Origin of the sequence: Herbidospora cretacea, assembly GCF_001570605.1 — a bacterium.
Taxonomy (GTDB): domain Bacteria; phylum Actinomycetota; class Actinomycetes; order Streptosporangiales; family Streptosporangiaceae; genus Herbidospora; species Herbidospora cretacea.
Genome location: NZ_BBXG01000006.1, coordinates 280,338 through 336,361 on the forward strand (window position 1 = coordinate 280,338; position 56,024 = coordinate 336,361).

At 72.6% G+C, this 56,024-nt stretch carries 52 protein-coding genes (1 of these 52 only partly in view); 27 read left to right on the plus strand and 25 right to left on the minus strand.

All coding sequences use genetic code 11. The features are described 5' to 3' along the window. Both AW270_RS14070 and AW270_RS14075 read right to left on the minus strand, forming a co-directional pair. Positions 1 to 1,680, minus strand: the 5' portion of a protein-coding gene (locus tag AW270_RS14070) for a helicase-associated domain-containing protein (RefSeq protein WP_061294721.1). It extends 696 nt beyond the left edge of the window; the window shows 1,680 of its 2,376 coding nt (coding positions 1-1,680); the start codon lies at positions 1,678 to 1,680; its stop codon lies beyond the left edge, outside the window. 350 nt (positions 1,681 to 2,030) lie between these two features. Then, complete coding sequence (locus AW270_RS14075; protein ID WP_245674705.1) at positions 2,031 to 2,567, minus strand: ATP-binding protein; 537 nt, start codon at positions 2,565 to 2,567, stop codon at positions 2,031 to 2,033. Positions 2,568 to 2,673: 106 nt separating this feature from the next. Here AW270_RS14075 and AW270_RS14080 point away from each other — a divergent pair, with 106 nt between their 5' ends. From AW270_RS14080 to AW270_RS14090, 3 genes are all read left to right on the plus strand, one after another. Continuing rightward, positions 2,674 to 3,555 (plus strand): Sco1979 family transcriptional regulator, encoded by an 882-nt coding sequence (locus AW270_RS14080; RefSeq protein WP_082801539.1) that lies wholly within the window; start codon positions 2,674 to 2,676, stop codon positions 3,553 to 3,555. Next, complete coding sequence (locus tag AW270_RS14085) at positions 3,542 to 3,775, plus strand: DUF397 domain-containing protein (RefSeq protein ID WP_061294725.1); 234 nt, start codon at positions 3,542 to 3,544, stop codon at positions 3,773 to 3,775. Before AW270_RS14080 ends, AW270_RS14085 begins: the two co-directional genes overlap by 14 nt. A 77-nt stretch (positions 3,776 to 3,852) precedes the next feature. Further along, positions 3,853 to 4,125: a hypothetical protein gene (locus tag AW270_RS14090; RefSeq protein ID WP_061294728.1), complete on the plus strand. Its 273-nt coding sequence runs from the start codon at positions 3,853 to 3,855 to the stop codon at positions 4,123 to 4,125. A 6-nt stretch (positions 4,126 to 4,131) separates the two neighbouring features. Here the strand turns inward: AW270_RS14090 and AW270_RS14095 are convergent, their stop codons facing one another. Beyond that, complete coding sequence (locus AW270_RS14095; RefSeq protein WP_061294844.1) at positions 4,132 to 4,728, minus strand: histidine phosphatase family protein; 597 nt, start codon at positions 4,726 to 4,728, stop codon at positions 4,132 to 4,134. Between the two features lie 71 nt (positions 4,729 to 4,799). Between AW270_RS14095 and AW270_RS14100 the strand changes: the two genes are divergently transcribed. After that, a complete protein-coding gene (locus tag AW270_RS14100; protein ID WP_061294730.1) occupies positions 4,800 to 5,672 on the plus strand; it encodes a Gfo/Idh/MocA family protein in 873 nt (290 codons plus the stop codon). Here AW270_RS14100 and AW270_RS14105 read toward each other — a convergent pair. The 3 genes from AW270_RS14105 to AW270_RS14115 all read right to left on the minus strand — a co-directional run bounded on the left by AW270_RS14105 (position 5,638) and on the right by AW270_RS14115 (position 8,860). Further along, complete coding sequence (locus AW270_RS14105; protein ID WP_061294732.1) at positions 5,638 to 6,882, minus strand: acyltransferase family protein; 1,245 nt, start codon at positions 6,880 to 6,882, stop codon at positions 5,638 to 5,640. The two genes, AW270_RS14100 and AW270_RS14105, sit on opposite strands and share 35 nt — an antisense overlap. Before the next feature lie 146 nt (positions 6,883 to 7,028). Further along, positions 7,029 to 7,673, minus strand: a complete 645-nt coding sequence (locus tag AW270_RS14110; protein WP_061294734.1) for a response regulator transcription factor — start codon at positions 7,671 to 7,673, stop codon at positions 7,029 to 7,031. Further along, the gene (locus AW270_RS14115; protein WP_061294736.1) at positions 7,664 to 8,860 is read right to left on the minus strand and encodes a sensor histidine kinase; all 1,197 of its coding nucleotides are present in this window, start codon (positions 8,858 to 8,860) and stop codon (positions 7,664 to 7,666) included. The genes AW270_RS14110 and AW270_RS14115 overlap by 10 nt, the downstream gene beginning before the upstream one ends. 232 nt (positions 8,861 to 9,092) lie before the next feature. Between AW270_RS14115 and AW270_RS14120 the strand changes: the two genes are divergently transcribed. From AW270_RS14120 to AW270_RS14130, 3 genes are all read left to right on the plus strand, one after another. Continuing rightward, positions 9,093 to 10,049, plus strand: coding sequence for an ABC transporter substrate-binding protein (locus AW270_RS14120; protein WP_061294738.1), 957 nt, complete (start codon positions 9,093 to 9,095; stop codon positions 10,047 to 10,049). A gap of 118 nt (positions 10,050 to 10,167) precedes the next feature. Continuing rightward, positions 10,168 to 11,124: a FecCD family ABC transporter permease gene (locus AW270_RS14125; RefSeq protein ID WP_082801553.1), complete on the plus strand. Its 957-nt coding sequence runs from the start codon at positions 10,168 to 10,170 to the stop codon at positions 11,122 to 11,124. Beyond that, positions 11,121 to 11,897, plus strand: coding sequence for an ABC transporter ATP-binding protein (locus AW270_RS14130; RefSeq protein ID WP_061294742.1), 777 nt, complete (start codon positions 11,121 to 11,123; stop codon positions 11,895 to 11,897). The genes AW270_RS14125 and AW270_RS14130 overlap by 4 nt, the downstream gene beginning before the upstream one ends. Here the strand turns inward: AW270_RS14130 and AW270_RS40550 are convergent. Together AW270_RS40550 and AW270_RS14140 are read right to left on the minus strand one after the other, a co-directional pair. Beyond that, entirely contained in the window at positions 11,887 to 13,554 is a 1,668-nt protein-coding gene (locus AW270_RS40550; protein ID WP_063819200.1) for a serine/threonine-protein kinase, read from the minus strand. The genes AW270_RS14130 and AW270_RS40550 overlap by 11 nt on opposite strands. Next, positions 13,551 to 15,044, minus strand: coding sequence for a S1C family serine protease (locus AW270_RS14140; protein ID WP_061294744.1), 1,494 nt, complete (start codon positions 15,042 to 15,044; stop codon positions 13,551 to 13,553). Before AW270_RS14140 ends, AW270_RS40550 begins: the two co-directional genes overlap by 4 nt. A 193-nt stretch (positions 15,045 to 15,237) precedes the next feature. Between AW270_RS14140 and AW270_RS14145 the strand changes: the two genes are divergently transcribed. Together AW270_RS14145 and AW270_RS14150 are read left to right on the plus strand one after the other, a co-directional pair. Beyond that, positions 15,238 to 16,386, plus strand: a complete 1,149-nt coding sequence (locus tag AW270_RS14145; protein WP_061294745.1) for a sensor histidine kinase — start codon at positions 15,238 to 15,240, stop codon at positions 16,384 to 16,386. Further along, complete coding sequence (locus AW270_RS14150) at positions 16,383 to 17,048, plus strand: response regulator (protein ID WP_061294747.1); 666 nt, start codon at positions 16,383 to 16,385, stop codon at positions 17,046 to 17,048. Before AW270_RS14145 ends, AW270_RS14150 begins: the two co-directional genes overlap by 4 nt. On the opposite strand, the gene AW270_RS14155 is transcribed toward AW270_RS14150, so the two are convergent. Continuing rightward, the gene (locus AW270_RS14155; RefSeq protein WP_061294749.1) at positions 16,991 to 17,692 is read right to left on the minus strand and encodes a hypothetical protein; all 702 of its coding nucleotides are present in this window, start codon (positions 17,690 to 17,692) and stop codon (positions 16,991 to 16,993) included. The two genes, AW270_RS14150 and AW270_RS14155, sit on opposite strands and share 58 nt — an antisense overlap. A 173-nt stretch (positions 17,693 to 17,865) precedes the next feature. On the opposite strand from AW270_RS14155, the gene AW270_RS14160 reads away from it, so the two are divergent. Genes AW270_RS14160 through AW270_RS37695 form a run of 5 tightly spaced genes read left to right on the plus strand, consistent with a single transcriptional unit; the run spans position 17,866 to position 22,747 of the window. Further along, entirely contained in the window at positions 17,866 to 19,896 is a 2,031-nt protein-coding gene (locus AW270_RS14160) for a DUF6421 family protein (RefSeq protein WP_061294751.1), read from the plus strand. A gap of 2 nt (positions 19,897 to 19,898) precedes the next feature. Continuing rightward, positions 19,899 to 20,561 carry an SDR family NAD(P)-dependent oxidoreductase gene (locus AW270_RS14165; RefSeq protein WP_061294753.1) on the plus strand — a complete coding sequence of 221 codons (663 nt, stop codon included), beginning with the start codon at positions 19,899 to 19,901 and terminating at the stop codon, positions 20,559 to 20,561. Continuing rightward, positions 20,551 to 21,603 carry a threonine aldolase family protein gene (locus tag AW270_RS14170; protein WP_061294755.1) on the plus strand — a complete coding sequence of 351 codons (1,053 nt, stop codon included), beginning with the start codon at positions 20,551 to 20,553 and terminating at the stop codon, positions 21,601 to 21,603. Before AW270_RS14165 ends, AW270_RS14170 begins: the two co-directional genes overlap by 11 nt. A 13-nt stretch (positions 21,604 to 21,616) precedes the next feature. Next, the gene (locus tag AW270_RS14175; protein ID WP_061294757.1) at positions 21,617 to 22,285 is read left to right on the plus strand and encodes a response regulator transcription factor; all 669 of its coding nucleotides are present in this window, start codon (positions 21,617 to 21,619) and stop codon (positions 22,283 to 22,285) included. 42 nt (positions 22,286 to 22,327) lie between these two features. After that, positions 22,328 to 22,747, plus strand: coding sequence for a response regulator (locus tag AW270_RS37695; protein ID WP_157521939.1), 420 nt, complete (start codon positions 22,328 to 22,330; stop codon positions 22,745 to 22,747). Here AW270_RS37695 and AW270_RS14185 read toward each other — a convergent pair. The 7 genes from AW270_RS14185 to AW270_RS14215 are packed head-to-tail and all read right to left on the minus strand — an operon-like array spanning position 22,633 to position 33,969. Continuing rightward, a complete protein-coding gene (locus AW270_RS14185; RefSeq protein WP_061294759.1) occupies positions 22,633 to 24,060 on the minus strand; it encodes a phytoene desaturase family protein in 1,428 nt (475 codons plus the stop codon). The genes AW270_RS37695 and AW270_RS14185 overlap by 115 nt on opposite strands. After that, positions 24,053 to 25,996, minus strand: a complete 1,944-nt coding sequence (locus tag AW270_RS14190) for a sensor histidine kinase (protein WP_061294761.1) — start codon at positions 25,994 to 25,996, stop codon at positions 24,053 to 24,055. The genes AW270_RS14185 and AW270_RS14190 overlap by 8 nt, the downstream gene beginning before the upstream one ends. Before the next feature lie 6 nt (positions 25,997 to 26,002). Beyond that, complete coding sequence (locus AW270_RS14195) at positions 26,003 to 27,298, minus strand: hypothetical protein (protein WP_061294763.1); 1,296 nt, start codon at positions 27,296 to 27,298, stop codon at positions 26,003 to 26,005. Continuing rightward, a complete protein-coding gene (locus AW270_RS14200) occupies positions 27,298 to 29,631 on the minus strand; it encodes an ABC transporter permease (protein WP_061294765.1) in 2,334 nt (777 codons plus the stop codon). Before AW270_RS14200 ends, AW270_RS14195 begins: the two co-directional genes overlap by 1 nt. Then, the gene (locus AW270_RS14205; RefSeq protein WP_061294767.1) at positions 29,631 to 32,009 is read right to left on the minus strand and encodes an ABC transporter permease; all 2,379 of its coding nucleotides are present in this window, start codon (positions 32,007 to 32,009) and stop codon (positions 29,631 to 29,633) included. The genes AW270_RS14200 and AW270_RS14205 overlap by 1 nt, the downstream gene beginning before the upstream one ends. Continuing rightward, entirely contained in the window at positions 32,006 to 32,686 is a 681-nt protein-coding gene (locus AW270_RS14210; RefSeq protein ID WP_061294768.1) for an ABC transporter ATP-binding protein, read from the minus strand. The genes AW270_RS14205 and AW270_RS14210 overlap by 4 nt, the downstream gene beginning before the upstream one ends. Beyond that, positions 32,686 to 33,969, minus strand: coding sequence for an adenylate/guanylate cyclase domain-containing protein (locus tag AW270_RS14215; RefSeq protein WP_061294769.1), 1,284 nt, complete (start codon positions 33,967 to 33,969; stop codon positions 32,686 to 32,688). The genes AW270_RS14210 and AW270_RS14215 overlap by 1 nt, the downstream gene beginning before the upstream one ends. 108 nt (positions 33,970 to 34,077) lie before the next feature. Between AW270_RS14215 and AW270_RS14220 the strand changes: the two genes are divergently transcribed. Further along, on the plus strand, positions 34,078 to 35,058 hold the full coding sequence (locus AW270_RS14220; protein ID WP_082801540.1) for a cyclic nucleotide-binding domain-containing protein: 981 nt from the start codon (positions 34,078 to 34,080) through the stop codon (positions 35,056 to 35,058). Beyond that, on the plus strand, positions 35,055 to 35,828 hold the full coding sequence (locus tag AW270_RS14225; RefSeq protein ID WP_061294771.1) for an MBL fold metallo-hydrolase: 774 nt from the start codon (positions 35,055 to 35,057) through the stop codon (positions 35,826 to 35,828). The genes AW270_RS14220 and AW270_RS14225 overlap by 4 nt, the downstream gene beginning before the upstream one ends. Here the strand turns inward: AW270_RS14225 and AW270_RS14230 are convergent. Beyond that, the gene (locus tag AW270_RS14230; protein ID WP_170991224.1) at positions 35,825 to 36,145 is read right to left on the minus strand and encodes a DUF3467 domain-containing protein; all 321 of its coding nucleotides are present in this window, start codon (positions 36,143 to 36,145) and stop codon (positions 35,825 to 35,827) included. The genes AW270_RS14225 and AW270_RS14230 overlap by 4 nt on opposite strands. Before the next feature lie 43 nt (positions 36,146 to 36,188). Next, positions 36,189 to 36,824 carry a DUF305 domain-containing protein gene (locus tag AW270_RS14235; protein ID WP_061294772.1) on the minus strand — a complete coding sequence of 212 codons (636 nt, stop codon included), beginning with the start codon at positions 36,822 to 36,824 and terminating at the stop codon, positions 36,189 to 36,191. 97 nt (positions 36,825 to 36,921) lie between these two features. Between AW270_RS14235 and AW270_RS14240 the strand changes: the two genes are divergently transcribed. Further along, positions 36,922 to 37,650, plus strand: a complete 729-nt coding sequence (locus AW270_RS14240; RefSeq protein ID WP_061294773.1) for a thioredoxin-like domain-containing protein — start codon at positions 36,922 to 36,924, stop codon at positions 37,648 to 37,650. Between the two features lie 134 nt (positions 37,651 to 37,784). Continuing rightward, entirely contained in the window at positions 37,785 to 38,705 is a 921-nt protein-coding gene (locus AW270_RS14245) for an excalibur calcium-binding domain-containing protein (RefSeq protein WP_082801541.1), read from the plus strand. On the opposite strand, the gene AW270_RS14250 is transcribed toward AW270_RS14245, so the two are convergent. Further along, positions 38,702 to 40,933: a xanthine dehydrogenase family protein molybdopterin-binding subunit gene (locus AW270_RS14250; protein ID WP_061294775.1), complete on the minus strand. Its 2,232-nt coding sequence runs from the start codon at positions 40,931 to 40,933 to the stop codon at positions 38,702 to 38,704. The two genes, AW270_RS14245 and AW270_RS14250, sit on opposite strands and share 4 nt — an antisense overlap. A 107-nt stretch (positions 40,934 to 41,040) precedes the next feature. Here AW270_RS14250 and AW270_RS14255 point away from each other — a divergent pair, with 107 nt between their 5' ends. The 5 genes from AW270_RS14255 (at position 41,041) to AW270_RS14275 (ending at position 48,003) form a co-directional block, all read left to right on the plus strand. Further along, complete coding sequence (locus AW270_RS14255) at positions 41,041 to 42,510, plus strand: PucR family transcriptional regulator (RefSeq protein WP_061294776.1); 1,470 nt, start codon at positions 41,041 to 41,043, stop codon at positions 42,508 to 42,510. A 1,000-nt stretch (positions 42,511 to 43,510) separates the two neighbouring features. Beyond that, positions 43,511 to 44,782 carry a helix-turn-helix domain-containing protein gene (locus tag AW270_RS14260; protein ID WP_245674713.1) on the plus strand — a complete coding sequence of 424 codons (1,272 nt, stop codon included), beginning with the start codon at positions 43,511 to 43,513 and terminating at the stop codon, positions 44,780 to 44,782. Between the two features lie 115 nt (positions 44,783 to 44,897). Next, positions 44,898 to 45,455, plus strand: a complete 558-nt coding sequence (locus tag AW270_RS14265; RefSeq protein ID WP_061294777.1) for a copper resistance CopC family protein — start codon at positions 44,898 to 44,900, stop codon at positions 45,453 to 45,455. After that, complete coding sequence (locus AW270_RS14270) at positions 45,455 to 47,458, plus strand: bifunctional copper resistance protein CopD/cytochrome c oxidase assembly protein (RefSeq protein WP_245674707.1); 2,004 nt, start codon at positions 45,455 to 45,457, stop codon at positions 47,456 to 47,458. The genes AW270_RS14265 and AW270_RS14270 overlap by 1 nt, the downstream gene beginning before the upstream one ends. Before the next feature lie 125 nt (positions 47,459 to 47,583). Next, positions 47,584 to 48,003: a sensor histidine kinase gene (locus tag AW270_RS14275; protein WP_061294778.1), complete on the plus strand. Its 420-nt coding sequence runs from the start codon at positions 47,584 to 47,586 to the stop codon at positions 48,001 to 48,003. Here the strand turns inward: AW270_RS14275 and map are convergent. Then, positions 47,990 to 48,838: a type I methionyl aminopeptidase gene (gene map / locus AW270_RS14280; protein WP_061294779.1), complete on the minus strand. Its 849-nt coding sequence runs from the start codon at positions 48,836 to 48,838 to the stop codon at positions 47,990 to 47,992. The two genes, AW270_RS14275 and map, sit on opposite strands and share 14 nt — an antisense overlap. Positions 48,839 to 48,872: 34 nt before the next feature. On the opposite strand from map, the gene AW270_RS14285 reads away from it, so the two are divergent. Further along, positions 48,873 to 49,070 (plus strand): hypothetical protein, encoded by a 198-nt coding sequence (locus AW270_RS14285; RefSeq protein ID WP_061294780.1) that lies wholly within the window; start codon positions 48,873 to 48,875, stop codon positions 49,068 to 49,070. A 131-nt stretch (positions 49,071 to 49,201) separates the two neighbouring features. On the opposite strand, the gene AW270_RS14290 is transcribed toward AW270_RS14285, so the two are convergent. After that, a complete protein-coding gene (locus tag AW270_RS14290; RefSeq protein WP_061294781.1) occupies positions 49,202 to 49,831 on the minus strand; it encodes a cyclase family protein in 630 nt (209 codons plus the stop codon). Further along, on the minus strand, positions 49,828 to 50,067 hold the full coding sequence (locus AW270_RS14295) for a CBU_0592 family membrane protein (protein ID WP_245674709.1): 240 nt from the start codon (positions 50,065 to 50,067) through the stop codon (positions 49,828 to 49,830). Before AW270_RS14295 ends, AW270_RS14290 begins: the two co-directional genes overlap by 4 nt. Before the next feature lie 94 nt (positions 50,068 to 50,161). Between AW270_RS14295 and AW270_RS14300 the strand changes: the two genes are divergently transcribed. Continuing rightward, on the plus strand, positions 50,162 to 51,112 hold the full coding sequence (locus AW270_RS14300) for a LysR family transcriptional regulator (RefSeq protein ID WP_061294847.1): 951 nt from the start codon (positions 50,162 to 50,164) through the stop codon (positions 51,110 to 51,112). Between the two features lie 42 nt (positions 51,113 to 51,154). Here the strand turns inward: AW270_RS14300 and AW270_RS14305 are convergent, their stop codons facing one another. After that, positions 51,155 to 51,733, minus strand: a complete 579-nt coding sequence (locus tag AW270_RS14305; protein ID WP_061294783.1) for a hypothetical protein — start codon at positions 51,731 to 51,733, stop codon at positions 51,155 to 51,157. 231 nt (positions 51,734 to 51,964) lie between these two features. Here AW270_RS14305 and AW270_RS14310 point away from each other — a divergent pair, with 231 nt between their 5' ends. Beyond that, entirely contained in the window at positions 51,965 to 53,056 is a 1,092-nt protein-coding gene (locus AW270_RS14310; RefSeq protein WP_061294848.1) for a lipase family protein, read from the plus strand. Between the two features lie 36 nt (positions 53,057 to 53,092). Further along, on the plus strand, positions 53,093 to 53,755 hold the full coding sequence (gene npdG, locus AW270_RS14315; RefSeq protein ID WP_061294849.1) for an NADPH-dependent F420 reductase: 663 nt from the start codon (positions 53,093 to 53,095) through the stop codon (positions 53,753 to 53,755). A 16-nt stretch (positions 53,756 to 53,771) separates the two neighbouring features. On the opposite strand, the gene AW270_RS14320 is transcribed toward npdG, so the two are convergent. Both AW270_RS14320 and AW270_RS14325 read right to left on the minus strand, forming a co-directional pair. After that, complete coding sequence (locus AW270_RS14320; RefSeq protein ID WP_061294850.1) at positions 53,772 to 54,449, minus strand: hypothetical protein; 678 nt, start codon at positions 54,447 to 54,449, stop codon at positions 53,772 to 53,774. 64 nt (positions 54,450 to 54,513) lie between these two features. After that, a complete protein-coding gene (locus AW270_RS14325) occupies positions 54,514 to 55,971 on the minus strand; it encodes an aminotransferase-like domain-containing protein (protein WP_061294784.1) in 1,458 nt (485 codons plus the stop codon). Positions 55,972 to 56,024: the final 53 nt, after the last annotated feature.

Consider the following 56,024-nt stretch of genomic DNA (forward strand, 5'->3'; position numbering starts at 1 on the left):
CGACCCGGCGTCGAGGGCCCGGCGGACGGTCGCGGCGCTGAATCGCCAGATCGACGCCGCGCCCTTGGCCTCGCGGGTGGCGACCCGGTCGAGCAGCGAGGCCAGCTCGACCGCCGGAGGACCGGTGACCACGGCCGTCAGGTCGGCCCCGAACAGCGCGGTGCGCTGGGCGCTGGCCAGCGCCCGGGTGGAGCAGTCGGCCAGCGCCGGGTCGTGTTCGACCTCGGGCGCCGAGTCGTCGTTCTCGTCGCCCGCGACCGAGCCGAGCGCGGCCAGCGCGCGGCCCAGATCGGTGAGCGAGTCGCAGGCGGTCAGGCCGAGGATGCGGGACTCCTCCAGAATGCCGGGCGCGCACTCGGCGAGCAGTTCGCGGTCGAGCAGCGGGGCCCGCCAGTGGACCGACTGGACGAGCTCCTGGAGCGTGGCGAAGCCGTGGCCGGGCTCGACGTCGGTCAGGGCGCCGAGAACGGCCCGGCGGATGCGGGCGATGGTCTCACCGGCCGGGTCGTCGCCGAGCACCACCGGATAGCGGCCGTCGACGCGGCGCAGCGACGAGCGCTCCATCCGCCACCAGGAGGCCAGCAGCACCCGCAGCCGGTGGGGGGCGTCTTCGAGCCGCCAGGCGTCGAACCGCTCGGTCGGCGCCAGCCCGCCGGCCTTCTCGTCGAGGGCGAGCAGCCGGGCCACCGCGCAGACCTCGATCAGCAGCCGGGTCTCCTCTTCGGAGGTGCCGGTCTCCTTGGCCACGCGGCGGAGCTCGCGCACGCCCACGCCGCCGTTCTTCAGCAGCGGGAGGGTGGTCTTGTCGGTGTTCTCCAGCAGCGCGGTCGCGCGGTCGAGCAGGTGGGGCGCGGCCAGCGCCATCGCCAGGTCGACGGCGTCGCGGTCGACCGGGATCGTGGCCAGGTCGGGCGGATAGGGCGTGAAGGGGCCGTGGTATTCGGGGCCGCGCAGGCCGAGGGCGACCTCGCGGGGCATCTCGGCGACGTCCCATTGGGTGCGGAACAGCAGGCCGCGGTCCTGGGCCCACTTCTCGGGGGTGCCGGGGTTGACGAAGCGGTTGCCGTCGACGCTGCGGACCGGGCCGTCCCAGGCGAAGTCGTCGAGCAGGCCGACGGTCCCCTCCGGCGCCGAGGCGAGCAGGTCGCCGAGTTTGTCGGGGTCGCTGAGCAGGGCGGTCACCCGGGCCACCATCTGGCGTTTGCCGCCGGCCGGGGCGATGCCCAGGGTCCGGCACATGCGCCGCAGGCCCTCGGTGTTGAGCGCCCACGACTCCAGGTAGCCGTGGAGGGGTTCGCCCAGGCCGCAGGGGGCGGTCCACCAGCGGGCCACCGCCTCGGCGAGATGGATGCGGCCGTCGGGGGCGGGCCAGGCCAGCGCGCAGTCGTAGAGCCGGTCGAGCCACGGGATGACCTCGGAGGTGGACACGCCGAGGAACCGGGCCAGTTCGTCTTCCGTGGGGCGGCCGCCGATGACCAGGCACGCCTGGAGGAGCTCCAAAGGGGGCAGCGGGAGGCCGCGCATGACCTCCATGACCGCGAACGTGTTGCCGAGCCGCTGCGCGAGCGCGTCGATCCGCCGGGGCCAGGGCGGGGCGATCGCGTCGGGGCGGTTGGCCAGGACACGCGCGAGCCGGTTTTCGTCGAGAGTTGTCAGCCAGGCGATTAGGTGATCGTCCATCACAGATCTCTCAGGGCCTCGGGAAGCCGCGGTGGTGGAGACGCACGTGAGATCAAGATATTCGGCACCGCAGGCGACGAAAAGGTCATTCTCCTGTTCTCCCTCCTCCCCGCGAGCGTGCTGGACTCCACCTCAGCACAGGATCACGCGGGAGGAAGGCAATCCCGGATACTCAATGGGGATTTCCTGGCCGGGTGTTAACAGTGGTCCCAAAGGCATCAGGAAGCGAGCCGGAGGCGGCCGAAGGCCGTCTCCGGCTCGCGCTGTGAATCTGCCGCGAAGAATCGCCGGCCGAGGGGTGCCCCCGCGCAGTCCGGGCTGCACGGGAGCACCCCTCGGCCGGCGAGGCATCAGGTGAGAACGGCCCAGACGGCCTTTCCCTGGGGGGCGAGCGGCGACCAGCCCCACCGCACGCTGATCGACTCGACGATGTGCAGGCCGAGCCCGCCCGGTTCGAACGGGGCCGGGTCGCGCAGCACGGGGTGGGCCGAGCCGGGGTCGGTGAGCGCGCAGGCGACGAACGCGCCGCGCCGGATGAGGGCGAGCCTGATCACCTCGCGCCGGGGCCGCCCGCCGATCTCCAGCCCGTGGCGCAGGGCGTTGGTGGCGAGCTCCGAGACGACCAGCTCCATCCCGTCGCACAGCTCGCCCAGGTCCCAGCCGGTCAGCGTCCCGGTCGCGAAGCTGCGGGCGCTGTGGACCGAGTCCGCCTTGGGCGGGAGGACGAAAGTGGCGGCCTGGGAGGCGGAGAAGGCGGGCAGGAGGTCGCGCGCGGGTTCGGGCCACCAGCCGACCGGGGGCCACCAATCGAGTGCCGACCATTCGAGGACCGAGTGCACGAGATCATGATGGGGCACGGTCTCGTGCATGTGCAACAGCGGATGCACGTGCAGATGGTCGTTGCAGGCGCTACCGTTACCCAAAACGACCCTGGGACGAAAGGGGCGATCTTTGACAGACTGTAGTTCAGTCCACATACCGGAGGAATGACTCGTGTCGATCGACCCGCCAGGTTCCGGCTCCACCGTCCGGCGCATCATGCTCGGCGCCAGTCTCCGGAGGCTGCGCGAGGAGCGGGAGCTCACCCGTGAGGAGGCCGGATTCCACATCCGGGCGTCCGAATCGAAGATCAGCCGAATGGAGCTCGGCCGGGTCGGATTCAAGACACGAGACGTCGAAGACCTGCTCACCCTGTACGGCGTCAGCGACGACGCCGAACGCCGGCAGCTCCTGGAGATGGTCCGGGAGGCCAACACGCCCGGTTGGTGGCACAAGTTCGGCGAGGTGCTGCCGGGCTGGTTCGTCACCTTCATCGGACTGGAAGAGGCCGCCAGCGTGATCCGCACCTACGAGGTGCAGTTCGTGCCCGGTCTGCTCCAGACGTCCGCGTACGCGCGCGCCGTCATCCGGCTCGGGTTCCCCGACGCCCCCGATGACGAGATCGAACGCCGCGTGCATGTGCGGATGCAGCGACAGGAGCGGCTCGCCAACGCGGGCGGCCCGCGCCTGTGGGCGGTCATCGACGAGGCGGCGCTACGCCGGCCCATCGGGGGGCCGAAGATCATGCGCGAGCAGATCGAGCATCTGCTCGACGTGGCCCGGCTGCCCAACATCACTCTGCAGGTGATGCCGTTCCGCTTCGGCATGCACGCCGCCGAGGGCGGGGCCTTCACCATCTTGCGGTTTCCGGAGTCCGACCTTTCGGACGTGGTCTACGTCGAGCAACTCTGGGGCGCTCTGTACCTCGACAAACGCGAGGACATCGATCCTTACCTCACGGCCATGGAACAGCTCTGCGTGGAGAGCACCACGCCGGGCGGGACCAGGGACCTGCTCGATGATCTTCTGAGAGAGAAAGTGTATGCAGACTTATAACGGGATGCCCGCCACCGCCCTTTCGGGCGTCCAGTGGCGGAAGAGCCTGCACAGCAACTCCACGGGGAACTGCGTGGAGCTCGCCGAGCTGCCCGACGGCGGGGTCGCCGTCCGCAACTCCCGGTTCCCCGAGGGGCCGGCGCTCATCTACACGCGGGACGAGATCCGCGCGCTCGTGCTCGGGGTCAAGGACGGGGAGTTCGACGGCCTGGTCGCGTAACGCCCTTTTAACACGAGGTTCACTCACTTAACCGGTTTGGGCCGGGGGTGTAACACGGGTCGGGCAGCATGGTTCCCATGCTGGACCAGATGACCCTGTACCCCGTCGCCGACGACGTGCTCTTCGCACCCGGCGGCCGGGTCGTGATCAGGACCTACGGCGTCGCCTCGGCGGCCGACCCCCTTGACGGCCAGCCGAGGTCGGTGGCCTACCGGACGTGGGTCACCGGGGTCCGCGACCAGCCCCGCTACTGGCGCTGGGGACACTTCGAAGACGCCCGCCGGGGCCACCGCAAGGTGCTCGAATGGCTCACCGGGCGCGGACCGCAGCCCGCGCCCGTCAATCCCTAGCCGTCTCTAACGGACGGGCGAGTTCCAGGTCAGGACCACTCGCTCGCCGTGTTCGTAACCCAGTGAGCAGTAGGTGCCGGTGTCGAGCCGGAGCAGCCGCCCCTCGGAGGCGGGCAGGCCGAGCCAGCGGGCCGCCAGCACCCGCAGGAAGTGGCCGTGGGCCACGAGCAGCACCGAACTGTCGTCTCCGGTGAGCGCGTCGACGGCCCGGGTGATCGCCCGGTCGGCGCGCTCGCCCACGTGGTCGACGTTCTCGCCCGGGTGGGCCGAGTCGCCGGGGATCACGCCGTCGCGCCAGATGTACCACCCGGGGATCGTCTCCCTGATGGTGGCCGTGGTCACGCCCTCGTAGCCGCCGTAGTCCCACTCCCACAGGTCGGGGTCGGTCTCCCAGCCGGTGAGCCCGGCCAGCTCGGCCGTCCGGGCCGCCCGCTGGGCCGGGCTGACCAGGACGAGGGCGAAGTCGCAGGCCTTGACGACGGAGTCCAGGGCCCGTGCCTGCGCCTCGCCGTGGGGGGTCAGCGGGATGTCGGTCCGCCCGGTGTGGCGACCGGCTTTGCTCCATTCGGTCTCACCGTGGCGCAGCAGGATGATGTTCACCAGCCCCATGATGGCCGTTACACGGGTGGATAGTCTCTGATCGCCGACGTGTCGCGACAAAGGGGAGCAGGCTGATGGAACCGGTATCTGTGGGGCTCATCGGGGCCGGGCCGTGGGCCGGCATGATCCACGCGCCGAAGCTCGCCGCCGGACCGGACACCCGGCTGGCCGGGATCTGGGCCCGCCGTCCCGACGCCGCGCGCGAACTGGCCGCCAGGAACGGCACCCGCGCCTTCGAGCTGCTCGACGAGCTCTTCGACCACTGCGACGCGGTGGCGTTCTGCGTGCCGCCGGGCGTGCAGGCCGAACTCGGGGTACTGGCCGCGCAGGCCGGGAAGGCCCTGCTGCTGGAGAAGCCCCTCGCCGACAGTCTCGACGGCGCGCTCCGGCTGGCCGACGCGGTCGCCGAGTCGGGCGTGCCGACGCAGATGGTCTTCTCCTTCCGGTACGCCGCCGCGACCGACGCCTTCCTGGAGAAGGTCGCCGGGATCGACCCCTTCGGCGGATACGCGGCCAACATCGGCGGCGCGCTGCACGGCGGCCCGTTCGCCACCCCCTGGCGGCTGGAGCGCGGCGCGATCCTCGACGTCGGCCCGCACATGCTCGACCTGCTCGACGCGGCGCTGGGGCCGATCAGCGGGGTCAGGGCCCACGGCAACTCCCTCGGCTGGGTCGGGCTGCTGCTCGAACACGAGACCGGCGCGGTCAGCGAGGCGTCGCTGACCATGGCCGCGACCGGGGACCTGCCCGACGCGCGGGTCGAGGTCTTCGGCCGCAACGGCTCGGCCACCCTGTTCGGGGCGATGCTGGGCGACGACGCCTTCAGCCGGATGGTGGCGCAGTTCGCCCAGACGGTCAGGAACCGGGGCGGCCACCCGCTCGACGCCGCCCACGGCCTGCGCCTCCAGCGGATCATCGCGGAAGCGGAGCGGCAGCTCTCCGCCTGAGCAGCAGCGCCATCCCCAGGGCGAGCGCGGCGCTGCCGGCGGCCGGGACGAACGTGCCCGGCGTGAACCCGGTGACGGTCAGGGTGAGCAGCCCGGCCGCCGACAGGCCGACCGCGCCGAGCGTCCGGAGCGGGGTGGAACTCGTCGGCGGGGCGGCCTCGAACCGGCCGAACAGGGCCGTCAGCACGGTCAGGACCAGCGCCAGCCAGCCCAGCCAGATCGGCAGCAGTGTCCACCAGGTGGCCGACCACGGCTGCGGGGTCTCGATGCCGAAGCCGGCGAACGCGACCCCGCCGACGGTGATCAGCGCGGTCATGTGCCAGAGGTAGAAGGTCATCATCCGGGGCGCGAGCCAGCTCAGCACCGGCGCGGGCAGCGCCCGGTTCAGCCACTCGCGCGCCCACAGCGCCAGGCCGAGCTGCCCGGCGAACACCGCGAGCATCACCGCGCTCGGCGGAGCCATGTTGCTGGGCATGCCGGGCATCCCGATCATGCTGGCCGGGTAGGGCCCGGCGGCCACCATGGCCGCGGTCAGCCCGAACCCGGCGGCGGCCAGGGCGAGGGCGCGGCGGCCGGTGAGGGTGAGCCTGCCCTGGGCGTACAGGAACCCGACCTGGTGGACGGCGAGCCAGACGAACGCGATGTTCAGATATCCGGCCTGCTCGAACCCGGAGAAGCGGACCACGTCGACGGCGAGCGCCGCCGCCGCGCAGAGCGGCAGCAGGACCCGCGCGGGCACCCGGGCCAGCAGCGGCGTGGTGACGACGGCGAGCAGGTAGACGGCGAGGAACCAGAGCAGCTGGCCGACCAGCCGCGAGGCGACCTCCAGCGGCTGGGCCGGGACGCCGAGCGCGCCGAGCAGGTAGGGCAGCGGCAGCCACACCGCGATCAGCGGCAGCACCGGCCAGCCGAGCCGGACCACCCGCTTGCCGATCCACTTCTCGGCGCTCTGCGGCCTTCCGGTCCAGCTCAGGTAATTGGCCGCGCCCCCGGCGAAGAACACCAGCGGCATGACCTGGCTGATCCAGGTGATCAGCGGCACCGAGGCCAGCGCGTTGCCGGTGACCAGGTCGCCGCCCCGGTCGAGCAGCACCGGCATCGTCCAGTGCTGGACCACCACGAGCACCATGCCGAGCACCCGCAGCACGTCGACGAACGGGTCGCGCGGCGAGGCGACGGGATGGACGGGATGGGGGATCGTCATCGACATGGGGGCCGCCTCCGGGGGGAATCAGGTCCCCTTCAGCGTTCCGGGAACGCCCCGCGAAGTCGGTCCCGCGAGCACCCGTCTCGATCTACGGGCCCCCGCTACCCCGGATGGTGGTGCTGGCTACACCCTCGGCGAGACCGCCGGTGTCACACCCCGCTCAGGTACGCCAGCACGGCCAGCACCCGCCGGTGGCCGCTGTCGCTCGGGGGGAGGCCGAGTTTGGCGAAGATGTTGCCGACGTGCTTGTGCACCGCCCGTTCGGTCACCACGAGGGAGGCCGCGATGTCGGTGTTGGAGTGGCCCTCGGCCATCAGCGACAGGACCTCGCGCTCGCGCGGGGTGAGGGAGTCGATCGGGTGGGCGTGCCGTCTGACCAGGAGCTGGGCGATCACCTCGGGGTCCATCGCGGTGCCGCCCTTGGCCACCCGCTCCAGCGCGTCGACGAACTCCGACACCCGGGCCACGCGGTCCTTCAGCAGGTAGCCGATGCCGCCGCCGCCTCCGGCGAGCAGCTCGGTCGCGTAGGTCTGCTCGACGTACTGGGACAGCACCAGGATCGGCTGGCCCGGGTGGTCGCGGCGGACCTGGATCGCCGCGCGCACGCCCTCGTCGCGGAAGGTCGGCGGGAGGCGGATGTCGACCACGGCGATGTCGGGCCGGTGGCCCGCGACGGCCCGGTGGAACTCCTCGGCGGTGCCGACCGTGGCGACCACCTCGTGGCCCTCGGTGTTCAGCAGCAGCGCCAGGCCCTCGGCCAGCAGGACGCTGTCCTCCACGATGATCACTCGCACGGCAGCTCCACCCGCAGCGTCGTCGGCCCGCCGGGCGGGCTGGTCAGTGTGGTCTCCCCGTCGAAGGCGCTGACCCGGCGGCGGATCCCGGCCAGGCCGGAGCCGCCGTCCTCGTCGGCGCCGCCCCTCCCGTCGTCGGTCACCTCGGCCTCAAGCCTGTTCCCGGTACGCCTGACCCGCACCTGCGCCGAGGAGGCGCGGCTGTGCCTGGCCACGTTGGTCAGCGCCTCGGCGATCACGAAGTAGGCCGCCGCCTCGACCGCCGCCGGGAGGCGGCCCACACCGGCCGTCTCGACGTCGACCGGCACCGGCGACCGGGCGGCCAGCGCCGCGACGGCGCCGGGCAGGCCGCGGTCGGCCAGGATCGGCGGGTACATGCCGCGGATGATGTCGCGCAGCTCGGTCATCGTCTCCTCGGTGCTGAGCCGGGCCTCGGTGATGAGGGCGGCGGCCTTGGCGGGGTCGTCGGCCAGCACCCGTTCGGCGATGCCGAGCCGCATCGCGATGGAGACCAGCCGGGCCTGCGCGCCGTCGTGCAGGTCGCGTTCGATGCGGCGCAGCTCCTGGCCGTGCGCGTCGAGCGCCTCGGTGACCCGCTCGGCCAGCCGGACGTGCCGCGGCGCGAGGATGGCCTTGGCGAGCCGGAACAGCCCCTCGGCGACCAGCGGCACCACCCGGAAGCCGACCGCGCCGACCAGGCCGAGGAACAGCGGCACGGTGACCGCCACCCGCGCCCACGAGTCGAGCGCCCACGGAAGATGAATGGCGTGCTCGGGGAGCGGGGCGAACCACCACAGCGGGATCGACAGGCCCCAGCCGAGCGCGCCCCACAGGCCCAGCGCCAGGCCCGCGCCGAGCGGGCCGGTGACGACGTGGAGGGCCAGGAAGCCGAGGTCCCGCCAGGTCTGCGGGTCGCCCGTGGCGACGCGCACCCGGGTGAGGACCCCGCCCCTGATCGGCTGGTAGGTCGCCGTCACGCGTTCCCCCAGCCACGCCCCGGCGTTGCGCCGGGCCAGCGACGCGACGCCCCGGTTGAGCCGGATCGCGAACGGCAGCAGCACCAGCCCGAGGTAGGTCGCCGACAGGACCATCGTGACGACGGTGACGAGGAGCGCGACGACGCAGAGAGGGACCAGCAGAAGGTCCAGCACGAGCCGCCCGGTGGCCCTCACGGCCCGCCACACCATGGGGGTCAGCCTAGCCACACGTTCGCGGCGAAAGGGCTGTTGGTACCGTATGGGACGCGTGCCGCCGCAGCGAAGTCCGGTGTGAACCCGGCGCTGTTCCCGCAACTGTGAATCCCGTCCCCGGCGGGTGAGCCAGGTCGCCTGCGTCGGCGCCGACGTCGTCCGCCCTCGTGGAAAGGGTGATCCGTCCCCCGGGTCTCTCGTTCCCGGCAACTCCCCCCGGAGGAAACTCGTGAGGCCCCTACGCACGGCGCTCGCGGGCGTGTTGCTGGGTGTCACCCTGCTGTCCGGCTGCGGCAGCAGTGACACCGCCACCCCCGCCCCCGCGTCCGCCCCCGCTCCCGGTCCCACCGCCGCGGCCGGGCGGAGCGGTCCCTTCCCGGTGACCGTCCAGGCCGCCAACGGCGCCGTCACGATCGCGGCCAGGCCGCAGCGCGTCGTGTCGCTGTCGCCCACCGCCACCGAGTCGCTGTTCGCCATCGGCGCGGGGCCGCAGGTCGTCGCGGTCGACGACCAGTCGAACTACCCGCCCGAGGCGCCCAAGACGGCGCTGTCCGGGTTCAAGCCCAACGTCGAGGCCATCACCGCCGAGAACCCCGACCTCGTGATCGTCTCCAACGACCTGGAAGGCGTCGTCGCCGGGCTCGGCGAGGTCGGCGTCCCGGTGCTGGTGCTGACCGCCGCCACCAAGATCGACGACGCGTACGCCGAGATCGAGAACCTCGGCACCGCCACCGGCAACCGGGCCAAGGCCGACGAGGTCGTGGCCGGGATGAAGCAGAAGCTCGCCGACCTGGCCGCCAAGGCCCCGCAGGCGAAGCTGACCTACTACCACGAGCTCGACGTCACCCCCTACGCCGCCACCTCCACCACCTTCATCGGCCAGATCTACGGCCTGTTCGGCCTGGTCAACATCGCCGACGAGGCCCCGGACGCGGCGGGCGGCTACCCCAAGCTGTCGGCCGAGTTCGTCGCGAAGGCCGACCCCGACCTGATCTTCCTGGCCGACGTGAAGTGCTGCGGCCAGAACGCCAAGGCCCTCGCGGAGCGGCCGGGCTGGGGCGGTCTGAAGGCCGTCGGGAGCGGCGACGTGGTCGAGCTCGACGACGACGTCGCCTCGCGCTGGGGCCCCCGCGTGGTCGACCTCGCCGAGGCCATCGGCGCCGGGGTGGCCAAGGCCGCGGGCTGATGGCCGGGGTCCTCTCGCGGGGCTGCCGCCCCGAGGCTTTCGCGGCCGGATCCAGGGCGGTCCGTTGACGCGCAAGGGTGTGGCGTTCGCCGGGGCCGCCGTCGCGCTGGCCGCGTGCATGACCGCCGGGCTCATGGTCGGCGCGGCCGGGCTGCCCCTGAAGGGGGTGGTCCTCGCGCTGGCCGACCGGCTGCCGTTCGTCGAGGCCCACTCCGGGCTGACGCCGCTGGAGACCGGGGTGCTGTTCGAGCTGCGGCTGCCCCGGGTGCTGCTCGGCGCGATGGTCGGCGGGCTGCTGGCCGTCGCGGGCGCCGGGTACCAGGGGGTGTTCCGCAACCCGCTGGCCGACCCCTACCTGCTGGGGGCCGCCGCCGGGGCCGGGCTCACCGTCACGCTGGTGATCGTCGTGCTGGGCGACGGCGTCGGGGTGCCGCTGGCGGCGTTCTGCGGGGCGGCCGGCGGGGTGCTGCTGGCCTACGGGCTCGGCCGCACCGCGACCCGGGGCGGCGGGACCGCCACGCTCGTGCTCGCGGGCGTGGCGGTGACCTCGTTCCTCACCGCGATCCAGACGTTCCTGCAGCAGCTCAAGGTCGAGGAGCTCCAGCGCGTCTACGCCTGGATCCTCGGCGACGTCGGCGGCGGCTGGGACCAGGTGGTCATGTGCGCGCCCTACGCCGTCGTGGCCGCCGCGATCCTGCTGCTGCACGGGCGGCTGCTCGACGTGCTGTCGGTGGGCGACGACGAGGCGTCCTCGCTCGGGGTGCGGGCCGGGCGGGTGAGGCTGGTCGTGCTGGTCGCGGCCTCGCTGGCGACCGCCGCCGCCGTGTCGGCCGGAGGGCTGATCGGGTTCGTCGGCGTGGTGGTGCCGCACGCCGTGCGGCGGCTGGCGGGAGGGTCCTACCGCGTGGTGCTGCCGCTGTCGCTGCTGGCCGGAGGCGCGTTCCTGGTGGGCGCCGACCTGATCGCGCGGACCGTGCTGGCCCCGGCCGAACTGCCGATCGGGGTGGTCACCGCGTTCGTCGGGGCGCCGTTCTTCGTCACCATCCTGCGGGCCACCAGGAAGGTGGAGACGTGACCGTCGAGATCACCGGCGTCGGCGTGGACCTCGGCGGCCGGCCGGTCCTGCGCGGGGTGAGCGCCGTCGCCCGGGAGGGCCGCTGGCTGGCCGTCATCGGGCCCAACGGGGCCGGGAAGTCGACCCTGCTCAAGGCCGTGATGGGGCTGGTGCCCTTCGACGGCGTGATCACGGTGGGAGGTCGTCCGGTACGCGGCCTCGCCCCCCGCGACCGCGCCCGGATGCTGGCCTACGCGCCGCAGAGCCCGCTGCTGCCACCCGACATGACCGTCCACGAGTACGCCCTGCTGGGGCGGACGCCGTACATCCCCTATTGGGGGCGCGAGAGCGCCCGCGACACCGAGGTGGCCCGCGCGGTGCTCGACCGCCTCGACCTCACCGGCCTGGCCGCGCGCCCGCTGGAACGGCTCAGCGGGGGAGAGCGCCAGCGGGTGGTGCTGGCCCGCGCGCTCACCCAGCAGGCCCCCGTGCTGCTGCTCGACGAGCCGACGACCGCGCTCGACCTCGGCCACCAGCAGCAGGTGCTGGAACTGGTCGACCGGCTGCGCCGCGACGACGGCCTCACCGTCGTCAGCACCCTGCACGACCTCACCCTGGCCGCCCAGTACGCCGACGACCTGCTCCTGATGAGCGGCGGCGAGGCGGTCGCGGCCGGCGCCCCCGGCGAGGTGCTCACCGAGGACCTGGTCACCCGCCACTTCGGCGCCCGCGTGAGCATCGGCGCCGGACCGGCCGGACGGCCGGTCGTGCACCTGCGCCGCCCTACGACGTGAACTTGACGCTGTTCACGATCGTCGAGATCAGCGTGTCGTCACACTTGGACGACGGGCAGAAGAACGTCATCAGCGCCGATGGCTGGCCGGCGCGGGTCACCAGGTAGCTGCGGAAGTCGAGCCGCCCCGCCCCGGTCGAGTCGCTCAGGAAGCCGCTGACCTTCAGGCCGGGCTGCCCGCCGACCGTCGCCGCCGAGGCGACCCCCGGGATCGACACCGTCCCGGGGAGCGTCGCCTGGAGCCCGGCCTGGACCGACTCCAGGGCGTCGCTGGCCGAGATCGTGTCGGTCGTCTGGGCGACCAGGCCGCTCGACTTGTCGGGGGAACTGGAGATGATCGGGTTGACCCCCGACCAGTCGGAGTTGCCCGGCACGCTGAACAGCGCGTCGAATGCGTCGGCCGAGGCCGCGAACGTGACGTGCTGGTCGGAGTAGTCCTTCCGGGTCCACGTCGACGGATAGCTGAAGCTGAAGGGGGCCGCGACGGTGCCCGGGAAGGAGTCCCAGGTCGCCTGGGCGTCGCCGCCGCTCTGGCTCACCACGTAGACCGCGCCAGCCGCGATCAGCGCCAGCCCCAGCAGCCCGCCGACCACCGGGCCGACCGGGAACTTCTTCTTCTGCTGGACGCCCACCCGGGCCGTCGGCGCCTGCGACATCTGCGAGGGGTGCGACGGGTGCGAGGGGTGCGACGGATAGGTGTAGGGCGGGCTGGACATCGGATGGGACATCGGGTGGGAGGCCGGGTTCGGGTGCACCGGCGGCGTCGACGGCCACGACGTGCGCGGGACCGAGATCGGGCTCGGCAGGTCGCCCTCCATGCCGCTGATCGCGTCGCGCAGCGCCGACACGAAGGCCGTGCACGTCGGATAGCGGTCGAGCGGCGACTTGGCCAGCGCCCGCGACATGACCTGGTTCACCACGTGGGGCAGGTCGGGCCGGTAGGGCGTCAGCGGCGGCGGGTCGTGGGAGACGTGGGCGTAGAGCAGCGCGAGCTCGGTGTCGCGCTGGAACGGCGGCAGCCCGGCCAGCGCCTCGTAGACGACGCACGCGAACGAGTAGCCGTCGGCCCGGCCGTCGACCGGCAGGCCCCGGATCTGCTCGGGCGCGACGTAGCGCGGCGTGCCCATGAAGTGGCCGTGGCTGGTCAGGCCGGTGTCGGCCGAGGAGCTCTTGGTGAGGCCGAAGTCGGTCAGGTAGACGTGGTCGTTGCCGGTCACCAGGATGTTGGCCGGCTTGACGTCGCGGTGCACCAGCCCGTTGGCGTGGGCCTCGTCGAGCGCCGAGGCGATCTGCGAGAACAGGTGGTTGGCCCGCGCCACCGGCAGCGGGCCGTTCGACTGCACCAGCTTGCGCATGTCGCTGCCGCCGTCGACGTAGCGCATCGCGATGAAGAGCATCCCGTCGTGCTCGCTGGCCTCGTAGATCGGGATGATGTGCGGGTGGTCGATCGAGGCCACCAGCCGCGACTCGCGGACGAACCGGTCGCGGAACCGGCTGTCCTCGGCGAGCTGCGGGGCCAGCACCTTGAGCGCGACCGCGCGGCCGAGCCGCTGGTCGCGCGCGCGGTAGACGGTGGCCATGCCGCCCCGGCCGACCACCGCCTCGATCGTGTAGTCGCCGAGCCGCTGCCCCACCAGCGCCGGCATCTCACTGCTCATGGCGCGTCCGAGGGATGCCCGCAGAAGCCGCAGAACCGGTGGGCGTGGCCCAGCCGCATGCCGCACTGGGTGCAGAACTTCTTGGACGTCCCCGCCTGCGCCCCCGGGTGCGAACCCGGATTGCTGCCGGGGTTGGAGCCCGGGTTGGAGACGTAGGGCTGCCCCGACGGCGGTGAGATGTCGTGAACGGGCTGGCCCGGGTTGGGGGTCCGGTAGACCTCCGTCTGGGCCGGCCATGAGGTGACCATTGCGTGTTCCCCCGATAGCTCCTGCTGGTCCTCCCCGTTGCGGCGGCGCCGCAGCAGGAACGGCACCGAACCGGCCGCGACCGCCCCGACCAGGACGACGCCGCCGGTGATCCAGATCCACGGCGCCACCCCCGACGACGGCTTGGGGACCGGCACGGGCGAGGACTTCTTCGACGCGGCGTCCTCCGCGGTGCCCGCCTTGGCCTTGGCGACGCGCAGGTAGTCGAGCGCCACCGCGTGGTCCTGCCGCAGGGTCAGCACCTGCTGCAGCACCGGCGCGGCGTTGCCGTAGAGCTTGTTGTGGTAGGCGGCGAGCGCCTGTTCGTAGACGACGTCGACGGGGCCGCGGCGGGGCGTCACCCCGGCCGCCACCAGGGCGGTGCGGATCTCGTCGACGGGCGTCACCGTCGCGGGCAGGCTGCCGCCCCCGGACAGCACGCCGACGACCTCGCTCTTGCCGTCGTCGATCACCGCCGCCCCGACCGCCCCCGCTTCGATGAGTTTGTCGACTTTGTCACGTTCCGCCGTCTTGAAGTTGCGGCTGCCGGGCGGGTCGAAGTGGGCCGTGTCCATCTTCGGCGGCGTCTTGGCCGCCGGGCGGGCGGCCAGCGTCATGATGTCGACCGACTCGACCTGGGCGCTGATCGTGGTGCCCATCGGGACGGTCGGCAGGTTGTTCTTCGGCCCCGCGTTGACCTTGAGGACCGCCGGGGACGACGGCGCGTCGCCCGTCGACAGGACCTCGGCCTCCAGCCCCTCGGGCAGCGCCGGGTCGAGATAGGGGAAGGCGGTCACCTTCGTCTCGACGGTGGCCTGGCAGGTCGAGTTCTGCGAGCGCGGCGGGTAGCAGGCCTGCAGGCGGATGTTGAGGTCGGGGTCGTCGACGGTGTGCCGCTCGAAGTCGGCCGGGATGTCGACCTTGAAGTATTCGGCGAAGACCTTGTTGGCGGCGTACACCTGCAGGTCCCTGTCGGGCTTGACGACCTGGGTCGCCGTCACGATCACGCCGTCGGGGGTGACCGTGAACCCGCTTCCGGTGCCCAGCTCCACCTCGTATTCGCGCTCGACGCGCTGGAGGCGGCTGCGGTCGTCGAGGAGGGTGACGGAGACGACGGACTCGGACTCCACCCGGACCGCACCCGGGGTCACCCGGTCGGTCGAACCGCTGGGGTGGGGGTGCAACAGGGGCATGCCCAGGACACCCAGGGCGCCGAGCCCCGCGATGACTGCCAGGCGGGGCATGTCCGCCTCCTTACCGTGAATGACGATTTCCAGCGTCTCAGCGCCCGGATACCCCTGCAAGGGCTCACACGGTCACCGAAACTCACTTGATACCGGCCAATGATCACGCCAAGGCTTGCAATCCGCTTGTAATCAGATTGAACGGGAGAACCTGCCGCTTCGCGGGGCGACCAGGACACACTAATCTGCCGTCATGGCCCTCCGCATCCCCGCGCCCTCTCGGAGCGACCTCCTCATCGGCGCCGCCGTCGCGGCCGTCGGCACGCTCGAAGCGTTCACCACCGCGACCTCCTACGGCGCGGCCCAGAACCCCGAGCTCTGGTGGATCCCGCAGGCCCTGATCGCCGGGGCCGTGCTCTGCTTCCGCCGCGTCTCACCGGTGCTCGTCTTCGTGGCGACCGTGGTGATCCAGTTCCTCTGGCACCGCCAGGGGTTCGAGATGTGCCAGGTCCACCAGCAGATCGCGCTCCTCATCGCCTTCCACGGCCTGGGCGCCCATCTGCCGTGGAAGCGGGGCGCCCTCTGGGGCCTGGGGGGCATCTTCGTCTTCGACATCGGCGCGGTCGACATGCGGCCGCTGCCCATCGAGGAGGCGATCTTCCTCACGGTCATGTTCGGCTTCGCCTACCTGACCGGCGTGGGCCTGCGCGCCTGGCTGGTCCGGGCCGAGAAGGCCGCCCGGCAGGCCGCGCTGGCCGAGGTCGAGCGGGAGCGCCGGGCCGCCGAGGCGGTCGCGGCCGAGCGCAGCCGGATCGCCCGCGAGCTCCACGACGTGGTCGCCCACAGCGTCAGCATGATGGTCATGCAGGCCGCGGGGCTCCGCCGGGCCCAGGGCGGCGACAACCCCGTGCTGACCGGGATCGAGCAGGCCGGGCGCGACGCCGTCAACGAGCTGCGGGTGATGCTGGGCGCGCTGCGGATGCCGCAGGACGAGGCGCTGCCCCAGCCCGGCCTCGACATGGTGCAGAACCTGATCTCCACGGTCAGCAACACCGCCCTGACGGTCACCCTGACGATCGCCGGCGAGCCGGTGCGGCTGGCGCCGGGTCTCGACCTGTCGGCCTACCGGATCGTCCAGGAGGCGCTCACCAACGCGGTGAAGTACGCCGGCGAGGCCGACGTCCAGATCAAGATCACCTACCACCCGCTCTCGGTCACCCTGGAAGTGACCGACAACGGGAAGGCCGCCGGGACCGGCGGTCTGTCGACGGGCAACGGCCTGATCGGCATGCGCGAGCGGGCCGAGCTGTTCGGCGGCACGCTCGACGCGGGGCCGCGCGAGGAGGGCGGGTTCCGCGTCCGCGCGGTGCTGCCGACCTCCCCGGGGGTCGTGCTCGTATGAGCGGGAGCATCAGGATCGTGCTGGCCGACGACCAGGCCATGATCCGGGCCGGGCTCCGCATGGTGGTGGAGAGCGAGCCGGGCATGGACGTCGTGGGCGAGGCCGCCGACGGAGTGGAGGCCGTCGCGGTGGCCCGCCGGGTCAGGCCCGACGTCGTCCTGATGGACATCTCGATGCCCCGCATGGACGGCCTGACCGCCGCCCGCCAGCTCCTCGACACCCCCGACCCGCCCAAGGTCATCATGCTGACCACCTTCGACACCGACGAGAACCTCTACGCCGCCCTCCGGGCCGGGACCAGCGGCTTCCTGCTCAAGGTGTCGCCGCCCGAGCAGCTCGTGGAGGCGATCCGGGTGGTCGCCGCCGGCGACGGGCTGCTCGACCCGGCGGTCACCACGCGGGTGATCGCCTCCTTCGCCGGCCGCCACGAGCCGGTCCGGCCGCCCCAGCTCGCCGACCTGACGCCGCGCGAGCTGGAGGTCCTGCGGATGCTCGCGAAAGGCCTCACCAACGCCGAGATCGCGACCGCGCTCTTCGTCGGTGAGGCCACCGTCAAGACCCATGTGGCGCGGGTCCTGATGAAGCTGAACCTGCGTGACCGCGCTCAGGCGGTCGTGTTCGCGTACGAGTCGGGCGTGGTGACGCCCGGCGCCGTCGGGTAGAACGAGATCCAGTCGGCGTCGCTCATCCGCAGGATCTTGACGCCCCAGTAGCCGAAGGCGATCACCGGCACGCCCCAGGTGACCACGGTGACCGGGCCGTACTCCAGCAGGAAGCCGACCCACCAGCCGACCAGGATCAGGATGGTCGTCCAGAGCGGGGCGAAGCCCGCCCGCCACAGGGCGATGGCGACCAGGCCGGCGCCGACCGGGCCGAAGAACAGCCACGGCATCTGGAACCCGAAGACCACGCCGGGCAGGTTGAAGATCTCGTCGAAGATCTTCGCGGCCTGCTCGGGCGTGTTGTGCTGCCCCAGGTACCACTCGACCGGGTCGACCATCAGCAGGGCCGACAGCGACAGGAAGCCGATCACGGCCAGCGAGCCGCCGATGTGGGCGAGCACCGCGCCGCGCCTGCGGGCGAAGTGCAGGACGCCGATCAGGCCGACCGGCAGCAGCATCCACGACCAGTGGTAGAGCGCCGACTGGAGCTGGGCCAGGGCCGGGTTGTCCTGGTAGCTGACGGACTCGCGGATGTCCCCCCACGTGCCCGGGTCGACCACCACCGCGACGAACTGCAGCAACGGCGAAACGATCAGCACCAGGCCGATGGCCCAGCGCCGGAAGCCGGTCGAACTCTTGAACATCTCTCGTCTCCCCCTCGGGTATCTCTCAACGTGGCGGAACGTTAGGAGCCCGGGTCCCGGGGCGACGTCCCCATCACGGGTGATTCACCGTCACTCCGGAGAGTGACTTGCGGTTGCATCCGGACATTGGCATATATTTTTCGTCAAGAGGTATCGATAGCAGGAGAACTTTCATGACTGCGTTCCCTAAGGTGCTGTTCGACGAGAGCCACAGTGAGGCATGGACGATCCGGCGCGACGTCGCCCAGGCGATGAACCCGGGTCACCCCGACGACAACTCCTACGCCCGCGCCGCGGACCTGCTCCGCCGCCTGGGATCCCAGGTATCCGCCCACACGGACGGGACACTTGTCCTGGAGGGCCAGGACCTGCTGGTCATCGCCCATCCGTCGGCGCAGCGCTGGGAACGCACCACCGGTCTGGGCAGCCCCGTGTTCTCCCCGGAGGAGATCGACGCGATCGAGGCGTTCGTGACGGCCGGGGGAGGGCTCCTCGTCCTCGCGGAGGAGGAGCAGGAGAAGTACGGCACCAATCTGGGTGACCTGCTGTCCCGGTTCGGGGTGAGCGTCGTGCACACGACCGTCCAGGACCCGGCCAACCGGTTCAACAACGTGGCCTCCTGGGTGCTCGGCGAGCCGGCGCAGGGGTCGGTCAACGGGGCCGACGTGCTGGCCGGGGTGCGGCGGGCCTGCTTCTACCGGGCCGGCGTGCTCGACGCGCCGAAGGCGACCACCCTGTTCTCGACCTCGGCGAGCGCGACCCCCGCGAACGCGCCGCTCGCGGTGGCGCTGACCCACGGCGCGGGCCGGGTCGTCGTGGTCGCCGACTCCGACCTGTTCGGCGACGACTCGATCGACGACCTCGACCACGCGCGCCTGTGGGGCAACCTGGTGACCTGGGCGGCGCGGTCCCCGCAGGGCCACGGTTCCGCCGCTGCTGGACGGCCGGAGTTCGCCGCCCTCAAGGAGGCGGTCGAGGCGCTCAGGCCGTACACGGCGAAGGACGGCGCCTTCGACGGCGATCCGGAGCTGATCCGCGCCGTGGCCGGCCGGGTGGCCGAGCTGGCCCCCCGCTTCCCGCACGACGAGGCCTACCTCCACGCGGTCCAGCGCGACCTCGGCAAGTGGGCCGAGACCGGCGGCGGCAAACCCGACTTCCTCGACTCGCTCAACGCCTTCCACCCCGACGAGCAGCGCGAAGACGGGCTGGAGCACCTCGTGGTGTTCCCCATGTACACCCAGAACGGCAACCCGAACCGCAACCTGGAGGCGGTCTGGATCAGGACCGTCTGGCCGCAGTGGCTGGCCGGCCTGGAGGCCGGGGGCTACGACAACCCGATGTTCGTGCCCATCGCCTTCGAGGACTTCACCGCCGGGTACGACACCAACTCCGCCGTCCTGTTCCCGGAGACCGTGGTCGTGCGGGAGACCCCGCCGCGCTTCACCTGGGGCGGCATCTTCTGCGACCGCGAGGCCGCCCGGTTCCGGATGGTGACCGACGCCGCCGCCAAGACCCTCAAGCTCGACCTGCCGCCGGACGCCGCCCGCCTGGTCGCCTCGCAGGAGCTCGCCCAGGAGACCTTCACCATGTGGGACCTGGTGCACGACCGCACCCACTCCCACGGCGACCTGCCGTTCGACCCGTTCATGATCAAGCAGCGGATGCCCTACTGGCTCTACTCGCTGGAGGAGCTGCGCTGCGACCTGACCGCGTTCGGCGAGGCGGTGAAGCTGGAGGCCGACGGGGTGCCGCACGCCCGCTACGTCCAGCTCGCGATCCTGTTCGACCGGCTGTTCCGCTTCCCCGTCACGGGTGAGCGGGTGCGCAACTACGACGGGCTCGGCGGCCAGCTCATGTTCGCCTACCTGCACCGCAACGACATCGTCCGGTGGACCGACAACCGCCTGTCGATCGCCTGGGACCGGGTCGCGGGCGGCGTCGCCGACCTGCGGGCCGAGGTGGAGAAGCTCTACCGCGACGGCATCGACCGCTCGAAGCTGGCCCACTGGCTGGCCGCCCACGACCTGGTCGCCGCCTACGTCGCGCCCCACCCGGCGTCGAGGTGGGCCGCGCGGGACCTGCCGGAGGAGCAGAAGGCCATGGTCGACGCCGTGCTGCCGGACGAGTTCCCCCTGAGCATGTTCTACGAGGCGCTGCGCCGTAAGCTCGCCGACGTGATCGAATCGACGAAGGGTGTGCGCTGACCATGAGCCGCGTCATTCTGGTCCTGGGCGCGGGCGGTCCCGCCGGGCGGGCCGTGGTGAAGAGGTTCACCGAGCTCGGTGACACCGTCATCGGCGTCGACCGCTCCGGCGCCGAGGGCTGCCTCGCCGTGGACCTGCTCGACCTCGCGCAGGTCCGCGACCTGGAGGCCCGCGTCCGCGCCGAACACGGCCGGGTCGACGGGATCTTCCACCTGGTCGGCGGCTGGCGCGGGTCCAAGACCTTCGCCGAGACCGACCTCAAGGACTGGGCCGACCTCGACGACCTGCTGGTCCGCACGCTCCAGCACGTCACGCTCGCCTTCGAGCAGCTGTTCAGGGAAAGCGACGACGGCCGGTTCGCGATCGTGTCGGCCAAGGCCGCCGAGGCCCCCACGCAGGGCAACGCCTGCTACGCCGCCGCCAAGGCCGCCGCCGAGGCGTGGACGCTGGCCTTCGCCGACGCTCTCAAGAGCAGCGGCAGCGCCGCCTCGATCGTGGTCGTGACGGCGCTGGTCCACGAGGCGATGCGCAAGGCCTCCCCGGACAAGCCCTTCCGCACCTTCACCGACGTCGACGACCTGGCCCAGGCCCTGGCCGGCCTGTGGAAGCTGCCGGTGACCGAGGCCAACGGCCTCAGGCTGGATCTGACGGCCCATGGGAACTGACGCCGTCCGCCGCCACGAACCCGCGCTGAGGGGGTTCGCGAGCGACAACTACGCCGGGGTCCACCCCGAGATCCTGGCCGCGATCAGCCTCGCCAACGGCGGCCACCAGCCGCCCTACGGCGACGACGCCTACACCTCCGCGCTGCAGCACCTGTTCCGGCGGCACTTCGGCGAGCGGGCCGAGGCCTATCCGGTGTTCAACGGGACCGCCGCCAACGTGGTCTCGCTGCGCGCGATGTGCGGGTCGTGGGAGTCGGTCGTCTGCGCCGACACCGCCCACATCCACGTCGACGAGGGCGGCGCGCCCGAGGTCGTCGGGTCCATGAAGCTCCACACCGTCCGGACGCCCGACGGGAAGCTGACGCCCGACCTGGTCGGCACCCAGGCGTGGGGCTTCGGCGACGTGCACCGCGCGCAGCCCCGGGTGGTCTCGATCACCAACGCCACCGAGCTCGGCACCGTCTACACGCCCGCCGAGATCGCCGCCCTCACCGAGCACGCCCACGCGCGCGGGATGCTCGTGCACGTCGACGGGGCCCGGCTCTGCAACGCCGCCGCCGCGCTCGACCTGCCGCTGCGGGCGCTCACCACCGACGTGGGGGTCGACGTGGTGTCGTTCGGCGGCACCAAGATCGGCCTGATGCTGGGTGAGGCCGTGGTGGTGCTCAATCCCGGCGCGGTGCGCGGGCTGCCGTACATCAGGAAGACGAGCATGCAGCTCGCCTCCAAGATGCGGTTCGTGTCGGCCCAGTTCGAGGCGCTGCTCTCCGGCGACCTGTGGCTGCGCAACGCCCGCAACGCCAACGCGATGGCCGCCCGGCTGGCCGAGAAGGCCGGTGAGATCCCCCACGTCACGCTGTCGCGGCGGCCCCAGGCCAACGCGGTCTTCGCGACGCTGCCCGGTGAGGTGGCCGACCGGGTCCGCAAGACCTTCCCGTTCTACACCTGGAACCAGGAGACCGGCGAGGTGCGGTGGATGTGCTCCTACGACACCACCGAGCAGGACGTGGACGCCTTCGTCGCCGCTCTCGCCGAGGGATAGATAGTCTGTCCCGGTGCCGTTACGGGTCGTGATCGCCGAGGACAACCTGCTGATGCGCGAGGGCGTGGAGCGCGTGCTCTCCCGCGATCCCGGCCTGGCGGTCGTGGCCGCCTGCGCCGACCTCGCCGAGCTGCTCGCCGCCGTCGAGGAGCACCGGCCCGACGTCGTGGTGACCGACGTGCGGATGCCGCCGACGTCGACCGACGAGGGCATCCAGGCCGCCACGAAGCTGCGGGCCGGGTCGCCCGCGACGGGTGTCGTGGTGCTGTCGCAGTACGCCGAGCCGTCCTACGCCACCATGCTGCTGGCGGGCGGCAGCGCCGGGCGGGCCTACCTGCTGAAGGAGCGGGTGGGCGAGCCCGGCCAGCTCGTCGACGCGGTCCGCGCGGTGGCGCGCGGCGGGTCGGTGATCGACCCCGTCGTGGTCGAGGGCATCCTGGCCGACTCGCTGCGGCGGCGCTCCTCCCCGCTGGCGGCGCTCACTCCCCGTGAGCGCGACGTGCTGGCCCAGATCGCCCAGGGGCGCAGCAACGCGGCCGTCGGCGAGACCCTGTTCCTCAGCGAGAAATCGGTGGAGAAGCACATCAGCGTGGTCTTCGCCAAGCTCGGGCTGGAGGCCACCCCCGAGGTGAACCGGCGGGTGCTGGCCGTCCTGCTCTACCTGTCCGAACAGGAGGGGTAACACCCTTAGCGACGGGCGTCCCATGGGCCACCATGGGTTGTCATGGGGTCCGTCGAAGTTCTCATCGTCGACGACCAGGCGCCGTTCCGGGCCGTCGCGCGGCGGCTGGTCGCGCTGGTCGCGGGCTGGCGCGTGGCCGGCGAGGCGGAGTCGGGGGAGGACGCCGTGGCGCTGGCCGTCCAGACCCGTCCCCACGTGATCGTCATGGACATCAACCTGCCCGGGATCAGCGGCGTCGAGGCCACCCGCCGCATCCTGGCCGACCAGCCCGGCATCACGGTGGTGCTGGTGTCGACCTACGCGGCGGAGGACCTCCCGCCCGGCGCCTCCGACTGCGGGGCGGCCGGTTACATCCGCAAGGAGGATCTGACGCCCGCCCGGCTGAGGGCCAGCCTGGCCGCCATGAGGCCGCCCATGCCGTGGACGCCCGCGCCCGGCGGGGTCGACGACGAGCAGAGGTAGACGCCCTCCAGAGGGGTGCGCCACGGCTGGAGCGACAGGACCGGGCGGCTGACGAACTGGAACAGGTCGGCCGCGCCGCCGCCGATGTCCCCGCCGACGTAGTTGGCGTCGTGCGCCTCCAGCTCGGCCGGCCCCCTGACGTGGCGGGCCAGGACCAGGTCCCGGAACCCGGGCGCGAACCGCTCGATCTGGGCCTCGATCGCGCCGGTGCGGTCGCCGTCGTAGCCGTGGGGGACGTGGCAGTAGGCCCACAGGGTGCGGTTGCCCTCGGGGGCCCGCGACGGGTCGGGCGGCTGGACCAGCAGCACATAGGGGCGATCGGCGACCCGTCCGCGCACCGCCGCCCTCTCACCGGCGGCGATCTCCTCCATGGTCCCGCCCAGGTGGACCGTCCCGGCCTTCGCGACCTCCGGGTCGCGCCAGGGGACCGGGCCGTCGAGCGCCCAGTCGACCTTGAACACACCGGGGCCGTACCGGAACCTGAGAAGCCTCCTCCGGTACGACTCGGGCAGGTCCGCCATCTCCAGGAACTGGCGCGGGGTGACGTCGAGCAGGACCGTCCCGGCGTCGGGGAGCTCCTTCAGCGCGGTGACCCTGGTGTCCGGCACCGCCTCGCCGCCGAGCTCCCGCAGCCGGGCCACCATCGCGTCGGCCATCACCTGCGAGCCGCCCTTCACGACCGGCCAGCCGACCAGATGGGTCGTCGCGGCGAGCATGACGCCGTAACCGGCGGAGATGGGGCTCGCCAGGTCGAGCATCGAGTGGGCGGACATCCCGGCCAGCGCCGCCCGCGCCCGCGGCTCGCGGAAGAGCAGGCGGGCGGCGGTCGTGGCGGGGAGGGCGCCGGTGAGGCCGTACCGGAGCAGCGAGAACGGGGCCTTCGGGACGCCGATGGGCGCGAGCAGGCTGTCGACCAGCGGGAAGCCCGCCCGCGCGGTCGCGCCGACGGTGGCCAGGTAGGCCGCGCCGTCGCGGCCCAGGCCCGCCGCGGTCCGCTCCGCCGAGCGGTGGAACAGCACGGCGGGGCCGTCGTCGAACGGGTGGGCGGCCGGGATCTCCGGATGCACGGCCTCCACGCCCAGTCCAGGCAGCCGGTCGCGCAGCGCGGGGGAGGCCAGCGCCGTGGCGATCACGGTCGCGCAGAGGTCGTGGGTGAAGCCGGGCAGGGTGAGGCCGGCGCTGCTGCGCAGGCCGCCGCCGAAGGTCGGGGCCGCCTCCAGCAGCAGGACCCTGCGGCCCGCCTCGGCCAGCTCCAGGGCGCCGGTCAGGCCGTTCGGGCCCGACCCGACGACGACGGCATCGAACTCAGGCATGTGGGATCTCCCCGCGGATCGTGGTGCCGGCGCCGAGCGCGGAGTCGACGGTCAGGGTGCCGCCGATCGCGCCGAGCCGGTCGCGCATGTTGACGAAGCCGTGCCCGTCACCGCTGGACTCGAATCCGGCCCCGTCGTCGGTCACGGTGAACCGCAGCGCCTCGTCGTCGGCGGTGATCTCCACCTGGACGGCCGCGTCGGCCCCGGCGTGCTTGCCGGCGTTCTGGATCGCCTCCAGGCAGCAGAAGTAGACCGCCGCCTCGGTCTCCTCGGAGAACCGCCGGGGCAGGTCGACGTCGACCGCGCACGGCAACGGCGAGCGCCGCGCCGCCGACCGCATCGCCTGTTCCAGGCCGTGGTTGCGCAGCAGCGGCGGATAGACGCCGTGGGCCAGCTCCCGGACGGCCGTGATGGTGCCCTGCACGTCCTCCCGCAGCTCGCCCATCATCGAGCGGGCGACGTCGGGCTCCTCGGCGATGATCTCCCCGGCCAGGCTGAGCTTGACCGACAGGGCCACCAGGTGCTGCTGCGCGCCGTCGTGGAGGTCGCGTTCGATGGCCCTGCGGGCGGCGTCGGCGGCGGTGACGATGCGGAGCCGGGAGGCCTGGAGCTCCTCGTTGCGGCGGCGCAGCTCGTCGAGGCTGGCCTGGAGCGCGGAGTCGAGCCGCATGTTGTGCAGGGCCAAGCCGACCTGGCGGGCCAGCTGCACGAGCACCTGGTCGTCGTTCTCGGAGAAGGGCGGGGCGTCCGGCGGGCGGCGCACCACGATCATGCCGAGGAGTTCGCCCAGGTGGGCGGCGGGCGCGACGCGGACCAGGCCGCCGCTCTCCGGGAGCATGCCGGGCAGCCAGATGGCCAGCCACGACGGGCCGCCGATCCGGGTTCGGCCGACGATGACGCGTTCGCGGTCGTTGAGGGTGATGCGTTCTGCCGGGAGGTCGGGCACGCTGACCGTGCGCTGGAGCACGCCGTCGGAGCCGACCCAGATCTCCGCGCCCGCCGGGGCCATCGCCGCCTTGAGCGACTCGGCGAGCTGGAGCAGCAGCTCGTCGAAGGGGACCGCGCGGCTCATGCGGGCGCCGAAGGTGGCCAGGATCTCCTCCGGCGGGACGCCGCCCCGCCCGGTGATCGCGCGGGCGGTGTGGAGGAGCCGGTCGCGCACCGGGATGGCCAGGATCGCCACCACCAGCGCCGCCGCCATCGAGGAGACCAGCAGGTCGCGTTCGCTCTCCGCCGGGAGGCGGCCCAGGCCCAGCACCACGACGAGGTAGACGCCGGCGATCATCACCGCGAACCCGGCGACCACCACCGCCTCCAGCAGCGCCTTCTCCCCGACATGCGCGGTCGGCGGCAGATGCCCGAACAGCGCCCCCACCGGCACCACCACCAGCGCCCCCACCAGCCAGGCCATCGGGTTCCCCGGCACGCCCAGCAGCAGGTAGAGCCCCATGATCACCGCCCCGGCGGCGGCGGCGAGCAGCAGCGCGGCGCCCGTCCACTGGAGGGCGGCCCGCTGCCGGGGCGAGGCCGGGCCGCAGCGGGCCACGATCGCGATCGTCCCGGTCCCGGCCGCCACGACGGCGGCGGCGGCGTAGCCGCCGGGGGAGACCTCCATGAGCGTCAGCGCCAGCCCCGCCGCCGCCCCCAGGCCGGTGACGATCCTCCTCGGCAGGCTGCGCAGGTCGCCGTCGGGGAGGGCGAGCGCGAACCCGAGCCACCCCGCGATGGCCAGCGGAACCGCGTGCGGCCAGATCGCCGCCGCGCCCTGCAGGACCGCCACGAGCCCGGCCCACCGCGCGACGGCGGGCCGCGCCGAGGCCAGGCACCCGGCGGCGGCGATCACCCATCCGGCGGCCACCACGGCGCTCGCGGTGCCGGCGCCCAGCGTCACCAGCGCGGCGGCGCCTCCGATCGTTGCGGTCAGAACGCGGTTCATCGTAGATCACTCCGCTCGGAGGAGGTGCCCGGCCGGCAGCCGGGCGGCGGTCCGGCCCGGCCACGCGGCCAGCACATTGGCGATCAGCAGGGCGAGGGGCCCGACCAGGAGGAGCGCCCCGGCTGCCACCGGGGGGACGTACAGCAGCGGCGTGACGTCGGCGGTGACCCGCCACACCACCCGCCCGGCGGCCGTCCCGAGCGGCACCCCGAACGCGAGCCCGGCCACGCCCATCCGCGTGTCGGTCACCGCCGTGACGCCGGGGTCGGCGGCGATGGCGCGCGGCCCGGCGTCGAGGACCTCACGCGGGACGGGATCGGTCCCGTTGTCGCCCACGGGCAGGACGTATTGGTAGGTCTGGCCGAAGATCTCCGGGTTCCGCCCGGCCTCCTCGACCCCGGCGGCGAACGTGAAGGCCGCCACCACCCCGAGCACCCCGGTCACCGCGCCCAGCAGGGCGGGCCTGACGGGGGCCCCGCCGGGCTCCAGCGCGAACCTCGCACCGACGGCGACCGGCACCGGCAGGGCCAGCCCGGCCATCCGGGACGCCTTCAGCGGACCCCGGCCGGTCCGGGACGCGGTGAGCACCCCCCACCCGAACACCGCCAGAGGCGCCAGCGCCATCCCGGGGACCAGCACGAGCGCGCCGAAGCGGGCCACCTCACGGTCGTGATCGGCGTACCGGTCCGCCATGTCCCAGATGTCGATGTCCTGCCGCCCGGTGAGGCGGGCCAGCCACTCCTTGAACCCGGCCAGGTCGCCCTTCAGCCGGACCGGCGCGTTGGCGTAGGAGTGGCCGGGCACCTCCAGGCTGGCGCGGTGGGCCCGGAGGAAACCGGGGCCGGGATGCACCGCGCCCGGCCCGTCCACCTCGTCGCGGAACCAGGCCGACCGCACCACGCCGACCACCCGGACGGCCACGACCGGGCCGTCCGCCGGGTCCCCCATGCGGCCCTCGATCACCACGGGCCGTTCGACCGTCAGGCCGTACTGGTCGTCGACGGCCCGGAACCAGCCCTGCGCGCCCCCTTCGACCTCGTACGAGGTGACGAGATAGCCGCCGAGCGCCTCGACCTGCGGCAGCGCCCGCACCGCCGCCCAGTCGAGGGCACGGATGCTGGGCAGCACGTAGTAGCCCGCCGGGACCGACGCCGCCCACAGCCGGTCGACGGCCGAGCCGGCCCGCCGGGCGCGGGCCGGCGCGGTCAGTGCGGTCGCGGTGGCCAGCGCCACCGGCAGGGCCAGCACGGTCAGGGAACGCAGGCGGTTCCGCAGCTCCAGCCGCATCCGCAGTCCGGTCATCACTCGGCCCTCAGGATGTCGGCGACCCGCAGCCGGGTCAGCGCGCGGCCCGGCCACAGGGCCAGCACGACGGCGGTCAGCAGGGCAATAGGGGCGGCCAGCACCAGCGCCCAGAACGCCACCGGCGGCTGGTAGTGGACCGGCCACAGGTCGGCGACCAGCCGCCACAGCGTCCGGCCGAGCGCGACGCCGAGCGGCACCCCGAAGGCGAGCCCGGTGACGGCCAGCACCCCGGCCTGGGTGACCACGATCCAGCGCGCCTGGCCGGGGGTCAGCCCGAGCGCCCGCAGCACCGCCACCTCCTGGGCGCGGCGGCGGACCGCCGTGGTCAGCACATGGCCGACCGCGCCGACCGCCAGCAGCGCCAGGAAGCCCGCCAGGGCGACCGGGAGGACCGCCATCTGGGTGATCTCGGTGACCTCGGGCGGCGTCACGGCGGGCTGGACGTGCTGGCCCGCGGCGTCGAGGGCGGCAGGGTCGGCGCCGGGCCGCAGGCCGACCAGGATCGAGCGGAACTTGTAGCCGGCGCCGAACAGCCGGGTGAAGCCCGCGGGGGTGACGGCGCCGCCCCGGTCGTAGGAGTTGTGCGCGCCGAGAGGGGTGAACCCGATGCCGGTCACCGTGTAGGCGGCCCCGCCGGGCTCGCCGGTGAGGGGGAGCCGATCCCCGACCCGCACGCCCAGATCCTGGGCGGTGCCGAGGGCCAGCATCATCTCGTCGGCGGTCTCCGGGGCCCGTCCCGCCAGCGTGATCAGCGGCAGGTCGCCCGTGGTGTGCAGGGCCACGCGGGTCTCGCCGGTCTCGGCGACGGCGGTCCGGTCGTCGGTCAGCCCGGTCACCTGCGGGTGCGCGCGCAGCGCGGCGAGGACCGGCGCCGGTTCGGCGCCCTCTCCGCCCGCGCCGAGGTAGATCTCCGCCTGGTGGGTCTGCCCGAACCGCTCCGGATGCGTTCCGGCGTCGGTGACCCCGCCGAAGAAGGTGAACGCCGCCAGCACGCCCAGCACCCCGGCCACCGAGCCGAGCAGCGCGGGCCTGGTGGGGACGCCCGGCCCGCGCTCCAGCGCGAACCGGGCGCCGGTCACGACGGCGGGCGGCAGGTCGGCCCGCCCGGCGGTGGTCGCGACCACACTGGGCCTGGTCACGCGGGCCCGCCGGGGCGACAGCGTCAGCCAGGCGGAGAAGACCGCCGCGAGCCCGGCCGCCACGACCGTCGCCGGCGCGCCGGGGGCGAGCACCAGCCAGTCGGCGTCCAGGCCGGGGGCGGGTTCGATGGTCGCGGAGGTGCCGATGGGCAGCAGCGGGGACAGGGCGATCGCCCCCGCCACCCCGAGAAGCGCCCCGGCGGTCGCCGCGAGCAGCGGGCCGGCCGTCGCGGCCAGCACGCCCTGGGCGCGGGTCATCCCGAGCGGCCGTAGCGTCACCAGCACGGCGGCTGAGGCGGCGGCGTGGCGGGAGATCGTCTGACCGATGAGCACCACCGACGCGGCGAGGATCGCCGTTCCGAACGCCAGCAGCGACCACGCCTCGAACCGGATCAGCTCCTGCTGGTGGTCGGTGAAGCGTCTCATGTCCCAGACGTCGATGTCGGTCCGGCCGGTCGCCTCCGCCAGTTGCCTCGTGAATTCCGGCAGCGGGGCCCGCAACCTGACCATGGCGTTGTAGTTGGCCAGGTCGCGTGCCCCGGCGACGTTGTGCTCGTAGGCCCGGAAGAACGCCGGGGAGGGGAAGACGTCCCCGGCCGGTGTCTCCAGTGAGTCGGAGAACCAGCCCGACCGGATGATCGCGGTGATCCGGACCACCAGCCGGGGCCCGGTGGCGACGATCGACTCCCGGACCGCCGGGTCGGCGATGCCGCGGTCGACCTCGTCGGGGGTGAACAGGCGCATGGTGACGGTGGCGCCGACGCCCTTGCCCCAGGTCTCGGCGAACCCGGAGGTCACGGCCGCCTCGTCGGCGGCCGCCGGCAGTCGTCCCGCCAGGACCACGGGCTTCTCGATGGTCTGCCAGATCTGGTCGTCGGCGGGCGGGGGCTTGCTGCCCATCAGTCCGGGCGGGTCCTCGAAGAACCACTGGCCGGTCACCGGGAAGGTCGCCAGCGCCTTGACCGACGGCAGCGCGCGGATCTTCTCCCAGTCGAAGCCCGGCTGGTTGGGCAGCACCATCGCCTCGGCCGGCAGGGTGACCGCCAGCATCCGGTCGCCCGCGCTCGCCCCGCGCCGGGCCCCGGCCACCGCCGCCAGGGTGGCGGTCAGCGCGACCGCCACGAGCAGCGCCAGCGCCGCCAGCGCCCGCCATCGCGACCGGAACTCCAGCCGGAGCCATGAGCGGGTCATCATTCGGCCCTGAGCACGTGGGCCACCCGCGTACGGGCCGACAGCCGGGCCGGCCACACGGCCAGCAGGTTGGCGGCCAGCAGCGTGACCGGGCCGATGAGCAGCAGCGCCACCAGGGCCAGCGGCGGCTGGTAGAAGAACGGCATCCGGTCGGCGACGACCCTCCAGAGCACCCGGCCGAGCAGGAAGCCGAGGGGCACCCCGAACACCACCCCGGTCAGCGCCAGGACGCTCGCCTGGGTGACCACCACCCAGCGCCCCTGGCGGCGGGTCATGCCGCAGGCGCGCAGCACCGCCATGTCGTGCCGGCGGCGGCGGACCACGGTGACCAGGGCGTGCGCGACCGCGCCGAGCGCCAGCACGCCCAGGAAGCCGCCCAGGGCGACCGGCAGCTCCTCCACGCCGCGCATCTGGCCGAGCTGCTCCGGCGGGTCGGGCGGGAAGACGATCCCGCTGGGCGGGAAGCCGCGGTTGACCCGGGCCATGACGACCGCCGGATCGGCGCCGGGGGTCACGGAGAACAGTCCGAGCAGGAACTTGAACCGCCCCGGCGGGAACAGCCGGTCGTAGCCGGCGTGGCCGACCACGCCGCCCTCGTCGTAGTCGTTGTGCGGGCCGGCCGGGACGAGGCCGAGGCCGGAGACCCGGAAGGTCCGCGGGCCGAGGGGTCCGGTCAGGTCGAGGACGTCGCCGACCCCCACGCCGATCCGGGCGGCGGTGGAGACGGCCAGCACGACCTCCCGGTCGCCCGTGGGCGCCGCGCCCTCGGTGAGGACCGGCAGCCACGGCCGGTCGTGGGAGCGGATCCCCCACAGCGTCACCGAGACGGACCCGGCCTGCGCCACCCCGACCATGGCCGTGCTCGCCGAGTCCACCTGCGGATCGGCCGCGACGGCGGCGAGGGTGGCCACCGGGTCGCCGAAGGGCCGGTCGCCGATGCCGAGGAAGGCGGTGAGCTGGAAGTTCTGGCCGTACCGCTCGGGGTTGGCCACGGTGTCCTGGACGCCGCCGGAGAACATGAACGCCGCCGTCACGCCGAGCACCCCGACGACCGCGCTCAGCAGGGCGGGCCGCACCGGCAGCGCGTCGGCGCCCCGCCCGCGCACCAGCGCGAACCTGGCCCCCACCACGACCGGCACCGGCAGCCCGGCGCGCGCCGCCCAGGCCACGACGGGCGACGGTCGCTCCGGCCGTCCGGCCGCGCCGGGCCGCAGCGCGATCCACGCCGACGCCGCCGCGCCCGCCGCGACCAGCAGCACGGTCAGCGCGGCGCCCGCCGCCAGCACCGGCCAGTCGGCGTCGAACCCGGGGGACGGTTCGGCGCGGGCCGCCGCCCCGATGGGCGTCCAGCGGGACGCGGCCACCGCCCCGGCCACCCCGGCGACCGCCCCGGCTGCGGCGGACAGCAGCGGCAGGGCCACCGCGGTCCGCACCGACTGGCGCGGAGTCATCCCGACGGCCCGCAGGGTGCGCAGCGTCCCCGCGGCCGCCGCCGTGTAGCGCGCCAGCGCCTGGCCGATCAGCACCAGCGCCGCGACCAGCGCCGCCAGGCCGAAGACCAGCAGGCAGGCCGACTCGAAGGCGATCAGCCGCTCCCAGTGGCGGGCCCGCTCGGCCTCGTTCCACATGTCGACGTCGGTCAGGCCGGTCACCTTCGCGAAGTTCTCCTTGAACGCCGCGATCCCCTTCTCCCCGTCGCGCAGGCGCACGATCCCGTTCACGTAGTTGCCGCGGGCCGCGCCGAGGAAGGTGTCCGGGTAGCGGCGGACCAGCTCGGGGCTGGGCAGCACCCCGCCCTCGTCCGACTCGGCCTTGTCGAGGAACCAGGGGGAGCGGATCACCCCGACGATCGTGGCCCGGACCTGGGGGCCGGTGTAGGGCACGTCCCCCGAGTCGGCCGCCGTCTCCTCGGGCGTGCCCAGCCGGAGGGTGATCCGGTCGCCGACGCCCCGCCCGAAGTGCTCGGAGAAGCGGGGTGAGACGACGACCTCGTCCATCCGCTTCCGGTCGAACAGGCGTCCGGCGAGCAGCACCGGCCGTTCCAGGTCGCCGAAGATCCCGTCGTCGCCGGGGGCGAACGTCGAGGTCCGGGGGGCGGCCGGATCCTCCACGGAGAAGGCGGGCAGGACGAACGTGGCGACCGCCTCGACCTCGGGCATCGCCCGGACCCTGTCCCAGTCGAAGCCCGGCCGGTTGGGCAGCACCGTGACGGTCGCCGGCCTGGTGGCCGCCGCCAGCCGCTCGTAGGCCGACAGCCCGCGGCGCGCCCCCGCGACCGCCGTCAGGACCGTCGCCAGCGCGAACGCGATCAACAGCGCCAGCACCACCGCCGAGCGCCCCCGGCGGCGCCACTCCAGGCGCAGCCACACCCCGGTCATGACGGCTCGATCCGGCCGTCTCGCATCCGGATCGACCGGGACGCCCCGGCCGCGACCTCGGCGGCGTGGGTCACCATGACGATCGTCTGGCCGTCTTCGTGCAGCCGCCGGAACAGCTCCAGCACCTCCAGGCCGCCCTCGCTGTCGAGCGCGCCGGTCGGCTCGTCGGCCAGCAGCAGGCTCGGCTGGTTGACCAGCGCCCGCGCGATCGCCAGGCGCTGCCGCTGACCGCCCGACAGCACGGCCGGCACCTGCTGGAGACGGTCGCCCAGCCCGAGCAGGTCGAGCAGGTCGCGGGCGCGCGCCTCGGCGGCCCGCCGCTTCATGCCGCCGAGCACGCCCGGCAGCACCAGGTTGTCGAGCGCCGACACCCCGTCGAGCAGGTTGAAGAACTGGAACACGAAGCCGATGTGGTGGCGGCGGAACCGGGCCAGCCAGTCCTCGTCACGGCCGTCGACGCGTTCCCCGGCGACCTCGATGGTGCCGTCGTCGACGCCGTCGAGCCCGGCGATGACGTTCAGCAGGGTCGACTTGCCGCAGCCGGAGGGGCCCATGACGGCCACGAACTCGCCCCTGGCGACGTCGAAGTCGACGCCCCGCAGGGCGCGCACCGGCGCGAGCTCGGCCTCGAAGGTCCGGCGGGCGCCCCGCACCCGGACGGCGTTCTCATCGGACATCAGTGATCCTCCGGGAGGTGGAAGGCCGTGACGGGGGTCGACCGGCCCTTGACGGCGCGCGGTCCGAGCGGGATCCAGGGGAGGCCGCCGGGGAGCGCGGCCAGGGTGCTGGCGGCGGCGACGGTGCCGGCCGGGCGGGCCAGGTCCTGCATCCGCGCCGCCAGGTTGACCGTGTCGCCGACCAGCGTGTACTCGACCCGTTCCTCGCTGCCGAGCAGGGCGGCGGCGACCTCGCCCGTGCACAGGCCGATGCCGAGCCGGAACGGCGTGGGCCAATCGGCGTCGAGGCGGCGCTGGCGGGCGTGCATCTGCCGGGCGGCGGCGACCGCCGAGGCGGCATGGCCGGGACGGGGGTCGGGGGCGCCGAAGACGGCCATCACGGCGTCGCCGACGTACTGCATGACGGTGCCGCCCTCGCGGAGGATGGCCGCGTTCATCGCCCGGCGGTGGGCGTTGAGCTGCCCGGCGAGCACCGCCGGGTCGGTGTGCTCGGCGATGGCCGAGTAGCCGCGCACGTCGCTCATCAGCACGGTCACCGTGAGCCGCTCGGTCCGGTCGAGCCGGTCGCCCAGCAGCTTGTCGGCCAGCCCGCCGGGCAGCAGCCGGGAGAGGCGTTCGCCCTGCTCGTCGCGGCGCAGGATGGCGGTGTGCAGCATCCGCAGGCGCCTGAGCGCGCCCTGCCGCCCGGCCGACGCGCCCCGGGCCAGCTTGAGGAAGAGCTGCTCGACCAGGGCGTTCACCTTCTCGGGGCTGTCGCCGGCCGCCGCCGCGATGGCCTTCACCGACCGTCCTTCCGCGACCTGGCGCAGCAGCGCCTCCTCGGCCGCTGTCAGCTCCGGCGACCGCGCCGGCGAGACCAGGTCCTGGACGATCCGGGGATCGATCATCGACCCGCCCGCCGCCACCTCGCGGATGGCCCGCCCCAGCAGTCGCGCGTCCGCGACCCGGTCCTTGAGCAGGTACGCGTACCCGTCGGCCCCCTCGGCCAGCAGCTTCACCGCGTAGTCGGGGTCGTCGTACTGGCTCAGCACCACGACGCCGGTGCCCGGGAGGCGCCCTCGAACCTCCCGGGCGGCGTCGATGCCCTCGTCCTGGAAGGTCGGCGGCATCCGGATGTCGGTCACGAGCACCTGGGGCCGCAGCTCCTCGGCCCGCGTGACGAGCTCGTCGTAGTCGGCGGCCACGCCGACCACCTCCAGGGCGGGGTCCCTGGCCAGCAGCGCGCGCACGCCCTCGCGGACGATCAGGTTGTCGTCGGCGAGCAGCACGGTGATGCGGTCCACGCCGCAAATGTCCTCCCTGAGCGCACCCCGGAACAGAGGGTTAGCCCTCCTGCGGCCCGATGGGCACCTCCCTGTGCGCGGACCCGCCGGATTCCTACCGTCGAGGACATGCGTGCAGAAACCCAGGCGACATCCCTGTCCTGGATCCCGTCGGAGGCGGTCAAGGGGTACACCCGCCCGATGTTCGACGCCGGGATCTCCCACTACGACGACCCGCCCCCCGGGCACGTCGACGACCTGGAGGCGCTGCGCCGCGCCGACCGGTTCCGCTTCGCCAATGTCCTTCGCGTCTGGGCCGATTTCGGCGACGATGGCCGGGTGCTCGCCCACGGCGCCGAAGGAGGCGGGGTGATGGGCTCCACCACGGTCCGGTTAGGCCCTCTCGGCATCACCCTGGCCGCGATCAGCCTGCCCGACCTGCGCACCGAGACGGCCGGGGACGGCTTCCTCACCGTCACGCAGTCGGCCGGCGGCCGCACCTCGCTGCCGTTCCCGCGCGCCGCCGCGGGCGTCCCGCGCTGGCGCTCCCCGCTGGTCTGGACGACGATCTCGATCACCGTCCGCGCCGACGGCACCTCCGGCGTCACGCTGTCGGGCGCGAGCCCCTTCCCCCGCCACTGGGTCTACGACGCGGCCGGGCAGCTCGTCCTCAAGGCGGGCGTCACCGACTTCAAGGCCTGGGCCGCCCAGCGCGCCACCCCGTGGGGCGCGGAGGACTCGCCGGTCGTCGTCACGGCCGCCGAGACCGCCCTCGAACGCGAACTGTCCCGGCTGATCATGCGGGGGTCGCGCAGGCCGGTCGTCCGGGAACTGAGGAAGGGCGAGGCCCTGGTGCGCCAGGGCGAGCCGGGAGAGTCGCTGTTCCTGCTCCTCGACGGCGTCGTCACGGTCGACGTCGACGGCCGCGAACTCGGGCTGGCCGGCCCGGGCGCGGTGCTGGGGGAGCGGGCCCTGCTGGAGAACGGCCACCGCACCGCCACGCTGACCGCGCTCACCCCGATCAGGGTGGCCGAGGCCCGCGCCGACATCATCGACCGGGCCGCCCTGGAGCACCTGGCCCAGGGCCACCGCCGCGAGGAGTTCGCGTGAGACTGCACTTCCTGGGGGTACGCGGGTCGACGCCCGCTCCCGGCGCCGAGTTCACCCGCTGGGGCGGCCACACCTCGTGTGTGGCCGTGCTCCCCGACGGGCACACCGCGCCGCCGCTGGTCCTCGACGCGGGGACCGGGATCAGGAACCTCGCCCCGGCGCCCTTCCGGGGGGTGATCGCCCTGTCTCACCTGCACTGGGACCACGTGCAGGGGCTGCCGTTCAGCCGGGCCGTCGACCACCCGGAGGCCGCCGTCGAGCTGGTCGTGCCCGGCGAACGGCCGATGGAGGTGCTCACCCGGGCGTTCTCGCCGCCGCACTTCCCGATCGAGCCGACGGGTCTGCGGGGAGCCGTGTCGGTGACCTCATCCGGCGGGAGCCGTAACTACGACGCTTTTGTCCTGAGACAGGCGGAAGTGACCCACAAGGGCGGGATCACGGTCGGGACCCGGGTCGAGTGCGACGGCGTCGCCGTCGTCTACCTGCCCGACCACGCGCCGCAGCTCGCCTCGGCCGCGGCCGAGGAGCTGTGCCGGGACGCCGACCTCGTCGTCCACGACGGCCAGTTCCTCCCCGGCGAACAGGCCCTGGCCGACGACTACGGGCACGCCACCGTGACCGACGCGCTTGCCTTCGCGGAGCGCTGCGGCGCGCGGAGACTGCTGCTCACGCACCACGCGCCCAACCGCACCGACGACCAGCTCGACGCCGTCGCCAAGGAGTGGCCCGACGTGCTGTTCGCCCGCGAGGGCGACGTCGTGACGGTCTAGATCTTGTGGCCGACCTCGTTCTCGTAGGCCGTGAGCTGCTGCTCCAGCGCCTTCATCAGCTCGAAGACCTGCGCCGGCGGGATCCGCACGCGGCTCACGATCCGGGTCGGGACGCTGATGTACTGCTGGCCGTCGCCGTTGTCGGCCAGTCCGGGCGGGCGCGTGATCACCGCGAAGTCGAGCACGAACCCATCCTGGGTGTGCCAGACGGAGGCGAAGTTGGCGTACTGTCCCGCTTCCACTTCAGGCGTGATGCTGACTTCTAGACGGCTCTCGGGCTCGTTGGTCAAATCCTCATCCCTCCGGGTCGCCTCCATGGTGCCCTGTCGGAGGACCGTTCCCGCGTCCGACACGTCCTGTTTATTTGAGGATCGACGGAAGCGGCTGGGCGCCGCGCGTGGCCAGCATCCCCTTCATCAGGTCGATCTCGGCGGTCTGGCCGTCGACGATGTGCTGGGCCAGATTCCGGACCTCCGGGCGTTCGGCCAGTTCAAGCAGGCCCTTGGCCATCTCGACGCCGCCCTCGTGGTGGCGGATCATCAGCTGCAGGAACAGGACCTCGGCCGCCGGGCCCTTCGCGTCGTCGAGCCGCTTCATCTCGTCGGCTGTGGCCATTCCGGGCATCACGCCCGGAGTCACGCCCGCCGTCGCCGTGTGGCCGTGGCCCGCCATCCAGGTCATCGGTTTCACGCTGGAGGCCTGCGACAGGTCCCACTGCTGGAGCCAGCCGATGAACATTCCACGCTGCGCCGACTGCGTCGTGATGATGTCGTAGGCCAGCGTCCGCACCGCGTCGTCGGTGCTCTCGTCGCGGACGTCGAACGCCATCTCCACCGCCTGCGCGTGGTGAACCCCCATGTCACGGGCGAAACCTGCCTCGGGGGACAGGTCGCCCGGAGTGCCCGGCCGGGTGAGGTTGACCAGCAGCAGCACGACCGCGACCACCACGACGACGGCCGCGGCGGCCGGAAGCAGGAGCGAACGGGGGTTCTTCATCGCCCTCAGATTACTTGGCCCCCGGACGCGATGGGCCAAACGGCTATCTATAGCCACTATTCTCCTTGTCCATATGTGACCGCGTGATGGAGGGTCGATGACCAAGGAGAAAGCGGCGGCACGGCGTGACCGCATCGCCCAGATGAGGGCGGAACAGCGGGCCAAGGAACGGCAGGCCGCGGTCCTCATGTGGGGCATCGGTGGCCTGGTCATCCTGCTTCTCGTAGGAAGCGTCGCCTTCTACATCATCCGTCAGGAGATGGACAAGTCGGAGGCCGAGAAGGCCGCGACCGCCGCCCAAGAGGCGATGCTGCCGAAGGTCAAGAACTACGAGTACAAGGGCGCCGGCCACGTCAACACGAAGGTGGCCTACAAGGAGGTGCCGCCTGTCGGTGGCGAGCACAACCCCGCCTGGCAGACCTGCGGCATCTACGACCAGCCCATCAACAACGAGAACGCGGTCCACTCGATGGAGCACGGCGCGGTCTGGATCACCTACCAGCCCGGCCTGCCGGCCGCCGAGGTCGACAAGCTGAAGGCCATGGCGGGCGAGCCCTACATGCTCCTCAGCCCCTACGAGGGCCTCCCGTCGAAGATCGTCGCGTCGTCCTGGAACCACCAGATCCAGATCGACAGCGCGTCGTCCCCCGACCTGAGCGCGTTCATCCTCAAGTTCCGCCAGGGCGAGGACACCCCCGAGCTCGGCGCGAGCTGCGACGGCGGCCAGACCGCCTCCGCCGCCGACGCCCCGCTGCCGCCGGCCGGTTCGCAGCCGGCCCCGGCGCCGACGGGCTCCCCGGTGGGGACGGACGCCCCCGCCCAGTAACACCCGAACTGATAGCTGGACGGCCCGTGTGCCTGTCCCTGAGGCAGATTCAGGGCGCGAGACACGGCCGGCCTTCGGCCGGCCGTGTCTCGCTTGGGCCACGGGCCGTCCCATGTAGATAGGCTCTGCGGGCGATGTCAGGGATTGAGGCCGGGATGCAGAACACCCCCGTTGCGGAAGAGCCGGGTCCGCCGCAGCCGCCCCAGGCGACCAAGGGCGCCACCATCGCCCTCAGCGTCGCCCTGGTCCTCGTGGTGATCATGTCGGGCGTGCTGGCCACGGTCGCGGTGCTGATGACCAACAACCAGGACTCCCCGCCGCTGACCCAGCCGGTCGTCACCAAGCTGGCGATGCCCATCCACTTCGCGCCGGTCGAGGCGTCGGGCGCCGCGCCCTGCCAGGCCGAGTCCGTGCCCGACGACGTCGGCACCACCTGCTACCAGCTCGAACCGGGCGTGACCCTGACGTCGGTGCAGAAGCTGGAGACCTTCACCGAGTCCGACGGCACCTACTCGATCCGCGTGGTGCTGTCCCCCGACAACCGCGCCCAGATCGCCGACCTGACCCGCGACACGGTCAAGCGGCTGCTCGCCATCGTCGTCGGCGACAAGGTCGTCTCGACGCCGAGGGTGGCCCAGGAGGTCACCCAGGACAGCCTGAGCATCGTCGGCGGCTTCACCAAGACCGAGGCCGACGCCTTCCTGGCCCGCCTCAAGGGCACCGGCGCGCCCCCGGCCCAGCCGCCGGCCACCCAGCCCACCGGCGACCCCGCCTCCGACCCCGCCGCCGACCCCGCCGCGACCCAGCCCGGCACCGTCACCGACCCCAACCAGCCCCCGGCGGGCGGCGCGACCCAGCCCGGGACCCAGCCCGGGACCCAGGGCGGCACCCAGCCCGGCACTCAGGACGGCACCACCACGCAGCGCTACGCGACCTGCGCGGCGGCCAGGGCGGCGGGCGCGGGCCCGTACACCAAGGGCGTCCACCCCCAGTACGACTGGTACGACGACCGCGACGGCGACAACATCGCCTGCGACCCCGACGACCTCAGCTAGACGACCGTCAGGGCGATGTCGTCCGGCCGGATCGGCACCCGCGACAGCGGCAGCCCGGTCGCGTCGCGGACCGCCGCCGCGATGGCCGGGGTCGACGACAGGGTCGGCGGTTCGCCGGCGCCGCGCAGGCCGTAGGGCGCGTGGGGGTCGGCGTTCTCCAGGATCGACAGTCTCATGGGCGGCATGTCGAGGATGGTGGGGATCAGGTAGTCGGTGAACGACGGGTTGAGCACCTTGCCGTCACGCACCTGGATCTCCTCCATCAGCGCCAGCCCGAGCCCCTGGGCCGTCCCGCCGTGGATCTGGCCCTCCAGGGCGAGCGGGTTGAGGATCTTCCCCACGTCCTGCACGGCGGCCAGTTCGACCACCTTGACCAGGCCGAGCTCCACGTCGACGTCCACCACCGCCCGGTGCACGCACAGCGCCAGCTGCGTGTGGGAGTCGCCCTGCCCGGTGATCGGGTCCATCGGATACGTCCTGCGGTGCCGGTATTCGCGGGTCTCCTCGACCGGCCCGTGGTCGGCCAGCACCTCGACGAGGCTCCTGCCGCCGGCGGTGAGCGCGTCGAGCCGTTCGCGCACCGCGACGCTCGCGGCCCGGACCGCGCCGCCGGTCACGTACGACTGCCGCGACGCCGACGACGACCCGGCCGACCCGACCGTCGTGTCGGCGGGGACCACGGTCACCTGGTCGATACCGAGCTCCGCGAGCTCCGTCTGGGCGATCTGGGTCTTGACCATGATGAGGCCCTGCCCGACCTCGGCCGCCGCCGTGTGCACCAGCACGTGGGGCTCCCCGCCGAGCAGCTCCACCCGCACCCGGGCGGTCGAGTAGTCGTCGAACCCCTCGGAGAAGCAGATGTTCTTGATCCCGACGCCGTAGCCGACCCCGCGCCGGACCCCTTCGCCGTGGGTGGTCTGCGCCACGCCGCCCGGCAGCTCGCGCAGGTCCAGCGACGACGGGCCGGGCATCGGCATCGCCTCCAGCTCCAGCAGCATCTCCGCCAGCGGCGCCGGGGTGTCGATCACCTGCCCGGTGGCCAGCAGCGACCCCTGCGAGACGGCGTTGCGGACGCGGATCTCGACGGGCGACAGCCCGCACGCCTCGGCCAGGCGGTCCATCTGCGACTCGTAGGCATAGCAGGCCTGCACCGCGCCGAACCCGCGCATCGCCCCGCAGGGCGGGTTGTTGGTGTACGTCCCGTAGGCGTCGATCTCGATGTTCGGCACCTCGTAGGGCCCGACGCCGAGCGAGGCGGCGTTCCCGACGACGGCGGGCGAACTGGAGGTGTACGCGCCCCCGTCGAGCACGATCTCGGCCTTGACGTAGACGAGCCTGCCCTCGCGGGTCGCGCCGTGCTCGTAGCGCATCCAGGCCGGGTGGCGGTGGACGTGCCCGAAGAACGACTCCTCGCGGCCGTAGACGAACTTGACCGGCTTGCCGGTCCGCAGCGCCAGCATCGAGGCGTGGACCTGCATCGACAGGTCCTCGCGGGCCCCGAACGCGCCGCCGACCCCGGCCAGCGTCAGCCTGACCTTGTCCTTGGGCAGGTTCAGGCAGGGCGCGATCTGGTCCTGGTCGACGTGGAGCCACTGGGTGGCGATGAAGAGGTCGACGCCGCCGTCCTCGGCGGGGACCGCCAGGCCCGACTCGGGGCCGAGGAAGGCCTGGTCCTGCATGCCGACCTCGTATTCGCCGGTGACGACCACGTCGGCGGTGAAGGTCGAGCCGACCCTGACGGGCTGGTGCCTGACCAGGTTCCCGTGGACGCTCACCGGGGGCGCCGACAGGTCGAAGGCGGCCTTGCGCGGGTCGGTGACGGCCTCGCGGATCTCGTACCCGACCTCGATGAGGTCAGCGGCCCGGCGGGCCGTCTCCGGATGGTCGGCGGCCACCAGCGCGACCGGTTCGCCCTGGTAGCGGACCTGGTCGATGGCCAGGACCGGCTGGTCCTTGTGTTCGAGGCCGTAGAACTTCTCGCCGGGGACGTCCTCGTGGGTCAGCACCGCGTAGACGCCGGGGACCTTGAGGGCGGGGCCGATGTCGATCGAGGTGATCCACGCCGAGGGGTGGGGGCTGCGCAGGGTCGCGCCCCAGAGCATCCCGTCGAGCCACAGGTCGGAGGAGTAGGCGAACTCCCCGGTGACCTTCAACGTGCCGTCGGGGCGGAGCAGGCTCTGCCCGATTCCCTGTCCGACGCCCTGAGTGCGTCCCGTGGCGATGCTCATAAACGTCCAGTAGACCAACCTCGGGCTCCGGCTCCTATTGGCTGACCGATGAAACGCCGGGGCCGTCGGGGACGGCGGTTGTAGATTCATCCAAATAGGGTGGGGTTGTGCAGATAAGTGAGCTGCTGGCCCATGAGACGCTGCGGCTCCTCCTCCTGACCGGCGAACCGGTCGGTGAGATCACCGGCGTCGTCGTGACCGACCTGCCCAAACCCGGCCGCTACCTGAACGGCGGCGAACTGGTGCTGACCGGGATGATGTGGCGGCACGGCCCGGCCGACTCGGCGGTCTTCGTCGACTATCTGGTCCGGGCGGGCGTCACCGCCCTCGCCGCCGGCGACGCCCGGCTCGGCCACGTCCCCGACGACCTCGTCGCGGCCTGCCGGGAGCGGGGCCTGGCCCTGCTGGAGGTCCCGATAGAGGTCTCGTTCGGCGCGATCATCGACGTCGTCGACCGGGTCCTGCTCGGCGAGCAGCGCCTCGCCCTCGGCCGCCACCGCCGCATCTTCACCGCCGTGGCCGAGGGAGCGGGCCTGCCCGAACTGTTCGCCATGGCCCGCGACGAGCTCGGCGTGACCGGCGGCGTGGTCTCCGCGACCGGCAGGGTCATCGCCGGAGAGGTCCCCGACGCCTCCCGGATGGCCGCCGAGTTCCTCCGCGCCGTCCGCCTGCCCCACGTGACCGCCGACCCCTGCACGATCTTCACCGTCGACCGCAGCCACCGCGTCGCCGGCTGGGCGCTGGTCCTCGACGGCGAGGTCAACCCCGAGATCGGCTACGAACTGGCGTCGTGCGTCGCCCTCGAACGCACCCGCGCCGAGGAGGGCCGCCGGGTCGAACGCCGCCTCCTGGAGCAGCTCCTCGGCCTGGCCGGCAGCGCCGACCTGCCGGAACTGTCGGCCCTCATGCGCACCTGCGGCCTCGACGTGGCCGCGCCCTACGCGATCGTCGCCGCCACCGCGCTCCGCTCGGCCGCCTCCGACGGCCCCGACGCCGCCACTTTGGGCGGCCTGGTCCTGGAGGAGATGCTCGACCGCTCGGTCGTCGCGGTCGCCGCCGCCGACGCCGGGCTGGCCCTGGTGCCGCTGCGTGACTCGGTCGGCGCGCTGGCCGGACTGCTGAAGGCCCGCCTCTCGTCGCTGGCCGCCCCCGGCATCCGGCTCTCCCTCGGTCTCAGCGCCGCCCTGACCGGCCCCGCCGCGATCCGGGGCGGCCTGGAGGAGGCCGGATACGCCCGCCGCCTAGCCGACGGCCGGGGTGGCGGCCTGGTCACCAGCGACGAGATCTACACCCACGCATTGTTGCTGGCTACGGTGCCCGACGACATCCGGCGGGGGTTCGCCGCCCGCCTGCTCGACCCCCTGTTCGCCTACGACCGCAAACACCAGGCCGACCTGGTCAGAACCCTGTCGACCTTCCTCGACTGTGCAGGATCGTGGAACGTCTGTGCCGAACGGCTGCACGTGCACGTGAACACGGTTCGCTATCGCATCAAACGCGTGGAAGAGCTGACCGGCAGAAACCTGACCGCGATGGCCGATCGGGTCGACCTTTATCTGGCCCTCCGGGCGTCATGAATTTCAGCGGCCGCACAGAATTCCGCCGTCCTCGGGAGGTTCGCAAAAAGCGGCGGCGATGAAGACGTCGACCGTCCCGGGGCCGGAAGCGGAGATTGACGTGTAAGCGTGAGCGCCGCTTATTCTCCGTTTGAAACACATATCGCCTGATGCCATTCCGGTGACTCGCGACCACCCATTCTTCAGCGGCCGATCGGCGTAATAATCGGCCGCGCCGCTCTTGTCCCGAGTGACGCTGTAGCCGGCGCCGGCATAGCTGTGGAGATCATCGGTGTCACAGCCCGAATACCGGCCGGTCGGTCGCAGATTCGCGGGGGGCGTCGTGAATATGTCGTCGGCGGCGACGACGCCGGGCAGCCGTCGCCCGACATGAGCAGAGAATCCAGCCGGACTGCCATGCGACGGCCGGCACTCCCAGCACGACGGCGGTCGCCGAACGCTCACCTGTATCTCCGGCCTCAGTGGTTTTCCGATGCACGTGCATCCGTGCTGCCCATCTGGCCGAGCGCCCAGCTCGAAGGCCGCGGCCCGGCGTGCACCCGGGTTGTGGACCTGGCTTCAGTGCGATGGCCGATCGCGACTTGACCCGGGATTCGTCGCTGCCACGCTGCGTGTCCGCTGCGCTGCGCTCGGCGAGAAACAGCAGGTGAAACAGAAAGAAATCGCGGCACAGGTGCGTGCCGCGATTCCGGGGTTCGTGCTGTGGCCGGGGGTCCGGTCCCGGTGCCTGGGGCCGGTGGGGGAGGCTCACATGGGGTTCACACTAGGAAACTTCTCTTGACTTTCCTGACTCACGTAACGAGTCAGCAGCATTCGATGCTGTAAGTCCGCAAGGGGGACGAACTGGCGCTTGCGGCCGTAGCATTGACCCCTGCGGCGGTGATCGTCGCGATAAGGGTCGTGAAGGCAATCATGATCAGGCGGCGTCGCACGGTGGGGCTCCCGTCGGGTTAAGAGGTCCTTCATCTTTCAGGGGGTGCTGGTGACCGGTCAAGATCTAGTGGGTCAGCGCATCAAGACCATCCGCCGACAGCGGGGGCTCTCTCAAGCGCAACTCGCACATCCTGAGCTGTCCGACAGCTATGTTTCCCTAATTGAGAGCGGTAAGCGTACTCCTACTCCGGCAGTTCTGGAGCTCCTGGCCCAGAAACTCGACTGTTCGCTGACATATCTCGTCAATGGGGTTACCGCCGAACAGATGGACGAGATCGAGGTCGGGCTGCGATTCGCCCGTCTCGCGCTGGAGAACGGCGAGGCGCAGGAAGCCCGCCGCCGCTACACCGAACTCCTCACCGACACCAGCCTCACCGGCCTGGCCCAGCTCCGCCAGGAGGCCGAATACGGCTGCGCCCTGGCGACCGAGGCGTGCGGCGACCGGGCCGAGGCGATCCGCCTGCTGAAGGGCCTGCGCGCCGACACCGAGCGCCCGATGTCGGTCGAGTGGCAGGTGGCCGTCGCGGTCGCGCTCTGCCGCTGCCACCGCGACGAGGGCGAGCTCGGCGAGGCCGTCCGCGTCGGCGAGGCGCTGCTCGGCGGCACCACCCGCCCGGCCTGGACCGACGCCCTGATCGAGCTCGGCTCGACCCTGCTCTCGGTCTACCGCACCCGCGGCGACCTGCTGCGCGCCCGCCACTTCGCGGCGGAGCTGCTGTCGGCCGCCGAACTGCTCGGCACCCCCCGCGCCATCGTGGCCGCGTCGTGGAACGCCGCGTTCGTCGCCCAGGAGACCGGCCGGGGCGAGGAGGGCATGAGCCTCCTCGAGCGCGCCATGGCCATCCACTCCGAGAACGGCGACCACCGCAACCTGGCCCGCCTGCGCGTGGCCTACGCGACCATGATCGTCCGCACCCGCGCCAGCGACGTCGAGGCCGCCCGCGACCTGCTGATCCGCGCCCAGCGCGAGATGGGCGAGTCGTCGGCCTCGGTCCTCGACAAGGCCCGCTGCCAGATCGAGCTGGGCCGCACCGAACTGGCGCTCGGCAACCCCCGCCAGGCGGTCGAGAACACCCGCGCCGCCGACGAGATGCTCCGCGAGTCCCGGGGCGAACACTGGGCCGACGCCAACCTGGTCCAGGGCCAGGCCCTGCTGATCCTCCACGAGGACGAGGAGGCCGCCGTCGCCCTCGGCCACGCCACCGAGGCCTTCGACCCGGCCCCGATGCGCCGCTGGGCCCAGAGCTGGATGACCGTCGCCGAGGCCTACGACCGCCTCCACGACCACGAGCAGAGCATCATCGCCGCCCAGAAGGCCCTGGCCTGCGTCGGGCTCTGAACGACGGGACGCCACGGCGAGGACCGGGATTCCCCGGTTCTCGCCGTGTGCGTCTTCCGGGGGATCGCGACCTCATGGTGGGACCACGGCCCCGCGTCGGTAGCCTTAGGGCGCCATGAAGAGTTCACCGATCGTCGCCGTTCTGGCCGTCGTCGCGGCCCTTCTTCTCCCCGCCGCCCCGGCCGCCGCGCACACCTCCCTGCGCGGGAGTGATCCCGCGGAGAACGCGCAGGTCGCCGTGCTGTCCAAGATGACGCTCGAGTTCACCGAGTCGGTGCGGTTCCCGGCCGTCGTGCTGACCGGGCCCGACGGCGAGCGCTACGAGAACGGGAAGCCGAGGGTGGAGGGCCGCAAGGTCATCCAGGACGTCGGTCCCGCCCAGGCGCTGCCCTCCGGAACGTTCACGATCGCCTACCGGGTCGTCTCCAAGGACGGGCACCCCGTCGAGGGGGAGATCCCCTTCACCTACGCCCCGGTGGACACGCCCAAGGCCGGGTCCGCCGAACCGTCGACCGCCCAGCCTGCCCTCGCGCAGGCGGCGGCGCCTTCGGAGAACCCGGCCGGGAAGACCGGCGATGACGACCGGCAGATCCCCGCGTGGATCTGGGTGGTCGTCTTCGGGATCGCCGGGATCGGGATCGGCATGGCCTTCAGCATGCGCAAGAAGCCCTGATGGCCACGATGAGCAGGGCCGTCCGGCTCGCCGTCGCGGGCGGGTGCGCCGCCGCCGGGGCGCTGGTGGTCGGGATGGTCGCGGGCGGGGCCGCCACGCCGAGGGTCATCCCGGGGCTGCCCGACGAGGGCACGCTCACCCGGTGGATGGTGCCGGTCTCCAAGCTGGGCATGGACGTCGCGGGGCTGCTCACCGTCGGGCTCCTCCTCATGGCCGCCGCGTTGCTGCCCTCGGACAAGGGCCTGCTCGGCAAGACGGCTCTCGGATACGTCAAGGCCGCCTCGTGGGCGTCGCTGTTCTGGGGCGGGGCCGCCGCGCTCAACCTGGTCTTCGGGCTGTCGCAGTCGCTCGGCCAGCCGGTCGGCGTCGTGCTCGAAGGCAACCAGCTCACCAGTTACGCCGGGCAGACGCCGCAGGGCATCGCCCTGACGCTCGTCGTGCTGTTCTCGGTCTCGATCGCGCTGTTCGCGCGGGGGGCCATCACCGTCGGGGCGGCCGGCGGGCTGCTGGTGTTCTCGCTGGCCACGCTGCTGCCCCCGGCGCTGACCGGACACTCCTCCAGCTCACCCAACCACGGGCTGGCCACCACCTCGGTCGCCTTCCACCTGCTCTTCCTGGCCCTGTGGGTCGGCGGGCTCGGGCTGCTCTGCTACCACGCCCTGCGCGGGCACGACCGGCTCTCGCTCGCCGCCGACCGCTTCTCCCGGATGGCCTTCTGGTGCTTCGTCGGGGTCGGACTGTCGGGGCTGGCGTCCGTCGCGGCCCGGATCACCTCGATCACCGTCCTGTTCACCTCGGCGTACGGGCTGCTGCTCCTCCTCAAGATCGCCGCCTACGCCGCGCTGGGGGCCGTCGGCTGGTGGCACCGCAAACGCACGCTGCCCGATCTGGCCGCCGGGCGGCCGATGGCATTCGTGAAGCTGGTGCTCGGCGAGATCATGCTCATGGCGGGGACCGTCGGCATCGCCGTCGCGCTGGCGCAGACCGCGCCGCCGCCGGTCGCGGACCTGCCCACCGACCGGGCGTTCGACCTGCTCGGCTACGTCATGCCGCCGCCGGTCTCGTTCACGAACCTGCTCACGCTCTGGTGGTTCGACCTCTTCTTCGCGGTGATCGCCGCGGTGCTCGCGGGCCTGTACGCCGCGGGGGTCGTCCGCCTCGTCCGGCGCGGTGACAAGTGGCCCCTCGGGCGGTCGATCGCGTGGGGCGTCGCCATCGTCATCCTCGTGCTGACCACCCAGAGCGGGGTCGCCCGCTACGCGCCGGTGCTGTTCAGCGTCCACATGACCGAGCACATGGTGCTCTCGATGCTGGTGCCGATCTTCCTCGTGCTCGGCGCGCCCGTGACGCTGGCGCTGCGCGCGCTGAAGCCGGCCGCGCGCCGGGGCGACCGGGGGCCGCGCGAGTGGGTCACCGTCGTCCTGCACAGCCGGGTCGCCAAGTTCGTCGCCCATCCGGCGATCGCGACGGCGCTGTTCGTGGTGTCGACGTACGCGCTCTATTTCACCCCGCTGTTCGCCTCGGCCATGGAGGAGCACCTCGGGCACATCGCCATGTCGCTGCACTTCCTGCTGACCGGGACGCTGTTCTTCTGGGTGATCGTCGGGGTCGACCCCGCACCGAACAAGCTCCCCCATTTCGGGCGGCTGCTGCTGCTGTTCGTGACGATGCCGTTCCACGCGTTCTTCGCCATGGCCATCATGAGCATGGGCAGCGTGCTGGCCTCCGACTGGTACGACCAGCTCGGCCGGACCTGGGGCGCGTCGTCGCTGTCCGACCAGAACACCGGCGGGGCCATCGCCTGGGGGTTCGGCGAGATCCCCACGCTGATCGTGCTGATCGCGCTGGCGATCCAGTGGTGGCGGGCCGACGAGCGGGTGGCCCGGCGGCACGACCGCAAGGCCGACCTGGTCGCGGCCCGTTCGGGCGGCTCGGGAGACACCGAGCTCGACCAGTACAACGACTATCTCGCGAAGCTCAACAAGCGTGATCAAAAGCGGTGAAAGCTTGTCCGGCCGCGATTCCGGGCATCATCCTCCGGGGTTCGGCAAACCCTAAGCAAACGGCAACCGTTCCTTGAGTCTCACCCGTTAGCGTCGCCGGTGAAGATCAGGGGAGTTGGAGAGCTTTGTCCGAAGAACTGCGGCTGCGCGAGGGCGCCGGGCTGAAGCCCGCCCTGCAGGAGTACCTGAGCGACTGGTCGGCCAGGACCGGCATCGCGGTCGAGACGTGGGCGCTGCCCGACGCGCCGCTGCCGTCCGCCGTCGTGCGGGCCGTCTACGCCGTGGTCGCCGAGGCCCTCACCAACGTCGACCGGCACAGTGGGGCGCGCCACGTCGCGATCGCCGTCACGGTCGGGGCCACCGGCCTGCGCATGACGATCAGCGACGAGGGCGTCGGCTTCTCCGAGGGCACCACCGGGCGCGGCCTCGCCGCGATGAAGGCCAACTTCGTCGAGATCGGCGGCACGCTGTCGATCAACAGCGTCCTCGGCTCGGGGACGACGCTGAGCGGGGTCGTCCCCAAGCGGGCGCTCAGGGGAGCGTGAGGATCTCCACGCCCGAGTCGGTCACCAGCACGGTGTGCTCGAACTGGGCGGTGCGCTTGCGGTCCTTGGTGACGGCGGTCCAGCCGTCGGCCCAGATGTCGTAGTCGATCGTGCCGAGGGTCAGCATCGGCTCGATGGTGAACGTCATGCCCGGCACCAGCGTGACCGCCAGGGACGGGTCGTCGTAGTGGGGGACGATCAGGCCGCTGTGGAACGAGTGGGCGATGCCGTGGCCGGTGAAGTCGCGGACCACGCCGTAGCCGAACCTCTTGGCGTAGGCCTCGATCACGCGGCCGACGATGTTGAGCTGACGGCCGGGGGCGACCGCCTTGATCGCGCGGTGGGTGGCCTCGCGGGTGCGCTCGACGAGCAGGCGCGACTCCTCGTCGACGTTCCCCACCAGGAAGGTCGCGTCGGTGTCGCCGTGGACGCCGCCGATGTAGGCGGTGATGTCGATGTTGACGATGTCGCCGTCGTTCAGGACCGTGTCGTCGGGGATGCCGTGGCAGATGACCTCGTTGATCGAGGTGCAGAGCGACTTGGGGTAGCCGCGGTAGCCCAGGGTCGAGGGGTAGGCGTCGTGGTCGAGCAGGAACTCGTGGCCGATCCGGTCGAGCTCGTCGGTGGACACCCCAGGCGCGCAGTGCTTGCCGACCTCTTCCAGCGCCTGGGCGGCGATCCGCCCGGCGATGCGCATCTTCTCGATCGTCTCCGGGGTCTGCACGTCTGACGCGCCGCGTTTCGGCTCCCTTTTCCCCACGTATTCCGGACGCTCGATGTGCGCGGGAACCTTGCGGGTGGGCGAGATCCGCCCGGGCCGGAGCAGTGTCGTCATGCGCGCAAGTCTATGTGCGCGCGGACGGGGCAAGATGGCCGTTGTGAGCGAGCAAAGCGGACACTGGTGGTTCTGTCTCAAGCACATGCGCGTCGAGGGTGACCAGGGTTGCCCCAACAAGGACCGCATGGGCCCCTACGACACCGAGGCCGAGGCGTCCAACGCGCTGGCGACGGCCTCGGCCCGCAACAAGTCCTGGAAGGACCAGGACAAGGACTGGGACGGCGACTAGCCCTTTTCAAGGATCGCAAGCCTTCTTCTCCGTCACGGCTCCGCCTGCCCTGGCCCCGACCGCCGTCCGTGAGCCGCGTCGTTCCCGGCGCCCACCGGCCGCGCCTCGCGACGCCGTGACGGAGGAAGGCTTCACAGCACCGCGTACGCCCTGACGGGGAAGGTGCCCATGCCGACGACCAGCGGCGGTGCCGCGTGGAAGCGGAAGCCCGACGACGGGAGCGCCCCCAGGTTGGTGAGGTGCTCCACGATCGGGACGCCCGCGGCCAGCAGGGTCGTGTGGGCGGGGCGCTCGCCCTTCGGGGGCGTGGCGTCGATGTTGAGCGAGTCGATGCCGACCAGGACGGCGCCCCGCTCGACCAGCGCGGCGGCGGTCTCGCCGGTGATCGACGGGTGGCCGGTGAAGTAGGCGTCGGTGCCCCAGTGGGTGTCCCAGCCGGTGTGGAACAGCACGGCCTTCCCGGTGACGTCGAGGTCGCCCGGCAGTTCGGTGCCCTTGACGACGACGCCCTCCAGGTTCGCCAGCTTCTCCAGCGGCAGGCCCGACAGGTCGGCGCCGTCGGCGAAGCGGTGGCTGGGGCTGTCGAGGTAGGTCCCGGTGTTGGCCGCCATGGTGATGGTCCCGATGAAGAACTCGGTGCCCTCGGCGTAGATCTCGCGGGAGGCCTCCCGGCTGAGGTGCACGCCGAGGACCGGGCCGGGGATGCCCGGATAGGTGATCATGCCCTCGGTGATCGGGTGGCTGAGGTCGATGAGGGTCATGGTCTCCGGGCTGCCTTTCTCGCGACGAAACGGCCGACGGTGAGGACGCCGATGGCGGTCCACACGATATTGAGGATCGCCGACGGCCAGGCGCCGTGATATCCGCTGTTGACCGCCAGGGCGAGCGCGCCGCCGAGATTGATGGCCTGATAAGCGAGGCTGTCACCGGTCATTCGGGCGGTGGAGACGAGGCCGTAGGCGATGAGCAGGGCGATCGCGCCGAGTGTGCCGATCACCGTGATGAACGTAGACATTTGCCCCTTATGTTCGCGGTATGTCTATTTGAAGGGCAAGTGAAGATAACTTAAGCCCAGACATAAGGTGTGCTTCATGGAAATCGACCCGCGACGGTTGCGGATCCTCCACGAGGTCGCCCGCCGTGGTGGCGTGATGAAGGCCGCCGAAGCGCTTCACCTCACCCCCTCGGCCGTCTCCCAGCAACTGGCCCAGCTCGAACGCGAGGTCGGCCTGCCCCTGCTCGACCGCTCCCAGCGCCGCATCTCGCTGACCCCGGCGGGGCGGGTGCTGTCGGCGTACGGCGAACGCATCGAGGAGCAGCTCACCGAGGCCCGGAGCGAGCTCAACCGCTTCACCGAAGGCCTGTCGGGCCCCGTCACGATCGCGGCGTTCCCGACGGTGATCCGGCACCTGCTGGTGCCCGCGCTCCGGGTGCTCGCCGAGCGCCACCCCCGGATCGTGCCGGTGATCCACGAGGTGTACGGCAGCGACGCTCTCCAGGAACTCCGCCTGGGCGCCGTGGATCTCGTGGTGACCGAGCGCGACATGAGCACGCCCGCGCCGTCGCTGCCGTCCATGACCCGCCACCGGCTCTACGACGACGAATACCGGATCGTGGCGCCGCCCACCCTGGAGCGCGTCCCCGCCGACGTGAGCGAGCTGGCCGAGCTGCCGTGGGTGGCCGGGGTGTCCTTCCAGGCGTGCGGGGCCGCTCTGGAGCGGCTGAGCCAGCTCCACGGGTTCGAGCCCCGGCGCACCCACGTCATCTCCGAGTTCCCGCCCGTGCTCAGCCTGGTCGCGGCCGGCCACGGGGTGGCGATCGTGCCCTCGCTGGCGCTGCTGGACTTCCCCCGGGGCGAGGTCGTGGTGACCGGGATCCACGGGGTCGGGTCCCGGCGGATCGAGGCGCTGACGCGGGTCAGCCGGACCCGCTCGGGCGAGCCCGACCCGGTCCAGGCGGTGGTCATCGAGGTGCTGCGCGAGGCGGCGGAGGAACTGACCGAGCGGGTGGCTGTCCTCAGCGCCTCACTGGAGGCCCACTGACGCGCCGGGGAGGAAGGCGCTCCAGGCCGGGCCTGCTCGCGCTCAATCCGGCACGCGCGGGCCGCTGATCCTGTCCGCCAGCCGGGCTAAGCGTTCCCTCAGGCCCTTCCGGGGCACCTCACCCGCCGCCATGCTCACCAGGTGCTGCGCGCCGTCGAAGGTCAGGGGGGCGGTCAGGCGGGGGACCGCGAAAGCGTCGTGGGCCAGGGACGCGAGCTCCGGGTCGCCGCCGTCGATGGCGAGGATGGTGGCTCCCGTCTTCCGGGCGTCGCTGACCCGCTCCAGGAGCGGGACCGGGGCCTCGGTCTCCGAGACGACCACGAGGGTCTCGCCCCGGCGGGCCTCCAGCAGGCGGTCGACGCCTATGCGCAGGTGCGGGGGAGCGGACAGGTCGGGCGACCAGCGGACCAGCGTCGGGGTCAGCTGGGGCAGGCCCGACAGGCGGGCCTCGTCGGCCAGGTGGGCGGTCAGGTGCCACGGCTCGTCGTCGGGGGTGCCGGCGATCAGCAGGCCGCCGGGGGAGCGGGTGGTGCGCATCGCCCGGCCGAGGGCGCGGGCCCGGTCTGGCCATTCGGTGGAGTCGAGGGCCTCGCGGAGGAGGCTGACCGCTTCGGCGTCCATGGCGCCATCGTGCCCCAGGCGTCGGGGACGCATCCGGCGCTTCGGTTTTTCCGCTCCCGGACAATTCGCCTGACTCGGTACTTGACTCGCGTCTACTCGCGGGTAACCATCGGCTCACGGCGCCGTCCCCCGAGAAGTGATCCCTCCGAAGGGCGGCTTGTCCCCATGCGTCTTCGAGTCCGTGCCACCGTGCTCGCGATCGCAGGCCTCCTGCTCCCTGCCCTCCTCCCGATGGCTGTGCCGTCCGTCGCCCGCGCCGCCGCGCCGGGTGACGTCGTGGAGGCCACCCCGACCACCGTCTACCTCGCCCCCGGCAGGCTGCTGGAGGTCCCGGCCAACGCCTGGCGCCTGCGGTACCGGTCGACCTCGGCCGTCGGCGCGGCGAACGTCGTCTCCGGCACGCTGCTCGTCCCCAAGTCCGGGTACATCGGCAAACGACCCGTCGTCGGGTACGCCGTCGGCACCCACGGGCTCGGCGACCAGTGCGCACCCAGCGCCGCCATGGCGCGCGGCACCGAACTCGAACTCGCCTTCGTCAGCCTGATGCTGCTCAAGGGCTGGGCCGTGGCGGTCACCGACTACGAAGGGCTGGGGACGCCGGGAGACCACACGTACATGGCCGGGAAGTCCCAGGCCCACGCGGTGCTCGACTCGATCCGCGCCGCGACCCGGGTGCCCGGGGCCGGGCTGTCGTCGGGCGGGCCGGTCGCGGTCATGGGCTACTCGCAGGGCGGCTCGTCGGCCGGGTGGGCGGCCCAGCTCCAGCCCTCCTACGCCCCGGAGCTCAAACTGCGCGGGGTGGCGGCGGGCGGCGTGCCTGCGGATCTGAAGAAGGTCGCCGAGAACCTCGACGGCGGCGGCGACTTCGGGCTGTCGGCGGCGGCCGGCCTCGGGTTCGACGCGGCCTACCCCGAACTGCGGCTCCGCGACTACCTGACGCCCGAGGGCGCCGCGCTGTTCGCCGACGCCCGCGACGACTGCGTCGACGAGCTGCGCGACAAGCTCGCCGGGCGCACCCTTGCCGAGCTCACCACCCAGGACGTCATGAACCGCCCCGACTGGACCGCCCGGCTCCAGGAGAACCGCCTCGGCGCGACCAGGCCGGGCGTGCCCGTGTTCGTCTGGCACGGCACCGGCGACGAGATCATCCCGATCGGCGTCAGCCGGACCCTGCGCTCCGAGTGGTGCGCCAAGGGCGGCACGGTGACCTGGACCAGCGTCCCGGCGCCCAGCCACGTGCTCGGCGCGGTCGAGGGCGGCCCGCTGGCCGTCGCCTGGCTGGCCGGGCGGATGCTGGGGCTGCCCGCCTTCGGGAACTGCTGAGGTCGGGCGGGTGTTGTCCCTGGCATGATCGAAGCCATGTCCGACCAACTTGAGAATGTGACGATCGCGATCCTCGGCGGAACCGGCGACCAGGGCAACGGCCTGGCCCGCCGGTTCGCCCTGGCGGGGCACCGCGTGCTCATCGGCTCCCGCAGCGCCGAGCGCGCCCAGGCCGCCGCCGAGGCGCTGGCCGACGCGGGCCGCGTCGAGGGCGGCGCCAACGCCGACGTCGCCGCCGCCGCCGACCTGGTGATCGTCGCGGTCCCGTGGGACGGCCACAAGGACCTGCTCACCGGCCTGCGCGAGGTGCTGGCGGGGAAGATCGTGGTCGACTGCGTCAACCCGCTGGGGTTCGACAAGCAGGGCGCCTTCGCCCTGCCGGTCGAGGAGGGCAGCGCGGTCCAGCAGGCGGCGGCGGTGCTGCCGGACAGCCGCGTGGTCGGGGCCTTCCACCACGTGTCGGCCAAGCTGCTGCTCGACCCCGCGGTCGAGGCGATCGACCTCGACGTGCTGGTCCTGGGCGACGACCGCGAGGCGACCGAGCTGGTCCAGGCGCTGGCGGCGCGGATCCCGGGCGTCCGCGGCGTGTACGGCGGCCGGCTGCGCAACGCCCACCAGGTCGAGGCGTTCACGGCCAACCTGGTGGCGATCAACCGCCGCTACAAGGCCCACGCGGGCATCCGGGTCACCGACGTCTGACCGTCAGCTCACCGGGTCAGCTCACGGAGATCAGCCAGTCGGCGACCGCACCCGGCGCGACCACCTGGTGCAGGTGGTCGCCGGGGATGCGGGTCACCGGCCAGCCCCGCTCGTCGGCCTCCTTGGCCGTGCGCTCGTAGGGGTCGCTGAACCACAGGTACGCGCCCCGCACCCGGTCCCACGTGTGCGGGACCGGGATGTGCTGGCTGTAGTAGAGCAGCGGGAGGCGCGGCTGCTCGGCCACGATCTCGTCCCGGGTCCGCCGGTCGGGGACCAGGGCGGACACCATCTCCTCGGGCCACCAGTCGGTCCAGCGGGGGAGCAGCCCGTTCTCGTCGGCCATCGCGCCCAGGAACGTCAGATGGTCCGACTCCGCGGCCGGGATCGACCCCCGCCGGGGCGGCAGCGCCGCGTCCACGAACAGGACCGCCGTCACCTGGCCGCGCAGGCGTTCGGCCACCAGCGGCACGTAGAGCCCGGCGTTGCTGTGGGCGACGACCACCACCGGTCCGTCGGGTGCGGCCATGGACACCTGGTCGACCACGCGGGGCCAGTAGGGCGGGGGGCCGCTCGTCACCTCGGTCAGGGTGGGGACGACGGCGCGGCGGCGGCGGGCGCGGAGTTCGGCCGCCACCGGGTTCCACGTGGACGGGCCGACCGAGGGGCTGTGCACGAGGAGGAAGGTGGCGTCCATGGGCTCCAGCATTCACCCGCCGTGTGGATTTTGGGTGGCTTGTCCGCTGCCCGTGAACAATCTTCTAGACGACGAGGGCCGGCAGGGCGGGGCGGCGGCGGGCGCCGTTGTAGTCGTGCCAGGCCGAGGCCAGGGCCGCCACCCCCTCGGCCAGCACCGGCTCGGGATGGACGAACGGCAGCCGCAGCCGGGCCTCGTAGCCGGTCCCGGCCGGGTCGAAGGCCGTCCCGGGCGGGACCGCGATGCCCTTCCGGACGGTCACCTGCGCGAACGCGCCCGAATCGCCCCGGGGCAGCCGGACCCACAGGGTCTGGCCGCCCGGCACCGGCTCGGCCGACCACTCCGGCAGGTGGGCGCGCAGCAGGGACACCAGGTGGTCGTGGCGGCGCTTCAGCACGGCGATCCGGGCGGCGCGCACCTCGTCGTAGCGGTCGAGCAGCCACACCGCCGCGAGCTGGCCGACGGCGTCGCCGCCCAGGTCGTGGATGGCGCGCCGCCGGGCCAGGCGGGAGATCACCGGGGCCGCCGCCCTGATCCAGCCGACCCGCATGCCGCCCCACACCAGCTTGCTCATCGAGCCCACCGTCAGGATCTGCTCGCCGCGCGCGTATCCGGCCAGCGGCAGCGGGTGTCCGCCGTCGAAGCAGAGGTCTGCGGGGACCGCGTCGTCGATCACCGGCACGTCGGCCTCCGCCGCCCAGGCCACCAGCCGCCGCCGGGCCAGCGGCGGCATCACCCGGCCGGTGGGGTTGTGGGCGGTCGGGATCGTGTACGCCAGCGCGGGCCGCACCGGCGCCGACCGGCCCCCCGGCGGCCCGAGGGGTGAGAGCGTGCCCCATTCGTGCAGCTCGTCGAGGCCGCAGGCGTCGATCCTCGCCCCGGCGTCGAGCAGGATCTCCGACGCGCCCGTGTAGGTCGGCGACTCGACCCTGACCGTGTCGCCCGGGGTCACGAACTGGCTCGCCAGCAGCGAGATGGCCTGCTGGCCGCCGTTGGTGGCCAGGATCTGGCCGGGCTCGGTCGGCACGCCGAGGCGGGTGAAGTGGCGGGCCACCGCGCGGCGGAACTCCGGCAGCCCGGCCGGGTGGTAGCCGATGTCGCCGGGCAGCCGGGTCGCCGCCTCCCGGTAGGCCTCGACCAGCTCGGGCGGCGGGCCGACCGGGGCCGCGCAGGTCAGCAGGGTCACCCCGTCGGGCGGGTCGAGCACGTGCAGCAGCAGGGGGTTGGTCCCCGCGCCGGACGACCGGCTGACCGGCAGCTCCGCCTCGGCCACGCGGGTGCCGCTGCCCTGCCGCCGCACCAGGCGGCCCTCCTGCTGGAGGAGCTCGTACGCCGAGACGACCGTCCCCCGCCCGACCGCCAGGCGGCGGGCCAGCACCCGATCGGGCGGCAGCGAGGAGCCGGGCGCGAGCAGGCCGTCGTCGATGAGGCCGCGCAGCCGGGCGGCCAGCAGGAGATAGAGAGGGCCACGCCCGGACGCCCAGCGCCCGAGCCACCCGACGAGCCGGTCGTCCTCCGTCATGCCGCCATCCTGACATTGGATCGTGATGCGGGCCAATTCCCTGAGATTGGCTC

Bases quoted from the DNA above. Each gene is read 5' to 3' on its own strand.
- AW270_RS14085 (WP_061294725.1), top strand. From the start codon at position 3,542: ATGCAGACTTATAACGGGATGCCCGCCACCGCCCTTTCGGGCGTCCAG.
- AW270_RS14090 (WP_061294728.1), top strand. From the start codon at position 3,853: ATGCTGGACCAGATGACCCTGTACCCCGTCGCCGACGACGTGCTCTTC.
- AW270_RS14100 (WP_061294730.1), top strand. From the start codon at position 4,800: ATGGAACCGGTATCTGTGGGGCTCATCGGGGCCGGGCCGTGGGCCGGC.
- AW270_RS14105 (WP_061294732.1), bottom strand. From the start codon at position 6,882: ATGTCGATGACGATCCCCCATCCCGTCCATCCCGTCGCCTCGCCGCGC.
- AW270_RS14115 (WP_061294736.1), bottom strand. From the start codon at position 8,860: ATGGTGTGGCGGGCCGTGAGGGCCACCGGGCGGCTCGTGCTGGACCTT.
- AW270_RS14125 (WP_082801553.1), top strand. From the start codon at position 10,168: ATGACCGCCGGGCTCATGGTCGGCGCGGCCGGGCTGCCCCTGAAGGGG.
- AW270_RS40550 (WP_063819200.1), bottom strand. From the start codon at position 13,554: ATGAGCAGTGAGATGCCGGCGCTGGTGGGGCAGCGGCTCGGCGACTAC.
- AW270_RS14140 (WP_061294744.1), bottom strand. From the start codon at position 15,044: ATGCCCCGCCTGGCAGTCATCGCGGGGCTCGGCGCCCTGGGTGTCCTG.
- AW270_RS14145 (WP_061294745.1), top strand. From the start codon at position 15,238: ATGGCCCTCCGCATCCCCGCGCCCTCTCGGAGCGACCTCCTCATCGGC.
- AW270_RS14150 (WP_061294747.1), top strand. From the start codon at position 16,383: ATGAGCGGGAGCATCAGGATCGTGCTGGCCGACGACCAGGCCATGATC.
- AW270_RS14155 (WP_061294749.1), bottom strand. From the start codon at position 17,692: ATGTTCAAGAGTTCGACCGGCTTCCGGCGCTGGGCCATCGGCCTGGTG.
- AW270_RS14160 (WP_061294751.1), top strand. From the start codon at position 17,866: ATGACTGCGTTCCCTAAGGTGCTGTTCGACGAGAGCCACAGTGAGGCA.
- AW270_RS14165 (WP_061294753.1), top strand. From the start codon at position 19,899: ATGAGCCGCGTCATTCTGGTCCTGGGCGCGGGCGGTCCCGCCGGGCGG.
- AW270_RS14170 (WP_061294755.1), top strand. From the start codon at position 20,551: ATGGGAACTGACGCCGTCCGCCGCCACGAACCCGCGCTGAGGGGGTTC.
- AW270_RS37695 (WP_157521939.1), top strand. From the start codon at position 22,328: ATGGGGTCCGTCGAAGTTCTCATCGTCGACGACCAGGCGCCGTTCCGG.
- AW270_RS14185 (WP_061294759.1), bottom strand. From the start codon at position 24,060: ATGCCTGAGTTCGATGCCGTCGTCGTCGGGTCGGGCCCGAACGGCCTG.
- AW270_RS14190 (WP_061294761.1), bottom strand. From the start codon at position 25,996: ATGAACCGCGTTCTGACCGCAACGATCGGAGGCGCCGCCGCGCTGGTG.
- AW270_RS14195 (WP_061294763.1), bottom strand. From the start codon at position 27,298: ATGACCGGACTGCGGATGCGGCTGGAGCTGCGGAACCGCCTGCGTTCC.
- AW270_RS14200 (WP_061294765.1), bottom strand. From the start codon at position 29,631: ATGACCCGCTCATGGCTCCGGCTGGAGTTCCGGTCGCGATGGCGGGCG.
- AW270_RS14205 (WP_061294767.1), bottom strand. From the start codon at position 32,009: ATGACCGGGGTGTGGCTGCGCCTGGAGTGGCGCCGCCGGGGGCGCTCG.
- AW270_RS14210 (WP_061294768.1), bottom strand. From the start codon at position 32,686: ATGTCCGATGAGAACGCCGTCCGGGTGCGGGGCGCCCGCCGGACCTTC.
- AW270_RS14220 (WP_082801540.1), top strand. From the start codon at position 34,078: ATGCGTGCAGAAACCCAGGCGACATCCCTGTCCTGGATCCCGTCGGAG.
- AW270_RS14230 (WP_170991224.1), bottom strand. From the start codon at position 36,145: ATGGAGGCGACCCGGAGGGATGAGGATTTGACCAACGAGCCCGAGAGC.
- AW270_RS14235 (WP_061294772.1), bottom strand. From the start codon at position 36,824: ATGAAGAACCCCCGTTCGCTCCTGCTTCCGGCCGCCGCGGCCGTCGTC.
- AW270_RS14240 (WP_061294773.1), top strand. From the start codon at position 36,922: ATGACCAAGGAGAAAGCGGCGGCACGGCGTGACCGCATCGCCCAGATG.
- AW270_RS14245 (WP_082801541.1), top strand. From the start codon at position 37,785: ATGTCAGGGATTGAGGCCGGGATGCAGAACACCCCCGTTGCGGAAGAG.
- AW270_RS14250 (WP_061294775.1), bottom strand. From the start codon at position 40,933: ATGAGCATCGCCACGGGACGCACTCAGGGCGTCGGACAGGGAATCGGG.
- AW270_RS14265 (WP_061294777.1), top strand. From the start codon at position 44,898: ATGAAGAGTTCACCGATCGTCGCCGTTCTGGCCGTCGTCGCGGCCCTT.
- AW270_RS14270 (WP_245674707.1), top strand. From the start codon at position 45,455: ATGGCCACGATGAGCAGGGCCGTCCGGCTCGCCGTCGCGGGCGGGTGC.
- map (WP_061294779.1), bottom strand. From the start codon at position 48,838: ATGACGACACTGCTCCGGCCCGGGCGGATCTCGCCCACCCGCAAGGTT.
- AW270_RS14285 (WP_061294780.1), top strand. From the start codon at position 48,873: ATGGCCGTTGTGAGCGAGCAAAGCGGACACTGGTGGTTCTGTCTCAAG.
- AW270_RS14290 (WP_061294781.1), bottom strand. From the start codon at position 49,831: ATGACCCTCATCGACCTCAGCCACCCGATCACCGAGGGCATGATCACC.
- AW270_RS14300 (WP_061294847.1), top strand. From the start codon at position 50,162: ATGGAAATCGACCCGCGACGGTTGCGGATCCTCCACGAGGTCGCCCGC.
- AW270_RS14305 (WP_061294783.1), bottom strand. From the start codon at position 51,733: ATGGACGCCGAAGCGGTCAGCCTCCTCCGCGAGGCCCTCGACTCCACC.
- AW270_RS14310 (WP_061294848.1), top strand. From the start codon at position 51,965: ATGGCTGTGCCGTCCGTCGCCCGCGCCGCCGCGCCGGGTGACGTCGTG.
- npdG (WP_061294849.1), top strand. From the start codon at position 53,093: ATGTCCGACCAACTTGAGAATGTGACGATCGCGATCCTCGGCGGAACC.
- AW270_RS14320 (WP_061294850.1), bottom strand. From the start codon at position 54,449: ATGGACGCCACCTTCCTCCTCGTGCACAGCCCCTCGGTCGGCCCGTCC.
- AW270_RS14325 (WP_061294784.1), bottom strand. From the start codon at position 55,971: ATGACGGAGGACGACCGGCTCGTCGGGTGGCTCGGGCGCTGGGCGTCC.